Below are 48,332 nucleotides of genomic sequence, written 5' to 3'. Positions count from 1 at the left end.
CCCCCTCTCCCCTCGGGGGTGTGGGTCGGGGTGAGGGTGGGGGTAAGGGAGTTTCTGCGCCTGTACAACGCCGCCAACCCCTTCGGCGCCCACAAAGCCACAGCGATCAACAGCAACCCCAGCGGCAGATGCCAATGGTCCGTGTACTGCTTCAAAACCTCTTCGAGCAGCAGCCACACCGCAGCGCCCACCGGCCCGCCCCAGCTGCGCCCGAGCCCGCCGATGACGACCATCACCAGCAACGTGGCCGACTGCGTCCAATGCATCGTCGCCGGGCTGACGAAGCCGTTGCCCCCGGCCAGCAGCGCACCGGCAAGGCCAGCGATGGCACCCGCGATGGCGAAGGCGACGAGCTGCAGCCGGAACACCGGATAGCCCAGCGCACGCATGCGCGTTTCGTTGTCTCTGATGCCCATCAGCGCATAGCCGAAGCGCGAGCGCGTGGCGCGGTGCAGCCACAGCAGCGCGAGCGACACCAGCACCAGCACGACCCAGTAGAAGGTCGAGTCGTCGGCCAGGTCGAGGCCCGGCAACAGGGTCGGCCGCGCTGGCAGCGTGTAGCCGTCGTCACCGCCATAGCGCCGCAGCGAGACGACGACGAAATACAGCATCTGCGCGAAGGCCAGCGTGGTCATGATGAAGTACACGCCGCGCGTGCGCAGCGCCACGGTGCCGACCAGCGCCGCCACGATGCCTGCGACCAAGGCTGCGACGGGCCACAAGATCCAGGCCGACATCACGCCCGCATTGCTCAGCGCCACCACCGTGTACGCGCCGACGCCGATGAAGCCGGCATGCCCGAGCGCCACCATGCCGCCGAAGCCGAGGATGAAGTTCAGACTCGCCGCGGCCAGTGCGACGACCAGCACGCGCCGCACGAAGCCGATGTAGAACTCCAGTCCGAGCAATGGCGCGACCAGCGGAAACGCGGCCAGCAGCACGAACACGATCGCGATGACGACGGTGGATGTTGTGTTGCGCTGCGTCATGCTCTGGCCGAGAAGAGGCCCGAGGGCCGGAAGATCAACACGATCACCATCAGCGCGTACATCGCCACTTCGGCGAACAGCGGGCCGAGGTCGGCCGCGGTCGACGGTGGCAAGGTGGCGCGCAGCAACATCGGCACAAACGCCCGGCCAATGGTGTCGACCAGACCGACCAGCAGCGCCGCGACGAACGCGCCACGCACGGAGCCGATGCCGCCGATGACAAGCACGACCAGCGCCGGAATCAAAATCTGCTCGCCCATGCCGACCTGCACCGCGACGATCGGCCCCATCAGCGCACCGGACAGTGCGGCCAGAGCGGCACCGAGCAAGAAGATGCCGTTGAAGATGCGGCCGACGCGCACGCCCATCAGCTCGGCCATCGGCCGGTCCGATGCGCCCGCGCGCACCCGCATGCCGATGCGCGTGTGATTGACCAGCAGCCACAGCGCCAGCGCGACGAGCATGCCGCCGGCCAGGATGACGAGGCGGTAAGACGGGTAGGGCAGCCCCGCAATGATTTCGATCGGCCCCGACAGCGCAGCGGGCGTCGGTGCCATCACCGGCGACGGGCCCCACACCATCGTGACGATGTCGTCGGCCACCAGGATCACCCCGAAGGTCGCGAGCACCTGCGCCAGATGTTCGCGCTGGTAGAGCCTTCGCATCAACAGCACTTCGAGCAACAGCGCGACGACCACCGTCACCAGCACCGCGATGACGATCGCCGCCGCGAACGAGCCGGTGCGCGTGTGCGCCTCGGCTGCGACGTAGGCGCCGGCCATGAAGAGCGAGCCGTGCGCCAGGTTCAGCACGTCCATGATGCCGAACACCAGCGTGAGCCCGGCTGCGAGGAGGAACAGCATCAGGCCGTAGCCCAGGCCGTTCAGCAGCTGTTCGAGGAGAAGGATGCCGGTCACGGCGGGGTCGGTTTCACGGATTCGCGAGACGCTGTGCGATCACGCGGCGGCGCAGGTGGGTTTGGTGAACCGGGACATGAACTCTCCGACAAGATGGATCGACCAAAAAAATGTTTATAGCTAAATACTTTAACTATAAACAATCTGCTGTCAATCGCGCCGGTAGGAATACCAGCGCGCGGCCATCCGCCCGCCGAACATCACGACCGCCAGCGCCGCCACCACGCAGCCGCTGCCGGCCCACTGCCATGCCGACACCCGTTCGCCGAGCGTGAGCATGCCGGCCGCGAGGCCGATGATCGGCACGCCGAGGCTGAAGGGCGCGACGCGATTGGCCGGATGCCGCTTGAGCAGCGAGGTCCACAGCGCATAGGCCACCACGGTCGCGAACCAGCCCAGGTACGCGACACCGGCCCATGCGCCAAGGCTCGCGTGCGTCCATTGCCAGCGTGACGCCGGCGGATCGAACAGCCAGGCCATGAGCGCGAACGGCAGGATCGGTACCACCGACATCCAAACGACGAACTGCAGTGGGTCGTAGCCCGGACTGGCGCGCTGCGCCCGGCGTGCGACGATGTTGGAGGCCGCCCACATCGCAGCGGCGAAGAGGTTGAGCACCAGGCTCGCCAGCGTGATGCCGCCCGTCGCGCCGCCGCCGACGAAGTTGGCCGCGAAGCACCCGAGCCCGATCGCCGCCAACGCCAGGCCGGCCCGCAGCGGGCCACTCAGGCGCTCGTGCAGCAGCACGACGCCGAGCAGGGTCGTGAAGAACACTTGCGTCTGCATCAGCACCGACGCGAGCGCCGCCGTCATGCCGATCTGCAAGGCCACGAACAGCAGGCCGAACTGGCCGAACTGCGCGAGCCCGGCGGGCACCAGCCAGCGCCACGAGAGCGTCGGCCGTTTGACGAACAGCATCAGCGGGAGCACCGCGAACACGTAGCGCAAGGTGCCGAGCTGGAATGGGGTGAAGTCGCGCAACGAATATTTCATCGCCACGAAGTTGAGGCCCCAGATAACGACCACGCCGAGCGCAGCGAGCAGGTCGCGGCCCATCAGCGGGGCGGGTGCGGTAGCGGTGGTGTTCAGTCGGTGCTTTCAGGGAGAGGCGACGCTGCAGCGGGCGCGTCTTCGGTCCGCGCCTTCACTGCCTTGTGCAAGGCGAGAGCGAGCGCTGCTGTGGGGAGTCGGTCGCGCAGCCCGATGGCCACGATGGCGCTGGCCGCGCCGTCGATCGGCAACGGGTGTCTTGGGGGCCAGGCCCGGAGCGATCCGTGCCGACCTGAAAATTGCAGAACGGCCCAGCCGTGCAGGTCGGTCCTGATCACCCCTTTGAGCCGGAGCACGCCCTTGGGCATGGCGCGCAGCAGTTCGCGCAGTGCGGCCGCGTGGTAGGTAACGTCAGCCGAATTCGACCAGCTCGCGAAGAGATCGCCGTGCAGCGCCAGGCCGGCATCGTCCTGCGCAGGCGCCTCCATGTCCCGCGGCCAGCCCGGTGCGCCGAGCAGGGCGAGCGGCACTTGCGCGAAGTGGGTCTCGAAGTGCGGGATGTCGGGCGCGTTGGCATCGAGCCAGTCGTGCAGGCGCTGCATGGCGAGTTCGTCGACACGGTCGCATTTGTTCAGCACGAGCAGGTCGGCGGCGCGCAGCTGGCGCAACACCGTGTCGCCAAGCAACGGGTCGTCGGCCTGCGCGAGCACCGACGTCGCATCCACCATGACGATCACGCCGTCGAGCGCCAGTGCCGGGTCCGACAGCCCGACCTGCGCGATGCGCCAGGGGTCGGACACACCGCTCGCTTCGATGACGATGGCATCGGGTGGCGGTGTGCTGCTGATGACGCGGATCAGTGCGTCGGTCAGGTCGCCGCCGATCTGGCAGCACACGCAGCCGTTCCGCAGGCTGATGGTGTCGGCGCCACGCGAGACGACCAGCGCGGCGTCGACATTGATGGCGCCGAAGTCGTTGACCAGCACGGCGAGCCGGCGACCGTCGTTGTGCTTGAGCAGATGGTTGAGCAGCGTGGTCTTGCCACTGCCCAGAAAGCCGCCAATGACGGTGAGCGGAATGCGGCCGGCCTGGGTGCGAGTCGTTTCGTTGCTCATGCGGCCTTGGAGGTATCGATCTTCGGCAAGCCCAGCACGCGCCCACCGATCACGGTGCCGAGCACCGGCACGTCTTTCAGCGCCTGGGTCGAGCCGATGACGAGCGTGCCGCCCTTCTTCCTGTCTTCGGCCTGCGCCAGCGACAGCACGCCGAAAGTCATAGCGAGCGAAGCGGCAGACAGGAGCACGCGGAGGGTGAGTTTCGGGGGGTCATGACAGTTCCTCTGAAGTCTGAAAGCGGCTGCGCAAGTTGCGTTCCATCGTAAGGGGCACGATGGAGCCAGTGGCAGTGAATCGTTGGGGCCAGTGGCCGGGCGGGGCGGTCGGCTAGAGCACTTCGTCGTGCAGGTAGTACCAGCGGTACAACATGCTTTGCCCAAAGCGCCGGAAGCGTGCCGCCCACTCGCCCTGCGCCGGAAACTGCAGCGGGCTGTCGTAGATCGGCAGGTCGAACACCGGGTCGGGCTCACCCGCCATGCGCTGTGCCATGCGGCGACCGGCATGCGCCGAGAACGACACGCCGTTGCCGCCGTAGCCCAGTGCGTAGAACACGCTTTGCTTGGGGTCGGGCTGCACCACGCGCGGCATCATGTCGTGCGCCACGTCGACCCAGCCCCACCACGAATAGTCGATCTGGATGCCCTTGAGCGGCGGGAACTTGCGGGCCAGCCCGTCGATCAGCAACGCGTAATGTTCGGGCGCGCTGGCATCGGCACCGGTGATGGCACTGCGGCTGCCGATCTGCACGCGGTTGTCGGGCAGCAGCCGGTAATAAAAGCGCAGCGTGCGCGTGTCGGTGATGGCTTCGCGCGTGAGGAAGTTGGTCTCCGCCAGCTCCGACGGTGTCAGCGGGCGCGTCACCAGCGAGTTCGACAGCACCGGAAAGTAGCGATTGGTGAGCGTCGGGTGCAGGCCGGGCGCGGTGTACGCACCGGTCGCGATACCGACCGCGCGTGCACGCACCGTGCCGCCCGGCGTCTTCAGATGATGCACGCCGTTGATGGTTTGCCAGCCGATGACCGGGCTCGACGGATGCACTTTGGCGCCGACGGCGCGCGCTCGCTTCATGTAGCTGTAGGCCAGCTTGAGCGGGTGCACGCAGATGCCTTCGGATTCATGCATAGCGCCGTGCGCTTCGTGATCGTTGCAATACTCGGCGCGCACTTCGCTGGCGGTCAGCAAGCGCGTGTCGTAGCCGAACTTGTCGCGCATGACGCGCGCCTCGTTCTTCAAAAACGCCATCTTCTTGTCGCGGTGCGCTATGTAGAGATGGCCGCCCGGTTGCGGCTCGCAATCGGCGTTGGCGACCAGGTCCTTGAAGGTCTCGAAGCCGTAGCGGATCTCGGCGTCGAGCCGGCGTGCCGTCTCCAGTCCCCAGCGCTCGATCCATTGCGAGCGGTACAGGCGACCGCTCGCGTTCTGGCCCTGGCCGCCGTTGCGGCTGGTGCAGCCCCAGGCCACGCGATTGGCTTCGAGCACCACTGCCTTGATGCCGTGCTCCTTGGCGAGGAACAGCGCGGTCGCCAGGCCGGTAAAGCCCGAACCGATGATGACCACATCGGCATCGATGTCGCCGGACACCGGGCCGTCGTCGTCGGGTGCCGGGCCTGCGGTGGCGGCCCAGTAGGTCGGAGCGTAATCGCGGTTGTGGCCGGGGCCGTCGGACACCAGCGGGTCGTACGCCGGGTCGTAGGGCGCGAAGATTTCCTTTGGCGTGGCGATGCTCATGACAAGGCGGGCAGCATGGGACGGGCCTTGCGGAAGACGTTCTTGACGAGGATCTTGCCGTTCTTGAATGTGAACACATCGACGCCGCCGGACTCACTGCGCGTGCCGTCCGCGGCGGTGCCGGTAAAGGTCCACTCCGACATGCCGCGGTCGCCCATGACGACGTGTTTGCCGTCGCGCCATTGCGCGTCGGGGAAGTTCTTCCAGGCCGACTCGAAGGCCGCCGCGACTGCTGCGTGACCCTGATGACGCGCGCCCCAGGCTTCGCTGCCGGCGGCGGTTTCGAACACGCAATCGGCGTGCATGAAAGACATCAGAACCGGCAGGTCGTGACGGTTCCACGCGTCGGAAAACTGTTCGAGCATGGCCGCCGTCACGGGTTGTGCGGTGGCGGGCAGGGGGGGTGAAGCGAATGCGGTCAAGGCGGCGTCCTGGCAAGGTGTCGGGGCAGCGAAAGGCCCCTTCAATGCAGGGCTTTCGCTAGGTATCACGAGGTTAAGCTCGGGCTCTACTACCCCATAGAGCCAGGCCCTCGCAATCGTGAAAGCCAGACGCGACGCGCATGCACCATCCAGGAGCGTGCGATGACTCCCATCAAGCCCCCGTCGACAGCCCCGCTGTGGGCACAGCTGTTCGCGCTCGACGGTCATGCAGGCTTGCCGTTGCAGTCGCGGCTTCGCTTGCGTGTGGTGCAGGTGATCCTCGACGGGAGCCTGGCCGAAGGCGCGGCGTTGCCCTCTTCGCGTGACCTCGCACTGGCACTCGGCTTGAGTCGCAACACCGTGACCGCCGTGTACCAGCAGATGGTGGACGAGGGTTATCTCGAATCGCGGCCGCGCTCCGGCGTGTTCGTGAAGGCCGGCGCAAAGCCGGCTTCGATCGGCGCCGCGACCGACCGCATCGTCGACCCCTTCAGCGCGAGCGGTGCATCGGCCGGCCCGCCGCCCGCATGGTCGCAGCGCGTGCTGCGCTCGTTGCGCGACATGCCCACGCTGTCGAAGCCGGCGCACTGGCGGGACTTCGCTTACCCCTTCGTCTACGGCACGCACGATGCGCAGCTGTTTCCCACAGAAGACTTCCGCGAGTGTTGCGTGCGCAGTCTGGCGCGCTCTCAGTTGCCCAACTGGACGCCCGACTTCGAGACCGACGACATGCCCGACCTGGTCGAGCAGATCCGCACGCGGCTGTTGCCCAAGCGCGGCGTGTTCGCGCGGCCTGAAGAAATTTTGGTGACAGTCGGCGCGCAGCACGCCTTCTATTTGATCGCCGAAGCGCTGTTCGACCAGCGCACCCGCGTCGGCTTCGAAGAGCCCGGCTACCCGCATGCGCGCAACACCTTCTCTTTGCGCACCTCGCAGCTCATCGGCATTCCGGTCGACGAACAAGGGTTGGTCGTCGATGCGTTGCCTGATCTCGACTACGTGTTCGTCACGCCGTCGCACCAGAGCCCGACCACGGCAACGCTGAGCCTGGAGCGCCGCCAGTGGCTGTTGCGCAAGGCGGCGCTGCAGGACTTCGTCGTCATCGAGGACGACTACGAAGCCGAGAACCTGTATGTCGGCGACCCCACGCCGGCGCTGAAGAGCCTCGACAAGACCGGCCGCGTGATCTACATCGGGTCACTGTCCAAGAGCCTGTCGCCCGCATTGCGGCTCGGCTACATCGTCGCGCAGAAGGAGCTGGTGAGCGAGCTGCGCGTGTTGCGGCATGCGATGGTGCGTCACCCCAGCGCTTTCTTGCAGCACGCCTACGCGCTCTTCTTGTCGCTAGGCCATCACGACTCGCATGCGCGCCGCGTGAACCAGGTGCTGCAGCAACGCATGCAGGTGGCGGCCCGGGCGCTCGCCGCGCACCTCCCGGAATTCACCTGCACGCCAGCGCAGGGCGGTGCGTCGATATGGGTCAAGACGCCCGACGGCATGGATGGCGGCGCACTGCCGCTGCGGGCCCGCGACTACGGCGTGCTGATCGAACCCGGCGATGTGTTCTTCGCGCAGCCGCCACGGCCTTGTCCGTACTTCAGGCTCCGGCTGTCATCGATCGATGTCGGGCAGATCGAGCCGGGTATCCTCGCGCTGCAGGCGGCAGTGCGGTCGCTCGGTCGCGATCGGCACTGAAAGGCCGGTTCGCGTCAGGCCAGTGCAGGGCGTCGATCCGGTGCCACCATGCGCGTGCACAGGAATGCCGCCATCGCGTCTTCGAGCGTCGACGTGCTGTCGCCCATGACGGGCATGGCCGTGGCGGTGCGTGGATAGAAGTGTGTGCCGTCTGCGACGACATAGCTCTCGTGATCGACCCCGACGGATTGCATGTGCAGGTGCAATTCGTGGCTGATCGGGCCGATGCCCGGCAGATCGTTCTCGCCACGGAACAGGAGCGCGGGCGGTGCGTCTGCGCTGCGGATATAGCGATGCATTTCGGCCAGGCCCATCGCACCCGAAAGCGCCACCACGGCGGCGGCCGGACTCTGCTGGCCATAGGTGGCGGCCAGCGCCATCATCGCGCCCGCCGAGAAGCCTCCAGCGGCGATCTGCTGCGGGTTCACGCCCAGCGTACCGGCCTGCGCGTGCACCCAGTCGATCGCGGTGCCCATGTCGTCGATCGCCGCTTCCATCGCGTTGGCGATCATGACCGGCGTCGACGGCGGCAGTCCCATGATGCCGCGCACGAAATCGATGCGGTCGCGATTGACGTTCATCGGGTTGAGCAGCAACGGCGTGTTGCCTGGGTGCGGGTCTTCGGGCGTGAGCCGGTAGTCGATGGAGAAGCAGACATAGCCGCGCCGCGCGAACTCGTGGCAATAGGCCGACACCGGCGTGTTCTCGTGCCCGTCCTCGATCACCGTGTCGCTCTGGCGCGAGCCACGGTGGAAGGCCCCGCCAAATGCGAGCACGAGCGCCGGCCGGGCCATGACCGGCGCCGCCTGCGGGCGGTAGATGTCGAGCAGCAGCGGCCGCATGCGGGGCGTGGTGCCGTGGTCGACCATGGCCTCGCCGTAACGGACGTCGCGTTCGACCAGCACCTCGTAACGTTTGGCGATGAAGTCTTCGGTGTCGATGGAGTTCATGACGTGCCTGTTCCAGTGGTGCGCGCAGCAGGGCCGGTGCTGCCGCGGATGATGAGTTCGGTTTCGAGTTCGCAACGTGCCATCACGGGTTCGCCGGCCAGCTTGTGTGCCAGCCATTCGGCCGCCATGTGGCCCAGCTTTTCGGCCGGGGTGCGGATGGTGGTGATGCCCGGCTCCATGGCGGAGGCGAGTTCGAGGTCGCTGTAGCCGGTGATCGACAGGCGCTCGGGGACGGCGATGCCGCGGGAGCGACATTCCATGATGGCGCCTGCGGCCAGCAGATCGTTGGCGCAGAGCACGGCGGTCGTGTCCGGGTGCTGTTGCAGCACAGCGCGCAATGCGTTGCGTCCGTCCTGCAGGCCGCTGCCGCCGGCAAACAGGATGCGGTCACCCGGCAACGGCACGCCCCGGGCGGCCAACGCGCCCGCTATCCCGGCCAGTCGGTCGCGTTCGCGATCGCTCACGCGCAAAAAAGCCATGATCACGGCAAAGCGCTCGTGCCCGAGGTCGAGCAGGTGGCGCGTGACACGCTCCATCGCTTTCTGGTGATCGAAGCCGATGCACGGCACGTCCTGGCTGTACGACCAGGTGACGATGTACGGAATGCCGCCCTGCTCCAGCAAGGCCTCCAACTCAGGGTCGCGTTGCAGGCCCACCAGCACCAGACCGTCGACGCCCTGGCGGATCATCGCGTGCACGGCATCCAGCTCCTGCTTCTCGTCGTAGTCCGAGGTGGCGATCAGCAGCGAGTAGCCGGCCTTGCGGCAACCCGCCTGCAGGCCTTCGACCGTGCTGCCGAAGTAGCCGTGGCGAAACGACGGAATCACCGCGCCGATGGCCATGCTGCGGTTGCGGCGCAGCGAACGCGCCACGCCGTTGGGCTGGTAGCGCAGCGCCTGTGCCACCTCGGTCACCCGCTTGAGCGTGTCCGGATTCAACTGGTGCGGCGAGTTGAATGCGCGCGACACCGTGGCCGGCGATACGCCCGCGCGGCGGGCGACCTCCTGCACCGAAGCCACGGCAGCGGGCCGCCGGCTTGCGTTTCGCGGCACCGACGCGGGCGCGGTCTGTTTCATTCCGGGTTCATTTCCAGGGTCTGGTTCTGCACGATTTTCCAGTACGAATCTTTCTTCGTGACCCGCGCTTCGGCGTCGAAGGAATAGAAGTCGCAGCCGTTCGCGACGATGCGCTCGCCGCCCGACGTGGTGCCGGAAACCGTCCAGCGCGAGATGCCGAGCTGGCCGATCACGCGGTGCGACACGTTGCTGTAGTGCACGTCCGGCAGGCCGGCGAAGCGCGATGCGACGCCGCTGCGCACCGCCACTCTGCCCTCGAAACGCCGACCGCACGGCTCTGGCCCCTGCGGCAGTTCCATCGAACAGTCCTCGGCAAAGAACGACAGCACGGCGTCGACATCGTGGCGGTTGAAGGCGGCAGCGAGGCCCTCCAGCTTTTTCAGAATCAGGTCTTCGGTCGGCAAAGGGAATGGCTCCAGGGCAAAAAGGTTCATGCGTGTTGCGGCCCGACGCCGTGGTCGTCGACCCGATGGCAGGCCACCAGCCGGTCGCCCGGCATGGCGCGCAACTGCGGTTCCGACACATGGCAAAGCGGCTCGGCGAAGGGGCAGCGGCCGGCGAAGCGGCAGCCCGGTGGCAACCGCGTCGGGCTCGGCGGATCACCGCGCAGCACCGCGGGCGCGCGGCCACCGGTCAGATGCGCGTTGCCCGGGATGGCCGACACCAGCGACCATGTGTAGGGGTGCAGTGGCGCGTCGAAGATGGCCTCTGCGCGCGTCTGCTCGACGATCCGTCCGAGGTACATCACGGCGATGTCGTCGCACAGGTAGCGCACCACATGCAGGTCGTGCGAGATGAAGAGGTAGGTCAGCTGCAACTCGTCCTGCAGCCGGGCCAGCAGGTTCAGGATCTGCGCCTGGATCGCCACGTCGAGGGCCGACACCGGTTCGTCGCACACCACCAGCTTGGGGTTCGAGGCCAGTGCGCGCGCGATGCTGATGCGCTGGCGCTGCCCACCCGAAAACTGGTGCGGAAAGAGCTGGTGCTGGTCGGCGCGCAGGCCTACGGCATTCAGTATTTCGGCCACGCGTTCTGTTCGTTCGGCCGGCACACCGATGCCCATCAGGTCAAGCGGCTCGCGCACCAGCTGGTCCACGCGCAGGCGCGGATTGAGCGAGGAGAACGGGTCCTGGAAGATCATCTGGTAGCCGCGCCGGTGCCGACGCTGCTCGGCCGGCGAGAGGCGTTCGCGCACTGCGCCATCGAACACCACGGTGCCGCGGGTCTTGCGAACCAGCCCCATGACGGCCTGTGCGGTGGTGGTCTTGCCGGACCCGCTTTCGCCGACGATGCCGAAGGTGCGGCCGCGTCGAATGCGAAAGCTCACGCCATCGACTGCGCGCACTGTGTCGACCGGGGCGAAGGGCCGTGCACGCGGCAGCGCAAAGTGGACGGCGAGGTCATCGACCTCGAGCAAGGTGTCGTCGCTCTGCGTCGTCATGGCAAAGCGCCTTCGAGTTGCCGCAAGCAGGCGGTGGCGTGGTCGGGCCGCAGCTGCACAAGCGGCGGAATGCTGCGCGTGCAGGCCGGCTCGGCGTAGGCGCAACGCGGTGCGAAGGCGCAGCCCGGCGGCAGCGAAGTGGTCGAAGGTACGACGCCGGGTATCTCGGGCAACGGCACACGGCGTCCTGCGACAGGGGCTTGCTGTTGCCTCGGCATGCACGACACCAGCGCCCGCGTGTAGGGGTGGGCGCGCGATGAGAGCACGTCGCGCAGGGGGCCGTCTTCGACCTTGCGGCCGGCATACATCACGTTGACCCGGTCGGCCACGTCGGCCACCACGCCCATGTCGTGTGTGATCAGGATCATGGCGGTGCCGAGGCGCCGCTGCAGGTCTTTCAGCAAGTCGAGCACCTGGGCTTGCACGGTCACGTCGAGTGCGGTGGTCGGCTCGTCGGCGATCAGCAGTTGCGGCTCTCCGGCGAGTGCAATGGCGATCATCGCGCGCTGGCGCATGCCGCCGGAAAGCTGGTGCGGGTAGGCATCGAGGCGCCGCGCCGGATCCGCGATGCCGACCGAATGCAGCAGTGCCTCGGCACGCTCGCGCTCCTCTTTGCGCGGTACCACGCAGTGCTGGCGCAGTGATTCAGTGATCTGCAGCCCGATGGTGAGCAGCGGGTTCAGTGCGGTCATCGGCTCCTGGAAGATCATCGCCATGCGGCGGCCGCGCAGCGCGCGCATGCGATGACCGTCGAAGCCGGCGATCTCCTCGCCGCCGAAGCGGATGCTTTGTGCGGTGGTGCGTGCGCCGCGCGGCGCGAGCCCGAGCAGCGCCAAAGCAGTCATGCTCTTTCCGCTGCCGGATTCCCCGACCAGGCACAGCGTTTCGCCGGCGGCGACATCGAGATCGAGGTCGTACAGGATTTGCTTGGTGCCGCTGGGTGTGTGGAGCACGAGGTTCAGGCCCCGCACGGACAACAGGGGTTCGCTCGGGTTCATCGTTCGCGCAATCTCGGGTTGAGCACTTCGTTGAGGCCGTCTCCCACCAGGCTGATCGCCAGCACCGAAGTGAAGATGGCCGCACCGGGCATCGTGGTGGCCCACCACGCGTCGAGCATGTAGGGTCGGTTGCCGCCGATCATCAGGCCCCAGCTCATCACGTTCTGGTTCGACAGGCCGAGAAAGCTCAGGCCGCTTTCGAACAGGATGGCGGCGCCGATGGTCAGCGTGGCCGAGATCACCAGCGGCGGCATGGCCGCCGGCAGGATCACGCGCCAGATCAGGTAACTGTCGCTGGCCCCCATGGTGCGTGCTGCGGCCACGTAGTCGAGATGGCGGATGCGCATGAACTCGCCGCGCGTGAGCCGTGCCGCGCTGGTCCAGCTGGCCGCGCCGATCGCTGCGGCCTGCACCAGCAGTGTCGGCTGCAGCAGCACGATCAGCACCATCGCCAGCAGCACCGGCGGCATCACCTGGAAGAATTCGGTCAGCCGCATCAGCATTCGGTCGACGCGGCCGCCGTAGTAGCCGGCCAGTGCGCCCACGACAACGCCCAGCAGCATGGCGAGCAGGGTGGCCAGTACGCCGACCAGCAGGGTGGCGCGGGCCCCGTGGATCAGGCCGGCCAGCAGGTCGCGCCCGAGGTAGTCGGTGCCGAGCAGCGGTGCACCGTCTTCGCCCGGTGCGAGCAGCGGGGCCGCGACGGTTTCGAACGGCTCGACGTGGTAGATCGACGGGCCGATGATCGCCGCAGCAACGATGAGTACGCACAGCACCAGTCCCACCAGCGCGGGGATATTGCGGCAGAAAATCTGCGCGGCCTCGCGGAACTTCCCGCGGCTGGTCGTCGCGGATCGGCCTGCAGGCATCGCGGGCGCAGCCGCCTCGTCGGCCAGGGTCGTGCTGGCGTTCATCCGGCTGCTCCCTGCATGCCCGATCCGATGCGCGGGTCGATCAGGCGGTAGAGCCCGTCGATCACCATGTTGGTCAGCACCACGATCACGGCCGAGAACAGCAGGATGCCCATGAGAACGGGCGTGTCGCGCCGCAGGATGGCCTCGAATGCCAGCGTGCCGAGGCCGGGCCAGTTGAAGACGGCCTCGACCAGCACCGCGCCGGCGAACAACTGGCCGACCTGCAATCCAAGCACGGTGAGCACGGGCAGGATCGCGTTGCGCAGCGCGTGCCTGAACACGACGAGGCGTTCCGGCAAGCCTTTGGACCGGGCGGTGCGGACGTAGTCGGCGTTCAGCACCTCAAGCATGGTGGCGCGCGACAGTCGGCTGTATTGCGCCAGATAGAACAATGACAGCGACACGGTCGGCAGCACCAGGTGATGCAGCACGTCGATCGCGCCGGCGATCGCGCCACCAGGCCGCTGGGTCACGTCGCGCATGCCGTTGACCGGGAACACCGGCCAATGCGATGCGAAAAGCTGCACCAGCACGATGCCGGTCCAGAACACCGGCGCGGCGAAGCCGACAACCGATAGCACTGTGATGCCTGCGTTGGTGATGCCGCGTGGCCGGCAAGCTGCGGCTACGCCAAGCGTGGTGCCGAGCAGTACCGCGATGGTGATCGCCGAACCGACCAGCAACAAAGTGGCTGGCATGCGCTCCATTACCAGCTGCGCGACGGGTGCGTTGAAGAAGTACGACTGACCGAGATCGCCGTGCGCGATGCGCCAGAGGTGCGTCGACAGTTGCTTCAGAAGCGGCTGGTCGAACCCGTACAAGCTGCGGACCTGCGCCAGCGTGGCGGCATCGGCCGAGTCGCCTGCGATCACCAGCGCCGGATCGCCCGGCGCCAGGTGCAACAGGAAAAAGCTGAACACCAGCACCGCGAAGATGAGACCCAACGCATTGGCCAGCCGCCCTGTGACGAAGGTGATGGCGTTCATGTCCTGGTTGCGATCAGTTGGCCGCTTCGGGCGCCCAGTGGGTGTCGTTGAACGGCGCGGCCGTGCCCCAAAAACCGGCAGGCAGATCGACCAAACCTTTTCGCATCACGGTCTGGTACCGCAGGACCGTCAGCGGGAGGATGGGCACGTCGTCCATCGCAATCTTTTGGAACTGCGCGTAGATGCGTTCGCGCTTCTGCGGATCGATCTCGACCGAGCCGGCGTCCAGCAGGTCGTCCACGATCGGGTTGCGATAGTTCGCGTTGTTGGCGTACGGGAGCGGCTGGATGTTGGCGGACGAGTACTGCGGCGCGACGCCGAACGCCGGGTCGCCGAAATTGAACAGCGACACCATGGTCATGTCGAAATCGCCGCTGCCCGTGGCCTTGAGCCAGCTGACGAAGTCGGAGGCCCGCACGTCGACGTCGATGCCCACCTTGCGCAGCTGCGAGCGGATGTATTCGGCGCCGTTCTTGTGATAGTCCACATTGCCCGGCGGGTAGTGCATGGTGAGCTTGATGCGGATGCCGTCCGCGCCCGGCTTGAGGCCGGCTTCGTCCAGCAGCGCGGCTGCTTTCTTGAGATCGGTGGCGTAGGTCTCGACCTGGTCGGTATAGAACGGCGTGGTCGGCGCCAGCGGGCTGTAGGCCACCGTCGTGACGCCGCCGAGCAATGCCTTCGCGATGAAGGGTCGATCGATTGCATAGGCGATGGCCTTGCGCACCCGCGCGTCGTCGAGCGGCTTGTGGCGCAGGTTGAACATCAGGTTGTTGAGCGGACCGATACCGCCGTAACCCTCCGATGTCATCGTGAAGCGCTTGTCGGTCGACAGGCGCTTGATGAGGCGCCAGTCGTACATGTAGGGAATCATGTCGATCTCGCCCCGCTCCAGACCGAGCACCAGCGTCTGCAGGTCGGAACCGGCCTTGAACACGATGCGCTCCAGCTTGGGCTGGCCGAGGAAGAACTTGTCGAAGCGCTCCAGCGTCACGTACTGGCCGGCCTTGAACTCGGCCAACTTGTAGGGGCCGGAGCCCACGGCCCCCGTGGTGTTGGCTGGATTCATGCGGATGTTGCCCTGGCCATAGACGTGCTCCGGCAGGATCGGCAGGAACGGGCTCGACATCGCCAGCACGATCGATGGCGCCGGACGGTCGAGTTGCACCACCACTGTGTAGGCGTCGGGCGTGCGCACCTCGGTGATCGCATTGAACTTGGAGACGCGGCCGGCCAGGCCCTTGACCGTCAGGATCGAGAACTTCACATCCTTCGAAGTGATCGGCTTGCCGTCGTGGAAAAGACCGTTCTCGACCAGCTTGAGCGTGAGCGTGCGCTGGTCGGCCGACCAAGCCCACGACTTGGCGAGATAGGGCTGCGGCTTGCCTTGCGCGTCGAAGCGCAGCAGGCTCGCGAACACCTGCGAGCCGGTCACCGTGCTGGTGTAGTCGGGGTTCAGCGCCTGGTTGAGCGACAGCGTCGGACGGTACATGCCGACCACCAGCGTGGTGGGATCGGCAGCCAGGGCGGCGGACGCAGCCAGCGCGGCGAGCAACAAGACCGCACGTTGCGCGACGAATGAAATCAATTTCATAAATGCTCCAGAAAAAGGCGCTGAGAGCGCCAGTCGATTCAGTCACGCAAGATGCGTTCCAGGCGAAAGTCCAGGATTTCGGGATTGCGCCGAAAAATGAAATCAATCCCAATTTTGCAGGTTTTCAAGGTTTTGTCCATCAGATCCTGCCCTTCCACGGCACGACCCTGCGCTCGACCCAGCGCATCAACAGATCGAACAAATAAGCCACCACCCCGATCACGATGATCCCCATGATCACGATGTCGGTGCGCAAAAAGTTCGACGCGTTCAACACCATCTGCCCGAGCCCGAGGTTGGCGGCGACCATCTCTGCCGCGACCAACGTGGTCCAGCCGAAGCCGATGGCGATGCGCATGCCGATCAGGATGTCGGGCATGGCCGACGGCAGGATCACGTGGCGGATCACCTGCAGGTAGCTGGCGCCCATCGAGTACGCGGCGTTGATCTGTTCTTGCGACGCACTTCGCATGCCGGCGCGTGCGGCCAGTGCCAGCGGTGCGAAGCAGCTCAGGAAGATCAGCAGGACCTTCGGCACTTCGTCGATGCCGAACCAGATGATGATGAGCGGCAGATAAGCCAGCGGCGGCAGCGGCCGGTAAAACTCGAGCGGCGGGTCGAAGATGCCGCGCATCACGCGCGACATGCCCATCGCGATGCCGATCGGGATGGCCGTCACGCACGCGAGGATGAAGGCCGCGAACACGCGGAACATGCTCGCCAGGAAGTGCTGCCACAACGGCTTGTCGTTGGCCGTGCCCATCAGGTATTCGTAGAACTGCTGGAACACCGCTTGCGGTGTGGGCAGAAAGAGCGGCTTGACCCACCCGAGGTTGGTGATGGCGAACCAGATCGCGATCAACACCACCACGGTGACCACGCTGATGCCGGCGCTGTTGCCTTCGCCCGGCACCTTGAAGCGCGTGGTCTTCGGTGCGATGACCAGATCAGACATGTGTAGCCTCCCGGTGATGAATGATGGCGAGCACTTCTTCGCGCATGCGGATGAACTCCGGCTCCGACTTGACCTTGCGCGCGTCGCCGTGCGCGAGGAACTGCCGCGAAAACGGCACGTCGTCGTAGACATGCGAGATGCGGCCGGGGCTTGGGCTCATCACGATCAGCCGCGTGCCCAGAAACAGCGCCTCTTCGACCGAGTGCGTGATGAAGAAGACCATCTTGTTCGACGCTTGCCAGGCGTGCAAAAGAATCTCTTGCACCGTCTCGCGCGTGAAGGCATCGAGCGCACCCATCGGCTCGTCCATCAGCAGCAAGGCCGGGTCGCTCGCGAGTGCACGCGCAATGCCGACGCGCTGCTGCATGCCGCCCGAGAGTTCATAGACCGCGCGGTCGCCGTACTTCTCCAGGCCGACCAGCGCCAGCTTGGCATCGGCAATGGCATCGCGCTTCGACGTGTCCATGCCGCCGAAGCGCAGGCCCAGCGCGACGTTGTCGCGCACGTTGAGCCAGGGCATCAGCGCATGCTTCTGGAACACCACGCCGCGGTCGGCGCCGGGGCTGACGATGGGTTTATCGTCGAGCAAAATCTCGCCGCTCGATGGCGGCAAGAAGCCCGCGATGCAGTTGAGCAGCGTGCTCTTGCCGCAGCCCGATGCACCCAGCGCGACCACGAAGTCGCCGTCGTGCATCGTCAGGTTGACGGGCGCCAGCGCCTGCAACGAGCCGCCCTTGATGGCGTAGTGGACCTCGAGGTCGCGGATGTCGAGCGTGGGCATCGCGTGCTCCTTCGGTGATGTGGCGACCTGGTGTGGCGACGCGTTACTTGGCCATCGCCTTCTGCACGTACGCAGTGGTCACGAATGCGCCGTAGTCGGGCTTCACTTCCTGCACGCGGCCTTGCTCTTTCAGGAATGCGGCGGTGCCGGCCATGGCCTTGGCAGCGCCACCGCCGAGCCATGTCGGCGAGACCTGTTCGGCCATCGTCGGGAAGGTGTAGAGCGCCATGGCAGGACCGACATCGGCTGGGTTCGCCTTGGTCCACTTGGCCATCGCCTTGGTCTGTGAAGACTCTGCCGTCCAGCTCTTGCCGGACGCTTTGTATTCTTCGTTGGCGCGGTTCAGCGCCTTGACGAAAGCGATCATGAACGGCTCGTTGGCCTCGGCCCACTTGGCGTTGACGATGATGCCTTCGAAGGTCGGTGCGCCCTTCTTGCCGATGGTGCCGGAGGTCGCGATGACCTTGCCGTTGCTCTTGATCTTCGACAGCACCGGGTCCCAGATGAAGGTCGCGTCGATGTCGCCGCGTTCCCATGCGGCCGCGATCTCGGGTGGCCGCATGTTCATCACGTTGACCGCTTTGCCGTCGACGCCGTCCATCTTCATGCCGGCCATCAGCTGGTAATGCGCGGTCGAGACGAATGGCGTCGCCACCTTCTTGCCGACCAGGTCCTTCATGCTCGTGATGTTGGAGCCGTTGCGCGCCACCAGCGCTTCGGCATCGGCGATGTCGGCGGAGATCCAGAACAGCTTGATGTCCTGCCCCTGGCTGGCCGCCGCGGTCAGTGGGCTGGAGCCGGCTTCGCCCATCTGCACGTCGCCGGAGGCCATGGCGCGGATCACATCGCCACCACCGGCGAACATGCGCCAGTTGATCTTGTAGCCCGTGGCCTTCTCGACCTCGCCCGACTCCATGACCAGGCGCAACGGCACCAGCATGTCCTGGTGCGCGAAGGTCACTTCCTTGGTCTGTGCAAGGGCGGCGCCACTGGCGGCGAGCGACAGAACGGCGAGCGAAAAGAACCGGTTCAGCTTCATGAAAAAACTCCTGTGAGTCGACATCCGAATGCGCTCACGACGACCGTGAGACGCTCCGATGCGGACTGTGCAGGCAAGGGCCGCGCCCGTGAAGGTCCAGCACCAAAGCGTGTTTGGAGCCAGCTTGAAACAGCGCACCGTCTTGTTGGTGCGCGGGTCGCGCGGCTGCACTCGCGCGGTGCGCGAATATGTCAAGCCGATAGCTTGCGTCTGCTCACTTCACCGGATCGAGTGATCGAAAAAAGCGCAGGCGGTTGGTTCACGTTTGCTTGCCGAACGATCTCGGGATACGCGGCACAAACTATGCGCCCCGTTTCTTCAGCGGTGAGACCGCCCTGGCTCAACACGAACATCATCAGCTTCGCCTCCACAAGGGCCCGGTGCTCGTTGATCCGATAGCGAATGCGTTGATCGCGGGTGAGGATCAACCAGCCGTTGTCTTTGACGGCCGTGAGCCAGACTTCGTCAGGAGTGTCGTGCTTGAAATGGCGGTTGTGCGGTACATACGGGATACCTGCTGCGTCAAGCGCGGCGCCCAACTTGCCGCTCCATGCGCAACGGTCAATGAAGAGGACTGATTGGTCTGCGACCAAGACGTGTCAGGCGGCCAGCCTTTGAGCGAAACGGAGAGCCTCGTCGATGTCGGTCTCGGCAACGCCATAGTCCTGCGCCATCTCCGCGACGGAGTCGCCCGCCATGAAACGGTCGCTGATTACGGCAGTCATGACGCCCGCATTCAACAGAATGGGCCGCCCGAACGAAATCTGCGGATCGATCGCAACCGCTTTGGGTTGCTGCGACACGTCCGGAGAAATTCGGCTGTACGGAAACAGTCGAACCGGCCCACCTTGCGCGCTTCGGTCGATCCGTGCCAACGCCTGCTGAAACTCGCCGCGCAAAGCAGTCTGCCCGTCGCGCGAAACGTTGATGAGCTGCGAAGCCTTCTCGATGAAAAGATCGACGCCGTTCGTCATGAACTCTTGAGCAATCAGCGGGCGGTCTTGTTGGAGTTGCTTGCGCACATAGTCGAGACTGCTCCGCACAGTTGCCATGTTGATGAGGTGGTGTCTGCGAATGACAGCCAGCACATGCAGTTCGCACAGGTTGGTAAAGGACAAAAACCGGCCGGTCTCGTCGGCCGGGCTCACCAATGGCTTGAAGCTGCGGCCCGCACCACTTCCCTGACCGAAGCACCACGCCCCGATCGTCGTCTTCGGAACGCCCAGCACGGCGGCGACTTCGGAGGCTTTGTATGCCGGCTGCTCGGCCGGAGGGATGCGGTGGTTGAAGGTGCGCTCCATGGGGTTAGGTTTTGTCGCCAGATGCCGATTGGGCCTACGAAAGGCAAATTGTGCAACGGCTCTCGAAGGCTACAGCAGCCGCTTCAAATACCGCCCCGTATGACTCGCCTCGTTCGCAGCGATGTCCTCCGGCGTGCCTTCACCCACCACCTCGCCGCCGCCGGCGCCGCCCTCCGGCCCCATGTCGATCAGCCAGTCGGCGGTCTTGATGACGTCCAGGTTGTGCTCGATCACCACGATGGTGTTGCCGGCGTCGCGCAGCTGGTGCAGCACCTTCAGCAGCAGCTCGATGTCGGCGAAGTGCAGACCGGTGGTCGGCTCGTCCAGGATGTAGAGCGTGCGGCCGGTGTCGCGCTTGCTGAGCTCCAGGGCAAGCTTCACGCGCTGCGCCTCGCCGCCAGACAGCGTGGTCGCCGACTGGCCTAGCTTGATATAGCTCAGGCCCACGTCGAGCAGCGTGTGCAGCTTGCGCGAAATGGTCGGCACGGCTTTCAGAAACTCGTGCGCCACCTCGACCGTCATGTCGAGAATCTGCGCGATGTTCTTGCCCTTGTATTGCACCTCGAGCGTTTCGCGGTTGTAGCGCTGGCCGTGGCAGACCTCGCACGGCACGTACACGTCCGGCAGAAAGTGCATCTCTACCTTGACCACGCCGTCGCCCTGGCAGGCCTCGCAACGTCCGCCCGCCACGTTGAAGCTGAAGCGCCCTGGGCCGTAGCCGCGCTCGCGCGCGGTGTTGGTCTCGGCCATGAGTTCGCGAATCGGCGTGAAGAGGCCGGTGTAGGTGGCCGGATTGCTGCGCGGCGTGCGCCCGATGGGCGACTGGTCGACGTTGATGACCTTGTCGAAGTACTCGATGCCTTCGATCGCCTCGTGCGCTGCCGGCTCGTCGTGCGCGCGGTACAGCGTGCGGGCGACCGCGCTGTAGAGCGTGTCGTTGACGAGCGTCGACTTGCCCGAGCCCGACACGCCCGTCACGCAGGTGAGCAGGCCGACCGGGAAAGCGACGCTGACATTCTTCAGGTTGTTGCCGGTCGCGCCGATGACGCGGATTTCCTGCAGCTCGCTTTGCGAAGCCAGGTGCGCCGCCTCCCGCGCGGCGCGGCGTTCGGCTGCCGGGCTCGGCGCAAAGCGCGACTTCTTGCCGTCGTTGAAAGCCGCCTTGGCGACCACCGGAAGCCATGCCGTGCGGTGTTTCGGCACCGCGATTTCTCTGACGCCCGACAGGTACTGGCCCGTGAGCGACTCGGGGTTGGCCGCCACTTCCGCATACGTGCCTTGCGCCATCACGCGGCCACCGTGCACGCCGGCGCCCGGACCCATGTCGATCACGTGGTCGGCGGCGCGGATCATGTCTTCGTCGTGCTCGACCACGATCACGCTGTTGCCGATGTTGCGCAGGTGCTTGAGCGTGCCGATGAGCCGGTCGTTGTCGCGCTGGTGCAGGCCGATGCTCGGCTCGTCCAGCACGTACATCACGCCGGTAAGGCCCGAGCCGATTTGCGATGCCAGCCGGATGCGTTGTGATTCGCCACCCGACAGCGTCTCGGCACTGCGGTCGAGGCTCAGGTAGTTGAGTCCGACGTCGTTGAGAAACTTCAGCCGCAGTCCGATTTCCCGCACGATCTTGTCGGCGATCTCGGCCTTGGAGCCGCGCAGTTGCAGCGTCTGAAAGTACGCGAGGCATTCGCGCAGCGTGACGTGGCTGATCTCGAAGATGGGCGTACGCGTCGGCTCGCTGCCGTCGGCCGGCGGTGCGCTGACCAGGAACACATTGCGCGCCTCGCGCCGCAGCCGCGTGCCGCCGCAGTCGGGGCACGGCTGCATGTTGCGAAAGCGCGTGAGTTCGTCCCGTACCAGCACCGAATCGGTCTCCCGAAAGCGCCGCGCCATGTTGGGGATGATGCCTTCGAAGGGATGCTTGCGCGACAGCTTCTTGCCGGCCTGCTGGCCGCTTTCCATCGCGTAGCTGAACTTGATTTCTTCTTCGCCGGAACCTTGCAGCACGGCGTTCTGGACGGCGGCGTCGAGCGATTCGAAAGGTGCGTCGATATCGAACTTGTAGTGCTTGGCCACGCTCTCCAGCATGCTGAAGTAATAGCCGTTGCGGCGGTCCCAGCCTTTGATGGCGCCACTCGCCAGCGACAGCGACGGGAACGCGACCACGCGCGCCGGGTCGAAGAACTCGCGATGGCCGAGGCCGTCGCAAGTCGGGCAGGCGCCGACTGGTGAGTTGAAAGAGAAGAGGCGCGGTTCGAGTTCGGCCAGCGAGTAGTGGCAGACCGGGCAGGCGAACTTGGCGTTGAAGAGGTGCTCTTTGGGCGCGGCGGCGTTGCTCGCCGGCGTGATGTTCGTCGCGCTGTCTTCGCCCTCGGGCGTTTCCATTTCGAGTGCGATGGCACGGCCGTCGGCCAGTCTCAGCGCGGCCTCGAAGCTCTCCGCCAGCCGCTGCTGCATGTCGGGCCGCGCGCGCAGCCTGTCGATCACCACGTCGATGTCGTGCTTCTCGGTCTTCTTGAGCTTGGGCAGGTCGTTGTATTCGTAGGTTGCACCATCGACCCGGAAACGCACGTAGCCGGCAGCCTGCATCTCTGCGAACAGGTCGAGGAACTCGCCCTTTTTCTCGCGCGCGACCGGCGCCAGGATCATCAGCCGCGGCTCGCCGGGCAGGGCGATGGTCGCGTCGACCATTTGCGATACCGTCTGCGCTTGCAGCGGCAAGTGGTGATCGGGGCAATAGGGAGTGCCGGCGCGTGCGTACAGCAGGCGCAGGTAGTCATGGATCTCGGTGACGGTGCCCACGGTGGAGCGCGGGTTGTGGCTGGTCGCCTTTTGCTCGATGCTGATCGCGGGGCTCAGGCCTTCGATGACATCGACGTCGGGCTTGTCCATCAGCTGCAAAAACTGACGCGCGTACGCCGATAGGCTTTCGACGTAACGCCGCTGGCCTTCGGCATAGAGCGTGTCGAACGCCAGGCTCGACTTGCCCGAGCCGGACAGGCCGGTGATGACCACCAACTTGTTGCGCGGGATGTCGAGATCGACGTTTTTCAGGTTGTGCGTGCGGGCGCCGCGAATGCTGATGCGCTGTTGTGCGAGCACGGCGCCGAGGTAGGCATCGTCAATGGGGGAGTTCACGGGCAGTCCGTTTTGGGCAACCGAGCATGATAAGTCGCTCAGGCTGTCAGTGCGATGGCGGGGCTTCGGTCGGTTCCGGTGCCAGCAAAGGGGGCACGGAAAGCGGTGCTTCGGCAGCGTCGTCCGTCTCGTCCGGCGCGACCGGCAAGTTCGTGCCGATCGCAGTCGCCACCATGTGATCGGCCAAGGTGTCGTACAGCGGCCGGCTGATCATTCGCGAGACCAGGCTGGCTAGCATGGCCGCCGCCATCAGGCTCAGCACCATCGCATGGCCGTCGACCATTTCCATGACGATGATGAATGACGTCAGCGGCGCCTGCGTGACCGCCGCCAGGAATGCTGCCATGCCCATGGCGATCAGCGCAGGGCCCATGTCGGCCTGTGCGATTTGCGCGACGGCACTGCCGATGCCGGCACCGATCGACAGCGACGGCGCGAAGATGCCGCCTGGCACGCCGCACCAGGCCGTGAGCCAGGTGGCGATGAACTTGAGCAAGGTGTAGAGCGGCGTGAGCGCGTCGTGGCCTTCGAGCATGCGTTTGACAGCCTCCGAGCCGGCGCCGAAGGTCACGCCGCCAGTGACCAGTCCGATGACGGCGATGACCAGTCCACCGACCGCCGCGAAGCGAATCGGATAGCGCGCCCGCAAAAGGTTGAGCCGTTCCGGCACACCGGTCAGCGAAGCGATAAGCAGCCGCGAAAAGAGCCCGCCCGCCACGCCGCTGATCAGCACGATCAGCAGGCCGGGCCCAAGCGAATCCCAGCCCAGCCGCGGCACCTTGATGATGCCGAAATAGCTCAGGTTGCCAAAGGCCGACACGGCCACCAGGCCGGCCAGCACGATGGCCGTCATGATCAGTCCGCTGGCGCGCGATTCGAGCCGACCCGACAGTTCTTCGATGGCGAACACCACACCGGCCAGGGGCGCGTTGAAGGCGGCGGCGATACCGGCGGCGCCACCGGCGATGAGCAATGCGCGCGTGTCGATGGCGCTGTGAGGCGACAGCCAGCGTCGTGCGTGCTGCATGACGCCGGCTGCGACCTGCACCGAAGGGCCTTCGCGCCCGAGCGACAGACCCGCAGCAAAACCCGTCATCGTGAGGGCGAGCTTGGCTGCGCTGAGCCGCAGCGAGACGAAGATGCGGCGCCGGTCTGGCGGCAATGCCGAATGCAATGCCGCCTTGACCTGCGGGATGCCGGACCCGCTGGCGCCAGCAAAGAAACTGCGTGTGGCCCACACGATGAACGCCGTCAGCAGCGGCGTGACGACGAGAACAGCCCAGGGCCACGCGGTGAAAAAGCGATGAAAGCCCTTGAAGGCCCAGTCGCTGGCGATCGTGATGCCGACGACCGAGAGGCCCGCCGCGATCGCGTAGCTGAGCACGACGGCCCGATCGAGCCAGCGACGGCCGCCGGAAAGCTCGGCGCGCAGGTGCTGGAAAAAGTTGGGCTCGGCGTTCATCGACAACCGCAATTGTCACCCGTCAGTCACCACGACTTTGCGCGGCCCGGCGGCAGACGCATGGGGCACAATTCCTCTTTTCCTTCTCCTTCAATCCTTCATCAGGGGCAGTGCACATGGCATCGGTCAATAAAGTCATCCTCGTCGGCAATCTCGGGCGCGATCCCGAAAGCCGCACCTTTCCCAGTGGCGATCAGGTCTGCAACGTGGCCATCGCGACCACCGACAAGTGGAAAGACAAGTCCAGTGGCGAGATGAAGGAGGCGACCGAGTGGCACCGCCTCGTTTTCAACGGCAGGCTGGCTGAAATTGCCGCGCAGTACCTGCGCAAGGGCTCGCAGATCTACGTCGAAGGACAGATTCGGACCCGCAAGTTCACCGACAAGGAAGGCGTCGAAAAGTTCGCGACCGAGATCCGTGTCGACCAGATGCAAATGCTCGGTAGCCGGCAGGGTATGGGCAGCCCGCAAGGTGGTGGCGACGACGACGGCGGCTATTCGCAAGGTGGCGGCGGCGGCGGCTACGCACCGCGCGCTCCGGCGGCTGCGCCTCGCGCACCCGCTGCGGCGCCGCGCCAGGCGCCTGCCAAGTCGTCGTCCGGCTTCGACGACATGGACGACGATATTCCGTTCTAGATCGGACCTTTTAAAGCCGAGTGCTGCTTTTTTGACGTCGCTGCGTCTCAGGACGCCGGTGCGTCGACCGTTCGACCTTCGGCAATGAGCTCGGCGATGCGCGTCATGACCAGCGCCCCGCCCGGAGAGTAGGGATCGAAGTCCGGCCAGATGATTTTTGTCTGCGGATCCACGTCGGACAGGTTCACATGCGCCATGGACCACTCACCGTAGTGGCGCTTGGTAATGCTTTCGCAATGGATCAGCTCCAGGTCGGTGTGGCGTGGGTCCGCAAAGATGCGTGAATACAGGCGCGTTACCAGGCCACGCTCGCCTTCGAGCACCTGCAGGAACACCCCTTGGCCCTCGCAGAGCACGCCGGTAATACCGTTCTGCGTGTTCCAGGCGTGGGCCGTGCGCAAGATCGCGTCGGTCAGTGTGGTTGATTGCAGATCGACCACTTTGCTTACATAGATCAAACGTATGAGCACGATTTTTGACGTCTTTGTAGTGGGTGAACCGGGACGAAAAAGACAGCGCCAAGCCTCGAAGCATGGGTTTTTGCGCCACGAAGCAGACTAGCGGTTGGCGCGATCCCGTGTTCGACCGGGGGCATCGGCTCGGCGGGCACCTACTAATGCCTGGGGGAAAAATTCTCGCACCCGTTGGAAATCGCCGGTTCGGACCAAAATACAAGCCATGGCTTCGACATCCACCCCCCTTTCGATCCTCGATCTCTCCCCCATCACTGAAGGCAGCGACGCCGGGCAGTCGTTCCGTAATTCGCTGTCGCTTGCGCAGCTCGGTGAAAAGCTGGGCTACCGGCGCTACTGGCTGGCCGAACACCACGGCATGCCGGGGATCGCCAGCGCGGCGACGGCGGTGCTGTTGGCATACATCGGCGCGGGCACCTCTACCATCCGCATCGGCGCCGGTGGCGTCATGTTGCCGAACCATTCGCCGTTGGTGATCGCTGAGCAGTTCGGCACGCTCGAATCGCTCTATCCGGGCCGCGTCGATCTTGGCCTGGGCCGCGCGCCGGGCTCCGACCAGCGCACCGCGCAGGCGCTGCGGCGCAATCTGGAATCGGACTCGGACCAGTTTCCGCAAGACGTGGTCGAGTTGATGGATTTCATGTCGAAGGAGCCGCGGCAAGCCGTGCGCGCGGTGCCTGGTCAGGGGCTGGAAGTGCCGATCTGGATTCTGGGATCGAGCACCTTCGGCGCCCAGTTGGCGGCGCACCTCGGCCTGCCCTATGCCTTTGCGTCGCACTTTGCGCCGCAGCAAATGATGCAGGCGATCCGCATCTATCGCGAGACCTTCAAGCCATCGGCGCAGCTGCAAAAGCCGCATGTGATGCTCGGCTTCAATGTGTTCGTGGCCGACACCGATGCCGAGGCTGAATTCCGTGCCAGCTCATGGCAGCAAGCGTTCGTGAATCTGCGCAGCGGACGGCCGGGACGCCTGCCGCCGCCAGTCGAAGGCTATCGGCAACGCGTCGGCCCGTCGGAAAACGCGCTGCTCGATTCGGTGTTGTCGTGTTCGGCCGTCGGTTCGCCCGAGACGGTGCGCGCCGGCGTCGATGCCTTCATCGCGCGCACGGGCGCCGATGAATTGATGATTACCTCGCAGGTGTTCGACCATGCGGCGCGGCTGCGGTCTTACGAGTTGCTGGCGGGACTGCGCGAGACGGCGGCTGCCTGACTTGGCCGCGTGATCCGCTAGACGATCACGCCGCCGCCGAGGCACACGTCGCCGTCGTACACGACGGCTGACTGGCCGGGCGTCACCGCCCACTGCGGCGCGTCGAACGCCAGGCGAAACGCCTGGTCGGTGCCCTTGTCAAGCTCGCATGCCGAGTCGACCTGCCGATAGCGCGACTTCGCCGCATAGTCGCCTGTTGCGGGCGCAGCACCCGCCACCCAGCTCGCATCGTCGGCTTCCAGCAGATTCGACAGCAGCCATGGATGCTCGTGCCCCTGCACGACCCACAAGGTGTTGTGCTCGATGTCCTTGCGCGCCACGAACCACGGCGCGTGGTCGCCCGCACCGCGCTGCGCACCCTTGGCCTTGATGCCGCCGATGCCCAGGCCTTGCCGCTGGCCGAGCGTGTAGAAGCTCAGGCCCTGGTGCTCGCCGATAGTGCGGCCGCGCTCGTCCTTGACCGGACCTGGCGCCTTCGAGATGTAGCGATTGAGGAATTCGCGAAACGGCCGCTCGCCAATAAAGCAGATGCCGGTCGAGTCTTTCTTCTTCGCGTTGGGCAAACCGATCTCGTCGGCGATGCGGCGCACTTCGGTCTTGTGCAGCTCGCCGACCGGGAACAGCGTCTTCGACAGCTGCTGCTGGTTCAGGCGGTGCAAAAAGTAGCTCTGGTCTTTGGAGGCGTCGAGGCCTTTCAACAACTCGTGCTTTTGCGTCGCATCGTCGAAGCGGACGCGTGCGTAGTGTCCCGTCGCGATTTTCTCGGCACCGAGCCGCATCGCGTGATCAAGAAAGGCCTTGAACTTGATCTCGGCATTGCACAGCACGTCGGGGTTGGGCGTGCGGCCGGCCTGGTATTCGCGCAGGAATTCGGCGAAAACACGGTCTTTGTAGTCGGCCGCGAAGTTGACGTGTTCGATCTCGATGCCGAGCACGTCGGCCACGCTGGCGGCGTCGATGAAGTCGATGTTCGAGGAGCAGAACTCGCTGTCGTCATCGTCTTCCCAATTCTTCATGAAGATGCCGACGACCTCGTGGCCCTGCTGTTTCAGCAGGTGCGCCGTCACCGCGGAATCGACTCCGCCCGACAGGCCCACCACGATGCGCTGCTTTTTCAACATAGGGGAAGGATTGTCCCAGTGTTGCGGTGCACGGGGGCGCCGTGCGGATTTGTGATCAGGCCGTCGCGCGCTTGCGGGTTTCCTCTTCGACCAGGTCCTTCTTCGACAGCTTGCCGACGGCCGTCTTCGGCAGCTCTTTGCGCACTTCGAGGAATCCGATCATTTCGTGCTTGCCAAGGCGGTCTTTCAGGAAGGTCTTGAGCGCATCGAGTTCGAGCGGTTCCGCGTCAGCCTTGAGCACGACGAAGGCTTTGGGCGACTGTCCGCGGTACTCGTCGGGCACGCCGATCACGCAGACCTCCGCGACCGACGGATGCTCGTAGATGGCTTCTTCGAGCACGCGCGGGTACACGTTGAAGCCGCCGCACAGCAGCATGTCCTTGGTGCGGTCGACGATGTAGAGGAAGCCATCGGCATCGAACCTGGCGACGTCGCCACTGCGGAAGTAGCCGTCGGGCGTCATCGAGTCGGCCGTGGCGCCGGGGTTGTTCCAGTAGCCGAGCATCACGTTCGGCCCTTTCACGCACAGCTCGCCCGGCTCGCCGGTGGCGACCTCTTCGCCGGAGCCGTCGAGCGCCAGCAGCTTGATGAGGATGCCCGGCAGCGGCATGCCACACGAGCCCGCCTTGCGTGCACCGCGTGCCGGCGTGAAGGTGCCCGAGGGCGAGGTCTCGGTCATGCCCCAGCCTTCGTTCAGGTGGCAGCCGGTCATCTCGAAGAAGCGCTGCTCTACCTCGACCGGCAGCGGTGCGCCGCCGGAGCCGCAGAACTTGAGCGAGGTCATGTCGGTCTCTTTGGCCTTGGGGTGCGACAGCATCGCCGTGTACATCGTCGGCACGCCCGGAAATACGCTGATCCTGCCCACCGATATCTCGCGCAGCACCGCGTCGATGTCGAACTTGGTGTGCAGTACCAGCGCGGCGCCGAGCCGCATGCCGAGCAGCATCGCCGCGCTCAGCGCGTAGATGTGAAAGAGCGGGAGCACGATCAAAAAGCGCTCCACGCCTTCGTCCAGGATGGGTGGATTTCCTTTGGTCGATTCGAGGTACTGCGCGCTCGCCGCACCCAGGTTGGCGTGGGTCAGCATTGCGCCCTTGGGAAGGCCGGTGGTACCGCCCGTGTACTGCAGCACGACGACTTCTTTCTTTAGGTCGCCGAGCGGATGCCGCACGACACCCGCGCCGTCGTTCTCGAGCAACTGCGCAAACGACATGTGCTTTTCGTCGACCGGCACCGGCGCCAGCATCCCGGCGCCCTGCAGCATCGCGCTGACCTTGTCGGGTGCGCCGCTGTATTCGGCGAGGCTGCCGACCACCAGCTTCTTCAGGCGCGAACTCGCCAGAATGCGCGCCATCTGCGGGTACAGCACGGCCAGGTCGAGCGTGACGAGGATGTCGGTCTGGCTGTCCTCGACCTTGTGCGCCAGCACGCGCTCGACATCGAGCGGCGAATAGTTGACCACCACGCCGCCGGCCTTCAGCACACCGAAAAACGCGATCGGATAGTGCGGCGTGTTCGGCAGGAAGAGCCCCACATGCACGCCCGGCTTCACGCCGAGTGCCTGGAAGCCCTTGGCCGCACGATCGCTCAACTCGTCCATTTCGCGGTAGCTGATGACGCGGCCCATGAACTCGATGCAAGAGTTGTCGGGCCAGCGTGCTGCGGCGTCTTCGAGAAACTGCGCGACCGGCTTGAGGGCCAGCTCGGCGTCCCAGCGCATGCCGGGCGGATACGACGTCGTCCAGGGGGTTTTTCCGGGCGTGGCGGCTTCTGTCATGTCGTCTCCAAAGGTCACTTCTTGAAGACCCCATTGTGGAAGCGCGTCTGGGTCGACAAGCGCCGCTGGGCTCGGGGCTTTCCCGTATGCGCGGCCGATAAATCCCGAACGTCTACAGCTTTTTCAGCGACGCGACGGACGTGTCGACATGCACCAGGTCCAGCGGAAAGCGCCGGCCGGCCAGGTAGTCGTCGATGCACTGCATCAGCAGTGGGCTGCGGTGGCGCTCGACGTTGCCGCGGAGTTCTTCCGCCGTCATCCACAGCGTGCGCACGATGCCGTCGTCGAGCGTGCGGTCAGCTTCGAAAGCGCCCAGCGTGCCTGCAAATGCGAAGCGCAGGTAGGTTACGTCGTCACCGTTCGTCTTGCGCGTGGCGCGCGCCATGTAGATGCCGACCAAGGCAGTCGGCACGAAGTGGTGCGCCGTTTCTTCGAGCGTTTCGCGGACGCATCCTTCGGCGGGCGATTCGCCTGGGTCGAGGTGGCCGGCGGGCGTGTTGAGCTTCAGTCCGTCGCCGGTGTGTTCTTCGACGAGCAGGAACCGGCCGTCGCGTTCGATCACGGCCGCCACGGTGACGTTGGGTTTCCAGCGCTCGGCCATGGTCATCGGGTCACTCCTGCACGTCTTTTCTCAATTCTTCTAGTTCGGCAGCAGTCGGCCTGGGGAGCACCAGCGTCACGGTGCAGCCGGCATTGGCCGCGCTGTCGATCTCGATCGTTCCGCCATGACGATGCACGGCGGTGCGCACCAGCAGCAAGCCCAAACCGACACCGTGCACGTCGGGGTGACTGTCGCGGTGGAGCCTGTTGAACGGCTGGAACAACTGCGACTGTAGCTCCGGCGGGATGCCAGGCCCCTGGTCCTGAACGCCAATGCGCCATGTCGGGCCGGAGTCAGCTTCGGCTTCGACAAGGCTGCAGCGCAGATCGGCGCCCGGTGGCGAGTACTTGAGCGCATTGCTCAGCACGTTGGTCAGCGCCCGGGTGAGCAAACTCCGGTCGGCGGTGCAGGGTGCGTCTTCCAGCGCAGTGGTCAGAAGCACCCGCACTTTGCGCTGCCGCGCCGCGATCCATGCGTCATCGATGGCCATCTGCATCAGCGCCACGAGATCGAGTATTTCCGCGCGGAACGGCTGGGCTTCGGCACGGGCGAGGTTGACGAAGCCATCGGCCAGTTCGAGCCCGGTTCGCGCATGGCGCTCGATGCGCTGGAACAGCGCGTCACCTTCGAAAAGTTCGGGGCGTGTGCGCGCCAACTCGATGGTGGTCAGTATCGACGCGCTCGGTTCGCGAATGTCGTGCGAGATGAAGCGCAAGGCTTCGTCGCGCTGGCCCTGAGCGCGGCGCATCTTGCTGATGTCGACCAGCGCCACCATCCAGCCGGCATGCGCGTTGGTATCGTCAAAGAACGGCACGCAGCGCAACAGCAACGAATGGCCCTTTGGGTCTTCGCCTTCGCCCATGATCGGCTGCACACCGTTCAACAAGGCGCCGGTCGGCATCATCGGGGCGCCCGTCGTGCGCCAGCGCAGGTCCGCGAGCAACCGGTGCGCATCGCGGCCGAACAGGCCGGTGGCATCGGTTTGCCAATATCGCTGCGCAGCGATGTTGGAGATCATCACTCGGCCGCGGCCGTTCAGAATCATCGTCGCGTCGGGCAGATGGTCGATGCCATCGCGCACGAAGCGATGCAGGTCGCGCATGCGCTGTGCGGCGGCCGATGTGGCGGCCATTTGCCGATCCAGAAAGTCGCCACGTCCCGGCCTCGGCGGCGGCAACGGCACCGTACCGCCCTTGAAATCGAGCGCCAGCTGCTCGGTTTCCCAACGCAGGTAACTCAGCGCGGCATACAGGCGCAAAAAGCTCCACAGCGGATAGACCAACAGCAAGCCCGCGAAGCCCGCCGCCGGCGCAAACTGAACGCCCACCCAGGGCCACGTCGCGTTCAGCCCGAGGCGCAGCGCGAGCATGGCGCCGATCAACGCGATCACGCCGACGGGCCGCAGCCAGAGCAGTCCGAAGAGCGCCACGGCGAGCGGCAAGAGGTTGTAGGCAAGGTCTTGCCAGATCGACGCGTCGACCACGCGCCGCCCGCGCAGCACGCCCTCGAGCACGTCGGCAAAGATCTGCACGCCGGGGGTGAGGCCGGTCACGCTAGGCGCCGTCGTGGCATAGGCATCACCCATGCCGACCGCGGTGGCGCCGACGAGCACGTACTTGTCCCTGAAAACATCGGGCGCGACGCGACCTTGCAGCACATCGACGTACGACACCGTGACAAAGGGCTGCTCGCCGCGCGCGAACACGACCAGCTCATGCTGCTCGCGCAGCCATGGCAAATTGCTTTCAATGGCCGGCAACGGCGGACGCGGCGGCGGCGCCTGGCCTTTTTCGTACGCCAGCGCGGCGTCGTGCAGCGCGACGACGAAGTGCGGCCAGGGGCGGCCCTCGAAACCTTCGCGCATGTAGACGCTGCGGGTGATGCCATCCTGGTCGAGCGACAGATGCGCATGGCCGACGGCATTGGCCGCACGGGCCAGCAGGGGCGTCGGCAGTAGTTCTTTCTGCGTTTGCTGGCCGACCGATTGCAGCGCCATCGGCAGCACCACACAACCGCTGTCCTGCATGGCCTGCGCCAGCACGGCATCGTCGGCGGCGTAAGTCGAATCCTGTTCCGGCAGCAGCAAGTCAAAGCCGATACAGCGCGGGTTTTGCGCCGCAATGCGCCGCAGCGCTTCGGCATGCAGGGCGCGTCGCCAGGGCCAGCGGCCGATGGCCGCGAGCGACTTTTCGTCGATCGCGACGATGACCACGTTGCCGGATGGTTTCTGTTCGAGCGGCGCGCCGGTGTTTTCTTGTAGCAGACGATCGAAGCGCGGCAGCGGCTGGGTCAGCGTGAGCTCGGTCACGAGTGCGAGCAGGCCGACAGTGAGCACCAGCCAGGCGCCGCGGCGACGCCAGTAGCGTTGAAGCGCTTTGCGGAACGGCGTTTGCGGTGCGGGGTCCGAGTCGCCGGGCAGCAAGGGCGCAGGCGTTGTCGCCATGGTGGAAAACGGGCCCGCGGCTCAGGGCCGGGCGAGCGGTTCGCCGTCGCCGCTGACGACGCCGCCGCCGGTCGAGGTCCGCACCACGCCGCCGATGCGCAGCAAACGTGGCGGCGAATACGGCCCTTCGGCACCCGATGCGTCGCGTGCCCGGAGTCGCACGTAGTAGGCGCCACGCTCGACGCCGTTGATGGTCCAGCGCGGCGCCTTCAGATCAGCTTCGAGGACGATTTGTCGGAAGGCCTCGTCTTTGGCGATCTGGCCGTGAAAGCTGTGACCCGCCACAGCGCTCCAGTTGAGCGTCGGGGAGTCGCCGGCATCCGCCACGTCCAGCGTGCCGACCTTGGGTGTCGCGATGAGCGAGAAGCGCTGGGGCGTCGCGAACGGGCCGTGTCCCGGGCCGGGCGTCTGCACCGAGGCCACACGCCAGTAGTAGTCGCCGAGCGGCAGCGTTGCCAGGCCGAGTCGGCAACGGGACAGCCCCGGCTGATCGACCTCGGGCTGCGAAAAATCAGCGCGGCTCGAAACCTGCAGATGGACTTCGGTGCCGGCCACTTCAGAGCACACGAGTTGCGCGGCCTCGCTGGTCACGCGTGCGTCGGGCGCGGGGCTTTGATACAGCGGTGGCACCGGGTGCGCGTGGACGCGGATGCTGCGTCTGGCCTCCGCGCCGGCCAGTCCTTCGGTGTCGACCGAGCGAATCCCCAGCATGTAGTCGCCATCGTCGAGCGCGACGAACTTCACTGCGCGGCCGGCGAACATGCCATCGCGCAGCACTTCGCGAAAGGTGTTGTCGCGGGCGATGCGGACTTCGTGGCGTGTGGACGCCTCGCTTTCGCCCAGGTCAAAGACGAGCTGGTCGGCGTCCTGGTACTCGGCTGGCAAGGCGGTGAGGTCCGGTGCGGCCGGTAAGGCGCGGCGCTCTCCAAATTTGCCCTTGCCGTCGACGAGCACGCCCTGGCCTGCGGTGATGGTGGTCTTTCGGGAAGCACCGCGCGCGGGCTTGCGCGCCTGCACCGCCACCGTGCCTTCGCTGACCGTGGTGCCGGTGCGGCCATCGACCCCGACAGCGACATCGAAGTGCGTGCCGCGTACGCTGGCCACGGCGCCGGGCGCATGGATTTCGAAGACGCGGCCCTTGGGTTGTTTGGAGACTTCGGACTCGACCTTACCGCCGCGCACGTCGATGATCGATTCGAAGCTGTCGGAGGCCGCGCCGCGCCGGCGCAGACGTTTGAGTTCGACGTCGGAACCGGCCAAAATGCGCACGATCGAACCGTCTGCCAGTCGAAGCAGAAGGTAGCCGTCTTCAGGCACCTTTATTTGTGCGCCTTCGACGAGGGTGTTGCCGATCGCCAGCGGCTCGGCAATGGCGCTGGCAGGTGCCGGCACGCCAAGCGCGCCTTTGGCCGGTTTGCGGCGCGGCGCGGCCGTATCAGCTGCTGCCGCGCTGATCGCTGTGGTCGAGCCCCTGACGAATTCGACCCGTGCGTTGATGGCAGCGGGCTTCATCAGACGCGCCGGAATCTGCAGCATCGTGCCGACGGCGATCTTGTTCGGGTCTTGAATGCGGTTGAGCTTTTGCAGCAGCGGCCATTGCTTGGGCGACCGCAGGTAAATTGCTGCGATCGATGGCAGGGTCTGGCCCTCTTCGACCCGATGGGTCGTGAACCCGTCGGGCCCACGTGCCCAACTCGGGCTCGCGGCCAGGGCGACCAGCGCTGCGGCCAACAGCGGCGCGGCGCAGGCGCCGCGCCATTGCACTCGCCTCATGAAGGCGTGCCGAGGGCGGTGCGAACGTCTGAAAAGCTGTCGGCCTCCAGCGCTTCGAGCCGATAGCCAAGACCATAGATGGCCGACAGCAAAAAGCCGTTGGCCGGACGCAGGTCGAGCTTGCTGCGAAGGCGTGACACGTGAGTGTCGAGCGAGCGCGAAGCCGGTTCCGGCCCGAGTCCCCAAACGGCTTCACGCAAATGCTCGCGTGACAGCAGCCGGCCCATGTTCTGAAACAAGAAAAGCGCAAGTTCGTACTCGCGGTGCTTCAGTTCGACGGCCTTGTTGTTGACTTCGAGGCTGCGCGATTGTGGAAAGAAATGGTATGGCCCAAAGACCAGTTCCGACTCGAAATGCGCCGGATAGGCCCGGCGCAACAGCGCCTGCACGCGGGCCTTGAGCTCGCCGACGCGGATCGGTTTGACCATGAAGTCGTCGGCACCGGCGCCGAGGCCTTCGACCATGTCGGCCTCTTCGCGCCGGTTGGTCACGAACAGGATCGGTAGCCGGCTCGCGAGCTCTTCGCGAATCCAGCGCACGACTGTCGGGCCTTCGACGTCCGGCAGGCTCCAGTCGAGAACCAGCAAGTCGAAGGTCTGCGTCCGGAGGTCGCGTAACAGCGTCCTCGCGTCCGCATAGCCGTGGCATTCGTGGCCGATGCCATCCATCGTGTGTTGAATCAGCTCGAGCTGACCCGCTTCGTCGTCAAGCGCCGCAATTCTCATTTTTTGAGCTCCCTGCTAACCGATTTCTACTGACCTAATGCGGCCTTGAACCGCTGCGCGCATGTTAACGACGGGCCTCCTGGAACAACTGTTAACTACTCCACGGATAGATGACCGTGCGGATAACAAATGTCATCAGCCGAGAACTAGTGCGCTTTGGCTATCTTGGTTTCCCAACATAGCCAGGGCAGCCAGCGCAACGCCATGATGTGCGGCCCTGTCAGTCGCGCGTCCCGTGCAATCTGCCCGGGATAGACGTCCAGTTGCTATCATTTAAATAGCAATGGGAAGAGGCTGGCCGGGCGGTTTGGTGCTCTGGCGTCCGCGTAACCGCTTAGCCGCCGGGCCGGAGTCTTGCGGTAAGCTCTGCCCGCATTCCGCGACCCCTGCCCTGAGGAGACTTCTATGCTGATAGGCGTACCCGCCGAAACGACGGCGGGTGAAACCCGAGTGGCCGTCACCCCCGAGACGGTCAAGAAACTATCGGCACTGGGCCACAGCTTGCGCGTGCAGTCCGGCGCCGGCGTGGCAGCCAGCGTGACCGACGCGGCCTATGAGGCGGCTGGCGCCGAGATCGTCGATGCCGCGGGCGCCTACGCCGCGGAGATGGTTCTGAAGGTGCGCACGCCTTCCGACAGCGAAGCCGCCCTGATGAAGCCCGGCACGGTCCTCATCGGCATGCTCAACCCTTTCGACGCCACCGGCCTGCAGCGCATGGCCACGGCGGGCCTGACCGCCTTCGCGCTCGAAGCCGCCCCGCGCACCACGCGCGCCCAAAGCATGGACGTGCTGAGCTCGCAAGCCAACATCGCCGGCTACAAGGCAGTGATGATCGCCGCCGACAAATACCAGCGCTTCTTTCCGATGCTGATGACCGCCGCCGGCACCGTCAAGGCCGCCCGCGTGGTGATCCTCGGCGTCGGCGTAGCCGGCTTGCAGGCCATCGCGACGGCCAAGCGCCTGGGCGCGGTGATCGAGGCGTCAGATGTGCGCCCGAGCGTCAAGGAACAGATCGAGTCGCTCGGCGGCAAGTTCATCGAAGTCTCGTACGACACCGACGAAGAGAAGGAAGCGGCAGTAGGCGTCGGTGGCTACGCCAAGCCGATGCCTGCGAGCTGGCTGGCGCGCCAGCAGATCGAAGTGGCCAAGCGCGTGGCGCTGGCGGACATCGTGATCAGCACCGCGCTCATCCCCGGCCGCGCCGCACCGACGCTCATCACCGAGGACATGGTCAAGGCGATGAAGCCCGGCTCGGTGATCGTCGACATCGCCGCCGGCAAGGGACCGGACGGCGTGGGCGGCCTTACCGGAGGAAATTGTCCGATTTCCGAACCCGACAAGACGGTGGTCAAGCATGGTGTGACGATCGTCGGCGAAACCAACCTGGCGGCACTGTTGTCGGCCGATGCCTCGGCGCTCTATGCGCGCAACGTGCTCGACTTCGTGAAGCTGATCGTCACCAAGGACGGCGCGCTCAAGATCGACCTGGAAGACGACATCGTCGCCGCCTGCCGTGTGTCGCATGACGGCCTGGTCACCAAAAAATAACGAGGAGAAGCCATGGACCCCGTATCTCACACAGTCATCAACCTGATCATCTTCGTGCTGGCCATCTACGTGGGTTACCACGTGGTGTGGACCGTCACGCCGGCGCTGCACACGCCGCTGATGGCCGTGACCAATGCGATCTCGGCGATCGTCATCGTCGGCGCCATGCTGGCGGCTGCCCTCACCGTCACGCCGCTGGGCAAGACCATGGGCGTGCTGGCGGTGGCGCTGGCGGCGGTCAACGTCTTCGGCGGCTTCCTGGTGACCCGGCGGATGCTGGAGATGTTCAAGAAGAAAGAGAAGAAGACCGTGGCACCCGCAGGAGACAAGACATGAGCATGAATGTGGTCACGCTGCTGTACCTCGTCGCCAGCGTCTTCTTCATCCAGGCCCTGAAAGGCCTGAGTCACCCGACCACCTCGATCCGCGGCAACGTCTTCGGCATGAGCGGCATGGCGATCGCCGTGGTGACGACCATCGCGCTGGTGCACGGCCAGGCGCAGTCGCTCAACGTCGACTTCGGCCGCGGCCTGGCGTGGGTGCTGGGCGCGCTGGTGGTCGGCGGTGGTGTCGGCGCCTACATGGCGAACAAGGTCGAGATGACCAAGATGCCCGAGCTGGTCGCTTTCATGCATAGCATGATCGGCCTGGCAGCGGTGTTCATCGGTGTTGCTGCGGTCGCGGAACCGTGGGCCTTCGGCATCACGCCGCCGCCAGTGGCTGCCGTCGCGGCCGCCACGACGGCCGATGGCGCGGTGCTGGTCGACGGCTTCTTACGTTATGCGATTCCGTTCGGCAACCGGCTCGAGCTGTTCTTGGGCGCGGCCATCGGCGCGGTCACCTTCAGCGGCTCGGTCATCGCCTTCGGCAAGCTGTCGGGCAAGTACAAGTTCCGGTTGTTCCAGGGCGCGTCGGTCCAGTTCAAGGGCCAACACATGCTCAACCTGGTGCTCGGGTTGCTGATGCTGGTGCTCGGCCTGGTGTTCGTCGGCACCGAAAGCTGGATCGCCTTCTTCGCCATGCTGGCGCTGGCCTTCGTGATGGGCGTGCTCATCATCATCCCTATCGGCGGCGCCGACATGCCTGTGGTGGTGTCGATGCTCAACAGCTATTCGGGCTGGGCGGCGGCGGGCATCGGCTTCTCGCTGAACAACGCGATGCTGATCATCGCGGGCTCCCTGGTGGGCTCGTCGGGCGCGATCCTGAGCTACATCATGTGCAAGGCGATGAACCGCTCGTTCTTCAACGTGATCCTGGGCGGCTTCGGCGGCGAGGCCACGACCGCGGCCACCGGCGCCAAGGAGCAGCGCCCGGTCAAGAGCGGCAGCGCGGACGATGCGGCCTTCGTGCTGGGCAACGCCGAGACGGTGGTGATCGTGCCGGGCTACGGCCTGGCTGTCGCTCGCGCACAGCACGCGGTGAAGGAGCTTGCGCAGAAGCTGACTGACAAGGGCATCAAGGTCAAGTACGCGATCCACCCGGTGGCGGGCCGCATGCCGGGCCACATGAACGTGCTGCTGGCCGAAGCGGAAGTGCCATACGACCAGGTCTTCGAGATGGAAGACATCAACGGCGAGTTCGGCCAGGTCGACGTGGCGATCATCCTCGGTGCCAACGACGTGGTGAACCCCGCAGCGCACACCAAGGGCAGCCCGATCTACGGCATGCCCATCCTGGAGGCGTACAAAGCCAAGACAGTGATCGTGAACAAGCGAAGCATGGCGGCAGGCTATGCGGGCCTGGACAACGAACTGTTCTACATGGACAAGACCATGATGGTCTTCGGCGATGCGAAGAAAGTAGTCGAGGACATGGGCAAGGCGATCGAGTAGCCTGACGGCGAGCCACGAGCCCGAACGCGAGCACCGAACAAAGAGAGACACAGAGACATGACAGACCGCCCCTGGCTGAGCAGCTACCCGCAAGGCGTACCCGCCGACATCGACGCCTCGCGCTACGCGTCGCTTGTCGCGCTCATGGAAGAAAGTTTCACCAAGTACGCCGATCGCACGGCCTACAGCTTCATGGGCAAGGACGTCAGCTACGCCGAGACCGACAAGCAAAGCAAGGCGTTGGCGGCGTACCTGCAAGGCCTCGGCCTGGTCAAGGGCGACCGCGTCGCCGCGATGATGCCCAACTGCCCGCAGTACCCGATGGCCGTCGCTGCCATCCTGCGGGCGGGGCTGATTCTGGTGAATGTGAATCCGCTCTACACGCCGCGCGAGCTCGAGCACCAATTGAAGGACTCCGGTGCCAAGGCGATCGTGATCATGGAGAACTTCGGCGTCACGCTGCAGCACTGCATCGCGTCAACGCCGATCAAGCACATCGTGCTCGCGTCGATGGGCGACCGGCTCGGCTTTTTGAAGGGTGCGCTCGTCAACTATGTGGTGCGCAACGTCAAGAAGCTCGTGCCCGACTTCAATCTGCCGACTGCGGTGCGCTTCAACGATGCGCTCGACCAGGGCGCGGCCCGGACATTCCAGCCCGTGACCATCGGGCCGGACGATGTCGCGGTGCTTCAGTACACCGGCGGCACCACCGGCGTATCGAAGGGCGCGGTGCTGCTGCATCGCAACGTGATCGCCAACGTGCTCCAGTCAGAAGCCTGGAACGACCCTGTCATGCATCGCGTGCCCAATGGCGAGCAGCCGACCAGCGTGTGCGCGTTGCCGCTGTATCACATCTTCGCGTTCACGGTGAACATGATGCTGGGACTGCGCACCGGCGGCAAAGTGATCCTGATCCCCAATCCGCGCGACATGGCTGCCACGCTGAAGGAGTTGTCCAAGCACACCTTCCACAGCTTCCCTGCGGTCAACACGCTCTTCAACGGACTGGCCAATCATGCGGACTTCAATACCGTCAACTGGAAGAATCTGAAGGTGTCGGTCGGTGGCGGCATGGCCGTGCAGGGCGCTGTCGCCAAGCTCTGGCTCGAGAAAACCGGCTGCCCGATTTGCGAAGGTTACGGCCTGTCGGAAACCTCGCCGTCGGCCACTTGCAACCCGACCACCAGCACGTCCTACACCGGCACCATCGGCCTTCCGCTGCCCAGCACCTGGCTCAAGCTGCTCGACGACGACGGCATCGAAGTGCCGGCCGGCGAGCGGGGCGAAATCGCCATCAAGGGCCCGCAGGTGATGGCGGGCTACTGGCAGCGGCCCGATGAAACAGCCAAGGTCATGACGCCCGATGGCTATCTCAAGACCGGCGACATCGGCACCGTCGATGCGCAGGGCTTCTTCAAGATCGTCGACCGCAAGAAAGACATGGTGCTGGTGAGCGGCTTCAACGTCTACCCTAACGAGGTCGAAGACGTGGTGGCCACGCTGGCCGGCGTGCTCGAATGCGCGGTGGTCGGCGTGCCGGACGAGAAGACCGGCGAAGCGGTCAAGCTGGTGATCGTTCGCAAAGACCCGACGCTGACGGAAGACCAGGTCAAGGAGTTCTGCCGTGCCAACCTCACCGGCTACAAACAGCCGCGCGTGATCGAATTCCGTACCGACCTGCCAAAAACGCCGGTCGGCAAGATCCTGAGACGCGAACTGCGCGACGCCAAGAAGCCGGCTGCGGCCGTCTGACCGCCCTCCGGTAACAGGAACGGAAACGCGCGTCGGTCGGCCGGCACTGGTCTTGCATCAAGACGATCGATGTTCCGTTTCATTCTCACGCGCCTGAGCCTTTTGGTGCCGACCTTCATCGGCATGACGCTGCTCGCGTTCTTTTTGATTCGTCTGGTGCCCGGTGACCCGATCGAAACGCTGGCCGGTGAGCGCGGCATCGACCCGGCGCGCCATGCGGAACTGCTGAAGGCCTATGGCTTCGACAAGCCTCTGATCGCGCAATACGGCATCTACATCGCACGGGTGCTGCACGGCGACCTGGGCAAATCGGTCATCACGCAGGAGCCGGTCATGAGCGAGTTCTTGTCGCTTTTTCCTGCCACGGTAGAGCTTGCGCTGTGTGCCATCGTCTTTGCCCTGGTGCTCGGAATTCCAGCCGGGATCCTGGCGGCAGTACGACGAAATTCCATCTTCGACCACGGCGTGATGGCGGTGTCGCTCACTGGCTATTCGATGCCGATCTTCTGGTGGGGCCTGCTGCTCATCCTGTTCTTTTCGGTGCAACTGGGATGGACGCCGGTGTCGGGACGCATCGCCGTCCAGTATTTCATCGAGCCGAGCAGCGGCTTTCTGCTCATCGATTCGCTGCGGGCCGGCGACGTCGACGCTTTCTGGTCGGCACTGCATCACCTCATCCTGCCGACCATCGTGCTCGGCACGGTGCCGCTTGCGGTCATCGCGCGCATGACGCGTTCGGCCATGCTCGAAGTGCTGGGCGAGGACTACATCCGCACTGCGCGCGCCAAGGGCTTGTCGCGTTTTCGCGTGGTCGCGCTGCACGCGTTGCGCAACGCGCTGATTCCGGTAGTCACGGTCATCGGGCTTCAGGTCGGCGTGCTCTTCACGGGCGCCATCCTGACCGAGACGATCTTCTCGTGGCCCGGTGTCGGCAAGTGGTTGATCGAGGCGATCGGTAGGCGCGACTATCCGGTGTTGCAGGGCGGCATGCTGCTGCTGGGCGTCATCGTGATGATCGTTAATCTGCTGGTCGACGTGGCCTACGGCGTCATCAATCCGCGTATCAGGCAGTCGCGCTGACATGGCCTTGTCCACCTCTTCTTCGCCCATCCTCGTGATGACCGCACCGCCCGGGCCATGGCGCGAGTTCTGGGCCGCGTTCTCGGCGAACCGGGGCGCTGTGATGGGGCTCGTCGTCATCGTCGTACTGTTGTTCGTTGCCTTGGCGGCTCCGCTGATCGCACCGCACGCGCCCAACCTCACGAACAGCGCCGCATTCTTGCGGCCACCGTTCTGGCAGCAGGGTGGCTCCATCACGTACTTCCTCGGCACCGACGCCATCGGCCGCGACATCCTGTCGCGCCTCATGTTCGGCGCGCGCCTGTCGTTGTCGATCGGCATCGCGGTGGTGGCGATGTCGGTGATCGTGGGCGTCTCACTCGGCCTCATCGCGGGCTTCTTTCGTGGCGTCGTCGAGATCGCGATCATGCGGGCGATGGACATCGTGCTGACCTTGCCGAGCCTGCTGCTGGCCATCGTGGTGGTGGCGATTCTTGGGCCGGGGCTCGTCAACGCGATGCTCGCGGTGGCGATCGTCGTGCTGCCGCATTACGTGCGCATCACGCGGGCGGCGGTCATCACCGAAGTTTCGCGCGACTACGTGACGGCGGCACGCGTCAGCGGTGCCAGTACCTTGCGGCTCATGTTCAGCGAGGTGCTGCCCAACTGCGCGGCGCCGCTGATCGTGCAGGCGTCTCTCGGCGTCTCGACGGCCATCCTCGATGCGGCGGCGCTCGGCTTTCTCGGCCTCGGTGCGCAGCCGCCATCGCCCGAGTGGGGAACGATGCTGGCCGACGCGCGTGAGTTCGTGTTGCGCGCGTGGTGGGTCGTGACGTTTCCGGGGCTGGCGATCCTGATCGCTGTGCTCGCCTTCAACCTGCTGGGCGACGGGCTGCGCGATGCGCTCGACCCGAAGTTGAAACGATGAGCCTGCTCGACATCAAAGAGTTGCACGTCGACTTCCCCACGCAGGGCGGCGTGCTGCATGCCGTCGACGGCGTGAGCCTGACGGTCGACGAAGGCGAGGTACTCGGCATCGTCGGCGAATCGGGCTCGGGCAAGAGCGTCACGATGATGGCGCTGATGGGCCTCATCGCCTACCCCGGCCGCGTGCAGGCGGCGCACATGCGCTTTGCCGGCAACGACCTGCTCGGCATCTCCGACAAGGCGCGCCGCAACCTGGTCGGCAAGGATGTCGCGATGATCTTTCAGGACCCGACGACCAGCCTCAACCCCTGCTTCACTGTCGGCTTCCAGCTGATGGAAACCTTGCGGCTGCATCTGAAGCTCGACAAGCGTGCAGCCAAGACACGCGCCATCGAGCTGCTCGAACAGGTCGGCATTCCGGCGGCGGCGACGCGCATCGACAGCTACCCGCATCAGCTCTCGGGTGGCATGAACCAGCGCGTGATGATCGCGATGGCGATCGCCTGCAACCCTCGCTTGCTGATTGCCGACGAGCCGACCACCGCGCTCGACGTGACCATCCAGGCGCAGATCCTCGACCTGCTGCGCAACCTGCAAAAAGAGCGCGGCATGGCGCTGGTGCTCATCACGCACAACATGGGCGTGGTGGCCGACATGGCGCAGCGCGTGGCGGTCATGTATGCGGGCCAGGTGATGGAAGAGCAGCGCGTCGACCGACTCTTCAGCACCCCGCAACATCCGTACACCGAGGCATTGCTGGCGGCGTTGCCGGAACGCGCTGCGCCGGAAGGTCGGCTCGCCACGATCGCTGGCATGGTGCCCGGCGTGCACGACCGCCCTGCGGGCTGCCTTTTTTCGCCGCGCTGCGTCGACGCGACGGCCAACGCTTGCGCGGTGCGGCCGGCGTTGCAAGCGTTTCAGGACGCACAGGTGCGTTGCCACTTTCCGTTGGGCGACGCAGATCGGTCGATTGCCATCATGGATGACCGTTCGCGCGCAGTCGAGGCGCTGTCATGAGCGCCGCCGAGCCCGATTTGAAATCGATGACGACCGAACCCTCGTCGAGCGAAACCGTGGTCGAGGCGGTCGACCTGAAGCGCGTCTACGAGGTGCGGCGCGGGTTGTTCCGTGCGCCTGCGAAATTGCAGGCCGTCGGCGGCGTTTCGTTCAGGCTGGCGCGCGGCCGCACGCTCGCGGTGGTCGGTGAATCGGGGTGCGGCAAGTCGACGTTGGCACGCATGGTGTCGTTGATAGAAAAGCCGACATCGGGCCGCCTCACGTTGATCGGTGTCGACGCGGTCGACCCGCCGCTCGACCGCAAGCGTGAGCTGCGCCAGGCCGTGCAGTTGGTGTTCCAGAACCCATTCGGCTCGCTCAACCCACGCAAGAAGATCGCAGCCGTACTAGAAGACCCGCTCGCCATCAACACGGCGTTGAGCAAGGCCGACCGTGCCGCCAAGGCGCGCGACATGTTGGCGCGTGTCGGCCTGCGGCCCGAACATGCCAACCGATATCCGCACATGTTCTCCGGCGGCCAGCGGCAGCGCATCGCCATCGCGCGGGCACTCATGCTGGAGCCGCGGCTGCTGGTGGCAGACGAGCCGGTGTCGGCGCTCGACGTGTCGATCCAGGCGCAGGTGTTGAATCTGCTGGCGGACCTGCAGGCCGAGCTCGGGCTCGCATACCTTTTCATTTCGCACGACCTGGGCGTGGTGCGGCACATCGCGCACGATGTGCTGGTCATGTACCTCGGCCACGCTGTGGAGCAGGGGCCTAACGCGCGCATCTTTGCGCGTCCGCTGCATCCCTACACGCAAGCGCTGCTGGCATCCACGCCGGGGCTCGCGACCGCGCGCATCGTGCTGCAGGGTGAGTTGCCGTCGCCGCTCGATCCTCCGGCCGGTTGCGTGTTCAGCACGCGCTGTGGGCACGCTACCGAACGCTGCCACATCGAGCGCCCGCTGCTGCGCGCACTCGACGAGCGCATGGTGGCGTGCCACTATGCCGAGAAGTTCATCGATGGGCCGGTCGCGGTGCAGATCGCGCGCTCGCCGATGGCGTTCTGAATTCGCTGAGTCACCACGTCACTTCGTGACCCGTTTTGTCGTTCAGTTTTTTGAGAAGGAGATCCCATGAAGAATGTTCGTCTCGCATCGGTGCTGCTGCCGATGGCCTTTGCCCTCACTTGCGGCGCTGCGGCCGCCAAGACACTGGTCTTCTGTTCCGAAGGCAGCCCCGAGAATTTCTACTCGGCAGTCAACACGACCGGAACCTCGTTCGACGTGACCACACAGGTCTACAACAACGTGGTCGACTTCGAGCGCGGCGGCACCAAGGTGTTGCCCAGTCTGGCCGAGAGCTGGACCATCTCACCCGACGGCACCGAGTACACCTTCAAGCTGCGCAAGGGCGTGAAGTGGCACACGACGAGCAAGAACTTCAAGCCGACGCGCGACTTCAACGCCGACGACTTCATCTTCTCGATCGAGCGACAGTGGAAAGAGAACGACCCGTACTTCAAGGTCACGAGCCAGAACCACTCGTACTTCAACGACATGGGCATGCCCAAGCTTTTGAAGACGGTCGACCGCATCGATGACTACACGGTGAAGATCGTGCTGAACAAGGCCGAGGCGCCGTTCCTGGCCAACCTCGCGATGCCGTACGCCGGTGTGCAGTCGAAGGAATACGCGATCGCGATGCTGAAGGCCGGCACGCCTGAAAAGATCGACCAGGACCCAATCGGCACCGGCCCGTTCTACCTGGTTCAGTACCAGAAAGACGCCATCGTCCGCTTCAAGGCGTTCCCGCAATATTGGGGCGGCAAGGCAAAGATCGACGACCTGATCTTCTCGATCACGCCCGATGCGTCGGTGCGCTGGGCCAAGCTGCAAAAAGGGGAGTGCCATGTGATGCCGTATCCGAATCCGGCCGACCTCGATGCGATCCGCAAGGACCCGAACGTGCAGGTGCTGGAGCAGGCAGGCCTCAACGTCGGCTACCTTGCGTACAACACGACCAAGAAGCCGTTCGACGACGTGCGCGTGCGCAAGGCCATCAACATGGCGATCGACAAGAAGGCGATCATCGACGGCGTCTACCTGACGACCGGCGTCGCCGCCAAGAACCCGATTCCGCCGACCATGTGGTCTTACAACGATGCGGTCAAGGACGATCCCTACGATCCCGCTGCTGCCAAGAAGCTGCTGGCCGAAGCCGGTCTCGCCAACGGCTTCACGACCGACCTGTGGGCCATGCCGGTGCAGCGCCCCTACAACCCGAACGCCAAGCGCATCGCCGAACTGATGCAGGCCGACCTTGCCAAGATCGGCGTCAAGGCCGAGATCAAGACCTTCGAATGGGGTGAGTACAGGAAGCGCATGCAGGCCGGCGAGCACCAGATGGGCATGCTCGGCTGGACGGGCGACAACGGCGATCCGGACAACTTCATGTACACGCTGCTGGGTTGCGCATCGGCGCAGTCGAACGGTTCCAACGTCGCCAAGTTCTGCTATCAGCCCTACGAAGACCTGGTGGTCAAAGCCAAGAACGTGCCCAAGCAGGCCGATCGCGACGCGCTCTATAAAAAGGCACAGGTCATTTTCAAGGAACAAGCACCTTGGTTCACCATCGCCCACGCCGTGCAGTTGAAGCCGGTACGCAAGGAAGTCGTCGACTTCAAGCTGAGCCCCTTCGGCCGTCACACTTTCTATGGCGTCGACATGAAGTGATGGCGCAAGCCACGGCGGAAGCGACCGCGAACGTCGGGGTGCTCTGATGCCGACGGCCATCCTGAGTGCGCTGCCCGAAGAGCAGCACGGCCTGCGCGAGCAGCTCGAAGAAGCGATGCATGTCCGGCATGCGGGCCGCGATTTCCACACCGGCCGCTGGCACGGCAAGCCGGTGGTGCTGGCGCTGTCGCGCATCGGCAAGGTCGCCGCGGCAACCACGGCGACGGCGCTGATCGAACGCTTCGGTGTTCGACGTATCGTGTTCACCGGTGTGGCCGGCGGTTTGCACCCAGACGTGCGGGTCGGCGACACCGTCATCGGCACAGCGTTTCTGCAGCACGACATGGATGCATCGCCACTGTTCCCGCGCCACGAGGTGCCGCTCTACGGCCGTTCGCGCTTCGCCGCCGACGAAGAGTTGGTCGACCTGCTCGCGATGGCCGCAGGCGCCGTCTCGACCGGCGTGTTCGACGCCGCGACACGCGCCCGCTTCAGCCTCGGCGGCATGCGCATCCACAAAGGATTGCTGGTCAGCGGCGACCGCTTCGTTTCAGCCGCGCATGAAGCGCTGACCCTGCAGCGCGACCTCCCCGAAGCCCTCGCCGTAGACATGGAGGGCGCAGCGGTAGCCCAGGTCTGCCACGACTACGCCATCCCCTTCGCCGCAGTCAGAAACATCTCCGACCGCGCCGACGAAACGGCCCACGTCGACTTCCCCGCGTACCTCTCCCAAGTCGCCGGCAAGCAAGCCAGAGCCCTGATCGGCGCCCTGCTCCCCTTGCTCGACTAACGTCCCGGTATCAGTTCAGGAACACCGCAGCACCGGCTCGCCCGGCCGCTGGTGTTGCCCCCGGTCAGGGGGTGGGAGCGGCGACACGAAGTGCGCAGCGACCTGGGGGCGAGCTCAACTCAACCAGCCCTTGCGCCCGAAGTACCACATCGGTCCCAGGGCACTGGCGATCATGAAAGCCACGACATAGGGGTAGCTGAGCGTGGGGCCGAGCCATTCCAGTTCCGGGAACTTCATGTTCATGCCGTAGATGCTGGCCACCAGTGTCGGCGGCAGCAGCGCCACGCTCGCCACGGAAAAAATCTTGATGATCTTGTTCTGGTTGATGTTGATGAAACCGACGGTCGCATCCATCAGGAAGTTGATCTTGTCGAACAGGAACGCGGTGTGGTTGTCGAGCGACTCGATGTCGCGCAGGATCTGCCGCGCTTCTTCGAATTGCTCGGCGTTCAGCATCTTGCTGCGCATCATGAAGCTGACCGCGCGGCGCGTGTCCATCACGTTGCGCCGAATGCGGCTGTTCAGGTCTTCGTGGCGTGCGATCTCGCCAAGCACTTCGCTTGCCAGGTCGTCGGTCATCTTGCCGGCCAGCACCTGTTCGCTGACTTTCTTCAGTTCGTCGTAGATGTTTTCCAGTGTGTCGGCGGAGTATTCGGCGTCGGCGTCGAACAGTTTCAGCAGCACTTCCTTGGCGTCTTCGATCAGCCCCGGTGCGCGGCGCGCGCGCATGCGCAGCAAGCGGAACACCGGCACGTCTTCGTCGTGTATCGAGAACAGCACGCCGCGGCTGCGCAACTCGCTGTTGTGCTGGTTCAGGATGAAGGCGACGCGCACCGAGCGCGGGTCTTCGTCGTCATCGATCAAAAAGTCGCTGCGAATATGCAGTTCGCCGTTGTCTTCTTCGTAGAAGCGGGCCGACTCTTCAATGTCCTCGTCCATCGCGTCTTCGGGGATGGAGAGGCCGTAATACTGTTTGATCCAGCGCTTTTCGTCGACCGATGGCGACTCTAGGTCGACCCAGATCGGCTGGAATTTCGACAGCTCTTCGAGCGACTCGATTTCTTCCTGGACGAGGCGCCCGTTGGCGAGCGTAAAGATATTGAGCATGGGCTCACTCCCGTGGATGGACTGTGCGGTTGAACGAGGGCGGGGCGCTTCCGAATCCCTCGATCGACACGCGCGTCAAACGGGAACCGAAAGCTGCCAAGACGGGTAGGTTTCCAAGGCGGAGTCTCCGGTTACAGCAAGGCGCGAATTATGTCACCGGGCCCGTCATGTAACGGTCACGCATCTGGATGGGCATCCAGTAAAATTGCGCCAATGCAGACCGTGGCGCCGACCCTTCTCCCTCCGCATCTTTCAGCGCATGGCGCGGTACCGACCACGCAGGCAGAGCGGCTCGCTGCGGCGCTGACCGACCTGAACGATGAACAGCGGGCAGCGGTCG

44 protein-coding genes (1 of these 44 running past the window's edge) are annotated in these 48,332 nt (G+C 65.1%); 14 read left to right on the top strand and 30 right to left on the bottom strand.

Annotation, left to right across the window (positions count from 1 at the left end; all coding sequences use genetic code 11):
• From QN397_RS12140 to QN397_RS12110, 7 genes are all read right to left on the bottom strand, one after another.
• Positions 1-989 (bottom strand): branched-chain amino acid ABC transporter permease (locus QN397_RS12140; RefSeq protein ID WP_323500966.1); only part of this gene is annotated, 989 nt, incomplete at its 3' end.
• Entirely contained in the window at positions 986-1,906 is a 921-nt protein-coding gene (locus QN397_RS12135; protein WP_323497874.1) for a branched-chain amino acid ABC transporter permease, read from the bottom strand. The genes QN397_RS12140 and QN397_RS12135, both read right to left, overlap by 4 nt.
• A 150-nt stretch (positions 1,907-2,056) precedes the next feature.
• Positions 2,057-2,962, bottom strand: coding sequence for an EamA family transporter (locus QN397_RS12130; protein WP_323497872.1), 906 nt, complete (start codon positions 2,960-2,962; stop codon positions 2,057-2,059).
• A 29-nt stretch (positions 2,963-2,991) separates the two neighbouring features.
• The gene (locus QN397_RS12125; RefSeq protein WP_323500965.1) at positions 2,992-4,011 is read right to left on the bottom strand and encodes a CobW family GTP-binding protein; all 1,020 of its coding nucleotides are present in this window, start codon (positions 4,009-4,011) and stop codon (positions 2,992-2,994) included.
• Positions 4,008-4,199 (bottom strand): hypothetical protein, encoded by a 192-nt coding sequence (locus tag QN397_RS12120; RefSeq protein ID WP_323500964.1) that lies wholly within the window; start codon positions 4,197-4,199, stop codon positions 4,008-4,010. Before QN397_RS12120 ends, QN397_RS12125 begins: the two co-directional genes overlap by 4 nt.
• 139 nt (positions 4,200-4,338) lie before the next feature.
• Positions 4,339-5,739 carry an FAD-dependent oxidoreductase gene (locus QN397_RS12115; RefSeq protein ID WP_323500963.1) on the bottom strand — a complete coding sequence of 467 codons (1,401 nt, stop codon included), beginning with the start codon at positions 5,737-5,739 and terminating at the stop codon, positions 4,339-4,341.
• Positions 5,736-6,104 (bottom strand): nuclear transport factor 2 family protein, encoded by a 369-nt coding sequence (locus tag QN397_RS12110; protein ID WP_323497882.1) that lies wholly within the window; start codon positions 6,102-6,104, stop codon positions 5,736-5,738. Before QN397_RS12110 ends, QN397_RS12115 begins: the two co-directional genes overlap by 4 nt.
• A 219-nt stretch (positions 6,105-6,323) precedes the next feature.
• Here QN397_RS12110 and QN397_RS12105 point away from each other — a divergent pair, with 219 nt between their 5' ends.
• Positions 6,324-7,856 carry a PLP-dependent aminotransferase family protein gene (locus QN397_RS12105; protein ID WP_323497868.1) on the top strand — a complete coding sequence of 511 codons (1,533 nt, stop codon included), beginning with the start codon at positions 6,324-6,326 and terminating at the stop codon, positions 7,854-7,856.
• Positions 7,857-7,870: 14 nt separating this feature from the next.
• On the opposite strand, the gene QN397_RS12100 is transcribed toward QN397_RS12105, so the two are convergent.
• The 15 genes from QN397_RS12100 to QN397_RS12030 all read right to left on the bottom strand — a co-directional run bounded on the left by QN397_RS12100 (position 7,871) and on the right by QN397_RS12030 (position 24,488).
• Positions 7,871-8,806 (bottom strand): alpha/beta hydrolase, encoded by a 936-nt coding sequence (locus QN397_RS12100; protein ID WP_323497867.1) that lies wholly within the window; start codon positions 8,804-8,806, stop codon positions 7,871-7,873.
• Positions 8,803-9,882, bottom strand: coding sequence for a LacI family DNA-binding transcriptional regulator (locus QN397_RS12095; RefSeq protein WP_323497866.1), 1,080 nt, complete (start codon positions 9,880-9,882; stop codon positions 8,803-8,805). The genes QN397_RS12100 and QN397_RS12095 overlap by 4 nt, the downstream gene beginning before the upstream one ends.
• Positions 9,879-10,316: a nuclear transport factor 2 family protein gene (locus tag QN397_RS12090; protein ID WP_323497865.1), complete on the bottom strand. Its 438-nt coding sequence runs from the start codon at positions 10,314-10,316 to the stop codon at positions 9,879-9,881. The genes QN397_RS12095 and QN397_RS12090 overlap by 4 nt, the downstream gene beginning before the upstream one ends.
• A complete protein-coding gene (locus QN397_RS12085) occupies positions 10,313-11,323 on the bottom strand; it encodes an oligopeptide/dipeptide ABC transporter ATP-binding protein (RefSeq protein WP_323497864.1) in 1,011 nt (336 codons plus the stop codon). Before QN397_RS12085 ends, QN397_RS12090 begins: the two co-directional genes overlap by 4 nt.
• Positions 11,320-12,321, bottom strand: coding sequence for an ABC transporter ATP-binding protein (locus QN397_RS12080; RefSeq protein WP_323497863.1), 1,002 nt, complete (start codon positions 12,319-12,321; stop codon positions 11,320-11,322). Before QN397_RS12080 ends, QN397_RS12085 begins: the two co-directional genes overlap by 4 nt.
• On the bottom strand, positions 12,318-13,235 hold the full coding sequence (locus QN397_RS12075; protein ID WP_323497862.1) for an ABC transporter permease: 918 nt from the start codon (positions 13,233-13,235) through the stop codon (positions 12,318-12,320). Before QN397_RS12075 ends, QN397_RS12080 begins: the two co-directional genes overlap by 4 nt.
• Positions 13,232-14,221 carry an ABC transporter permease gene (locus tag QN397_RS12070; protein WP_323497861.1) on the bottom strand — a complete coding sequence of 330 codons (990 nt, stop codon included), beginning with the start codon at positions 14,219-14,221 and terminating at the stop codon, positions 13,232-13,234. Before QN397_RS12070 ends, QN397_RS12075 begins: the two co-directional genes overlap by 4 nt.
• A 13-nt stretch (positions 14,222-14,234) precedes the next feature.
• Positions 14,235-15,812, bottom strand: coding sequence for an ABC transporter substrate-binding protein (locus QN397_RS12065; RefSeq protein ID WP_323500962.1), 1,578 nt, complete (start codon positions 15,810-15,812; stop codon positions 14,235-14,237).
• Between the two features lie 139 nt (positions 15,813-15,951).
• Positions 15,952-16,767, bottom strand: a complete 816-nt coding sequence (locus tag QN397_RS12060; protein ID WP_323497859.1) for an ABC transporter permease subunit — start codon at positions 16,765-16,767, stop codon at positions 15,952-15,954.
• On the bottom strand, positions 16,760-17,548 hold the full coding sequence (locus tag QN397_RS12055; protein WP_323497858.1) for a taurine ABC transporter ATP-binding protein: 789 nt from the start codon (positions 17,546-17,548) through the stop codon (positions 16,760-16,762). Before QN397_RS12055 ends, QN397_RS12060 begins: the two co-directional genes overlap by 8 nt.
• A gap of 43 nt (positions 17,549-17,591) precedes the next feature.
• Complete coding sequence (tauA, locus tag QN397_RS12050; RefSeq protein ID WP_323497857.1) at positions 17,592-18,587, bottom strand: taurine ABC transporter substrate-binding protein; 996 nt, start codon at positions 18,585-18,587, stop codon at positions 17,592-17,594.
• Positions 18,588-18,778: 191 nt separating this feature from the next.
• Positions 18,779-19,180: a hypothetical protein gene (locus QN397_RS12045; RefSeq protein WP_323497856.1), complete on the bottom strand. Its 402-nt coding sequence runs from the start codon at positions 19,178-19,180 to the stop codon at positions 18,779-18,781.
• 6 nt (positions 19,181-19,186) lie between these two features.
• Complete coding sequence (locus QN397_RS12040; protein WP_323497855.1) at positions 19,187-19,888, bottom strand: DUF433 domain-containing protein; 702 nt, start codon at positions 19,886-19,888, stop codon at positions 19,187-19,189.
• A gap of 69 nt (positions 19,889-19,957) precedes the next feature.
• On the bottom strand, positions 19,958-23,026 hold the full coding sequence (uvrA, locus tag QN397_RS12035; RefSeq protein WP_323497854.1) for an excinuclease ABC subunit UvrA: 3,069 nt from the start codon (positions 23,024-23,026) through the stop codon (positions 19,958-19,960).
• A gap of 46 nt (positions 23,027-23,072) precedes the next feature.
• Positions 23,073-24,488 carry a chloride channel protein gene (locus QN397_RS12030; RefSeq protein WP_323497853.1) on the bottom strand — a complete coding sequence of 472 codons (1,416 nt, stop codon included), beginning with the start codon at positions 24,486-24,488 and terminating at the stop codon, positions 23,073-23,075.
• A 116-nt stretch (positions 24,489-24,604) separates the two neighbouring features.
• Between QN397_RS12030 and ssb the strand changes: the two genes are divergently transcribed.
• A complete protein-coding gene (gene ssb / locus QN397_RS12025; protein ID WP_323500961.1) occupies positions 24,605-25,123 on the top strand; it encodes a single-stranded DNA-binding protein in 519 nt (172 codons plus the stop codon).
• A gap of 47 nt (positions 25,124-25,170) precedes the next feature.
• Here the strand turns inward: ssb and QN397_RS12020 are convergent, their stop codons facing one another.
• Complete coding sequence (locus QN397_RS12020) at positions 25,171-25,593, bottom strand: BLUF domain-containing protein (protein ID WP_323497851.1); 423 nt, start codon at positions 25,591-25,593, stop codon at positions 25,171-25,173.
• A 208-nt stretch (positions 25,594-25,801) separates the two neighbouring features.
• Here QN397_RS12020 and QN397_RS12015 point away from each other — a divergent pair, with 208 nt between their 5' ends.
• Positions 25,802-26,806 (top strand): LLM class flavin-dependent oxidoreductase, encoded by a 1,005-nt coding sequence (locus QN397_RS12015; RefSeq protein ID WP_323497850.1) that lies wholly within the window; start codon positions 25,802-25,804, stop codon positions 26,804-26,806.
• Positions 26,807-26,823: 17 nt separating this feature from the next.
• Here QN397_RS12015 and mnmA read toward each other — a convergent pair whose 3' ends face one another.
• From mnmA to QN397_RS11985, 6 genes are all read right to left on the bottom strand, one after another.
• A complete protein-coding gene (gene mnmA, locus QN397_RS12010) occupies positions 26,824-27,924 on the bottom strand; it encodes a tRNA 2-thiouridine(34) synthase MnmA (protein WP_323497881.1) in 1,101 nt (366 codons plus the stop codon).
• A 58-nt stretch (positions 27,925-27,982) separates the two neighbouring features.
• Positions 27,983-29,704 (bottom strand): long-chain fatty acid--CoA ligase, encoded by a 1,722-nt coding sequence (locus tag QN397_RS12005; protein WP_323497849.1) that lies wholly within the window; start codon positions 29,702-29,704, stop codon positions 27,983-27,985.
• A gap of 112 nt (positions 29,705-29,816) precedes the next feature.
• The gene (locus QN397_RS12000) at positions 29,817-30,305 is read right to left on the bottom strand and encodes an NUDIX hydrolase (protein WP_323497880.1); all 489 of its coding nucleotides are present in this window, start codon (positions 30,303-30,305) and stop codon (positions 29,817-29,819) included.
• A 10-nt stretch (positions 30,306-30,315) separates the two neighbouring features.
• Positions 30,316-32,748 (bottom strand): CHASE2 domain-containing protein, encoded by a 2,433-nt coding sequence (locus QN397_RS11995; protein WP_323497848.1) that lies wholly within the window; start codon positions 32,746-32,748, stop codon positions 30,316-30,318.
• Positions 32,749-32,769: 21 nt separating this feature from the next.
• Positions 32,770-34,521, bottom strand: a complete 1,752-nt coding sequence (locus QN397_RS11990; protein WP_323497847.1) for a FecR domain-containing protein — start codon at positions 34,519-34,521, stop codon at positions 32,770-32,772.
• A complete protein-coding gene (locus QN397_RS11985; RefSeq protein ID WP_187053463.1) occupies positions 34,518-35,246 on the bottom strand; it encodes a response regulator transcription factor in 729 nt (242 codons plus the stop codon). The genes QN397_RS11990 and QN397_RS11985 overlap by 4 nt, the downstream gene beginning before the upstream one ends.
• A gap of 405 nt (positions 35,247-35,651) precedes the next feature.
• On the opposite strand from QN397_RS11985, the gene QN397_RS11980 reads away from it, so the two are divergent.
• The 10 genes from QN397_RS11980 to QN397_RS11935 all read left to right on the top strand — a co-directional run bounded on the left by QN397_RS11980 (position 35,652) and on the right by QN397_RS11935 (position 46,885).
• A complete protein-coding gene (locus QN397_RS11980; RefSeq protein ID WP_323497846.1) occupies positions 35,652-36,794 on the top strand; it encodes a Re/Si-specific NAD(P)(+) transhydrogenase subunit alpha in 1,143 nt (380 codons plus the stop codon).
• A gap of 12 nt (positions 36,795-36,806) precedes the next feature.
• A complete protein-coding gene (locus QN397_RS11975) occupies positions 36,807-37,130 on the top strand; it encodes an NAD(P) transhydrogenase subunit alpha (RefSeq protein WP_187053461.1) in 324 nt (107 codons plus the stop codon).
• Complete coding sequence (locus QN397_RS11970; protein ID WP_323497845.1) at positions 37,127-38,626, top strand: NAD(P)(+) transhydrogenase (Re/Si-specific) subunit beta; 1,500 nt, start codon at positions 37,127-37,129, stop codon at positions 38,624-38,626. The genes QN397_RS11975 and QN397_RS11970 overlap by 4 nt, the downstream gene beginning before the upstream one ends.
• Positions 38,627-38,683: 57 nt before the next feature.
• Positions 38,684-40,378 carry a long-chain-fatty-acid--CoA ligase gene (locus tag QN397_RS11965; RefSeq protein ID WP_323497844.1) on the top strand — a complete coding sequence of 565 codons (1,695 nt, stop codon included), beginning with the start codon at positions 38,684-38,686 and terminating at the stop codon, positions 40,376-40,378.
• 69 nt (positions 40,379-40,447) lie between these two features.
• Entirely contained in the window at positions 40,448-41,458 is a 1,011-nt protein-coding gene (locus tag QN397_RS11960; RefSeq protein ID WP_187053458.1) for an ABC transporter permease subunit, read from the top strand.
• A gap of 1 nt (position 41,459) precedes the next feature.
• Complete coding sequence (locus QN397_RS11955) at positions 41,460-42,365, top strand: ABC transporter permease subunit (protein WP_187053457.1); 906 nt, start codon at positions 41,460-41,462, stop codon at positions 42,363-42,365.
• Positions 42,362-43,381, top strand: a complete 1,020-nt coding sequence (locus QN397_RS11950) for an ABC transporter ATP-binding protein (RefSeq protein ID WP_323497843.1) — start codon at positions 42,362-42,364, stop codon at positions 43,379-43,381. Before QN397_RS11955 ends, QN397_RS11950 begins: the two co-directional genes overlap by 4 nt.
• Positions 43,378-44,430 (top strand): peptide ABC transporter ATP-binding protein, encoded by a 1,053-nt coding sequence (locus tag QN397_RS11945; RefSeq protein WP_323497842.1) that lies wholly within the window; start codon positions 43,378-43,380, stop codon positions 44,428-44,430. Before QN397_RS11950 ends, QN397_RS11945 begins: the two co-directional genes overlap by 4 nt.
• A gap of 66 nt (positions 44,431-44,496) precedes the next feature.
• Complete coding sequence (locus QN397_RS11940) at positions 44,497-46,095, top strand: ABC transporter substrate-binding protein (protein ID WP_323497840.1); 1,599 nt, start codon at positions 44,497-44,499, stop codon at positions 46,093-46,095.
• Positions 46,096-46,141: 46 nt separating this feature from the next.
• Positions 46,142-46,885, top strand: coding sequence for a 5'-methylthioadenosine/adenosylhomocysteine nucleosidase (locus QN397_RS11935; protein WP_323497839.1), 744 nt, complete (start codon positions 46,142-46,144; stop codon positions 46,883-46,885).
• 114 nt (positions 46,886-46,999) lie between these two features.
• On the opposite strand, the gene corA is transcribed toward QN397_RS11935, so the two are convergent.
• Positions 47,000-47,992, bottom strand: a complete 993-nt coding sequence (gene corA / locus QN397_RS11930; protein WP_323497838.1) for a magnesium/cobalt transporter CorA — start codon at positions 47,990-47,992, stop codon at positions 47,000-47,002.
• Between the two features lie 213 nt (positions 47,993-48,205).
• On the opposite strand from corA, the gene QN397_RS11925 reads away from it, so the two are divergent.
• Positions 48,206-48,332, top strand: the 5' portion of a protein-coding gene (locus tag QN397_RS11925) for an ATP-dependent helicase (RefSeq protein WP_323497837.1). It continues 2,021 nt past the right edge of the window; only the first 127 of its 2,148 coding nucleotides appear in the window; the start codon lies at positions 48,206-48,208; its stop codon lies beyond the right edge, outside the window.

It is taken from the genome of Variovorax sp. RTB1 (assembly GCF_035018765.1).
Taxonomy (GTDB): Bacteria; Pseudomonadota; Gammaproteobacteria; order Burkholderiales; family Burkholderiaceae_C; genus Variovorax.
This window is presented reverse-complemented; position numbering and strand designations above follow the sequence as displayed.

Coding starts and splice junctions, on each gene's coding strand:
- QN397_RS12130 (WP_323497872.1), bottom strand. CDS start 2,962: ATGGGCCGCGACCTGCTCGCTGCGCTCGGCGTGGTCGTTATCTGGGGC.
- QN397_RS12105 (WP_323497868.1), top strand. CDS start 6,324: ATGACTCCCATCAAGCCCCCGTCGACAGCCCCGCTGTGGGCACAGCTG.
- QN397_RS12030 (WP_323497853.1), bottom strand. CDS start 24,488: ATGAACGCCGAGCCCAACTTTTTCCAGCACCTGCGCGCCGAGCTTTCC.
- QN397_RS12000 (WP_323497880.1), bottom strand. CDS start 30,305: ATGGCCGAGCGCTGGAAACCCAACGTCACCGTGGCGGCCGTGATCGAA.
- QN397_RS12005 (WP_323497849.1), bottom strand. CDS start 29,704: ATGACAGAAGCCGCCACGCCCGGAAAAACCCCCTGGACGACGTCGTAT.
- QN397_RS11960 (WP_187053458.1), top strand. CDS start 40,448: ATGTTCCGTTTCATTCTCACGCGCCTGAGCCTTTTGGTGCCGACCTTC.
- QN397_RS12100 (WP_323497867.1), bottom strand. CDS start 8,806: ATGAACTCCATCGACACCGAAGACTTCATCGCCAAACGTTACGAGGTG.
- QN397_RS11990 (WP_323497847.1), bottom strand. CDS start 34,521: ATGAGGCGAGTGCAATGGCGCGGCGCCTGCGCCGCGCCGCTGTTGGCC.
- QN397_RS12055 (WP_323497858.1), bottom strand. CDS start 17,548: ATGCCCACGCTCGACATCCGCGACCTCGAGGTCCACTACGCCATCAAG.
- QN397_RS12075 (WP_323497862.1), bottom strand. CDS start 13,235: ATGAACGCCAGCACGACCCTGGCCGACGAGGCGGCTGCGCCCGCGATG.
- QN397_RS12125 (WP_323500965.1), bottom strand. CDS start 4,011: ATGAGCAACGAAACGACTCGCACCCAGGCCGGCCGCATTCCGCTCACC.
- QN397_RS12095 (WP_323497866.1), bottom strand. CDS start 9,882: ATGAAACAGACCGCGCCCGCGTCGGTGCCGCGAAACGCAAGCCGGCGG.
- QN397_RS11995 (WP_323497848.1), bottom strand. CDS start 32,748: ATGGCGACAACGCCTGCGCCCTTGCTGCCCGGCGACTCGGACCCCGCA.
- QN397_RS11965 (WP_323497844.1), top strand. CDS start 38,684: ATGACAGACCGCCCCTGGCTGAGCAGCTACCCGCAAGGCGTACCCGCC.
- tauA (WP_323497857.1), bottom strand. CDS start 18,587: ATGAAGCTGAACCGGTTCTTTTCGCTCGCCGTTCTGTCGCTCGCCGCC.
- QN397_RS12080 (WP_323497863.1), bottom strand. CDS start 12,321: ATGAACCCGAGCGAACCCCTGTTGTCCGTGCGGGGCCTGAACCTCGTG.
- QN397_RS11980 (WP_323497846.1), top strand. CDS start 35,652: ATGCTGATAGGCGTACCCGCCGAAACGACGGCGGGTGAAACCCGAGTG.
- QN397_RS11955 (WP_187053457.1), top strand. CDS start 41,460: ATGGCCTTGTCCACCTCTTCTTCGCCCATCCTCGTGATGACCGCACCG.
- QN397_RS11940 (WP_323497840.1), top strand. CDS start 44,497: ATGAAGAATGTTCGTCTCGCATCGGTGCTGCTGCCGATGGCCTTTGCC.
- QN397_RS12115 (WP_323500963.1), bottom strand. CDS start 5,739: ATGAGCATCGCCACGCCAAAGGAAATCTTCGCGCCCTACGACCCGGCG.
- QN397_RS11935 (WP_323497839.1), top strand. CDS start 46,142: ATGCCGACGGCCATCCTGAGTGCGCTGCCCGAAGAGCAGCACGGCCTG.
- QN397_RS12040 (WP_323497855.1), bottom strand. CDS start 19,888: ATGGAGCGCACCTTCAACCACCGCATCCCTCCGGCCGAGCAGCCGGCA.
- ssb (WP_323500961.1), top strand. CDS start 24,605: ATGGCATCGGTCAATAAAGTCATCCTCGTCGGCAATCTCGGGCGCGAT.
- QN397_RS11950 (WP_323497843.1), top strand. CDS start 42,362: ATGAGCCTGCTCGACATCAAAGAGTTGCACGTCGACTTCCCCACGCAG.
- QN397_RS12110 (WP_323497882.1), bottom strand. CDS start 6,104: ATGCTCGAACAGTTTTCCGACGCGTGGAACCGTCACGACCTGCCGGTT.
- QN397_RS11970 (WP_323497845.1), top strand. CDS start 37,127: ATGAGCATGAATGTGGTCACGCTGCTGTACCTCGTCGCCAGCGTCTTC.
- QN397_RS11975 (WP_187053461.1), top strand. CDS start 36,807: ATGGACCCCGTATCTCACACAGTCATCAACCTGATCATCTTCGTGCTG.
- QN397_RS12065 (WP_323500962.1), bottom strand. CDS start 15,812: ATGAAATTGATTTCATTCGTCGCGCAACGTGCGGTCTTGTTGCTCGCC.
- QN397_RS12060 (WP_323497859.1), bottom strand. CDS start 16,767: ATGTCTGATCTGGTCATCGCACCGAAGACCACGCGCTTCAAGGTGCCG.
- QN397_RS11985 (WP_187053463.1), bottom strand. CDS start 35,246: ATGAGAATTGCGGCGCTTGACGACGAAGCGGGTCAGCTCGAGCTGATT.
- corA (WP_323497838.1), bottom strand. CDS start 47,992: ATGCTCAATATCTTTACGCTCGCCAACGGGCGCCTCGTCCAGGAAGAA.
- QN397_RS12070 (WP_323497861.1), bottom strand. CDS start 14,221: ATGAACGCCATCACCTTCGTCACAGGGCGGCTGGCCAATGCGTTGGGT.
- QN397_RS12015 (WP_323497850.1), top strand. CDS start 25,802: ATGGCTTCGACATCCACCCCCCTTTCGATCCTCGATCTCTCCCCCATC.
- QN397_RS12085 (WP_323497864.1), bottom strand. CDS start 11,323: ATGACGACGCAGAGCGACGACACCTTGCTCGAGGTCGATGACCTCGCC.
- QN397_RS11945 (WP_323497842.1), top strand. CDS start 43,378: ATGAGCGCCGCCGAGCCCGATTTGAAATCGATGACGACCGAACCCTCG.
- QN397_RS12090 (WP_323497865.1), bottom strand. CDS start 10,316: ATGAACCTTTTTGCCCTGGAGCCATTCCCTTTGCCGACCGAAGACCTG.